The following is a 54,276-nucleotide window of genomic DNA, read 5'->3' on the forward strand; positions in this document are numbered from 1 at the left end:
GGCGCCCGAGCGGGTCGCGACGTTGCCGCCGATGATCTCGACACCGGATGCTGCGGGGTCGCTCTTCAGACGTCGCACGATCTCGAGCACCCCGGCACTGTCGCCGTTCGCGGTGTCGACGACGAGCACGTCGACCCCGGCGTCGACCAGCGTCATCGCGCGCTCCCACGCGTCTCCGAAAAACCCGATGGCGGCACCCACGCGCAGGCGACCGGAGTCGTCTTTTGTGGCGTTGGGATACTTCTCGCTCTTGTCGAAGTCTTTGACCGTGATGAGCCCGCGCAGGTGACCGGCGGCATCCACCAGCGGCAGCTTCTCGATCTTGTGCTGCGCGAAGATGGCGATCGCGCCGTCGGGGTCGATGCCCTCGGGGGCCGTCACGAGTGGCGCCTTCGTCATCACGTCGCGAACGAGCGTCGTGCTCTTCTCCCAGGCGGCGACGAAGCGCATGTCGCGGTTGGTGATGATGCCCACGAGGATGCCCTCGCTGTCGACCACGGGCAGGCCCGACACCCGGAACCGACCGCAGATGAGGTCGGCCTCGGCGACGGTCGCGTCGGGAGACGTCGTGACGGGGTCGGTGATCATGCCCGACTCGCTGCGCTTGACCTGGTCGACGTTCGAGGCCTGGTCGGCGATGGAGAGGTTGCGGTGGATGACACCGAATCCGCCCTGCCGGGCCATGGCGATCGCCATGCGCGATTCAGTGACGGTGTCCATCGCCGACGAGAGCAGAGGGGCGGCAAGGGAGATGCGGCGGGTCAGACGTGACGTCGTGTCAGCTTCGCTCGGAATCACATCCGTGTGGCCCGGCAGGAGCATCACGTCGTCGTAGGTGAGGCCGATGAATCCGAAGGGATCGTTCTGTTCCATGGCTGGTCGTCTCCCGCGCGTCGTACATCTTTACTGTTGTGACAACTCTAACGAAGCGCGGGCGGGGCCTATTCCGCCCGCACCCGAAACACGCATGACACAAACCCTGTATAACGTAAGCTCACTTGCAACTCACTCGCAGCGTCCAACGATGCGCGCTCGTCCTGGAGGAATTGAAACTTGACGACACTGACCGTGCCGCAAAGGCCCGAAGGCCGTGTGAGAATCTGGCGTTCCGCCTGGATCATCATGCTCATCATCACGGGGGTGTTGATGGCGGGCAGCCTCGGAGCCTCTCCGGCACAGGCCGCCACCGCTCCCCCGCTCACCGCAGCGCCCTGCGCGACAGACCCGGCGACGGGGTGTCTGCAGGGAACGATCAAGCTCCCGAACGGTGACCCCGCGGTGGGTATCAAGCTCGAGATCGCGGGCGCGGGCCTCGACACCGTCGCCGTCACGGGTGACGACGGTAAGTGGAGCCAGGCGATCACCGCTGCCGGCGCGTACACGATCAACCTCGACACGAGCTCGATTCCCGATGGAGCCGTTCTCGACTCCGCGACCAAGAATCCGGCCACCGTCAACGGCGCTCTGAACAAGAACACGGGTTACGTGTTCAAGATCGTGGGCGGCACCACGGCCGCCGACGGGACGACGACCCAGACGCCGACCACCGATGCCGGAACCGGGGTGACCTTCGAGCGGTTCCTTCAGCAGCTCGTGTCGGGCATCCGGCTGGGCCTGCTGCTCGCCCTCGCCGCGGTCGGGCTCTCCCTGATCTTCGGTACGACGGGCCTGTCGAACTTCGCCCACGGTGAACAGGTGACGCTCGGTGGCCTGCTCGCCTATCTCTTCGCGAACGTGCTCGGGCTGAACCTCATCCTGGCCGCGGTCATCTCGGTGGCGATCTGCGCGGCGACGGGTTACTTCCAGGATGCACTCATCTGGAAGCCGCTTCGCCGCCGCGGGCTCGGCACGACCCAGCTCATGATCGTCACCATCGGGCTCTCGATCGCGCTGCAGTATGCGTTCCAGTACTTCCTCGGAGCGTCCACCGTCCGCATCGACCAGGCCAACCCGGTCACCGTCGCGCTCGGCCCTGTCACTCTCTCGGCGCAGTCACTGATCTCGATGGGAATCGCGGTGGTCATCATCGCCCTGGTCGGTTTCGTGCTGGTGAAGACCCGGATCGGCCGGGCGACCCGCGCCGTCTCCGACAACCCCTCGCTGGCAGCTGCCTCCGGCATCGACGTCGACCGCATCATCCGTCTCGTCTGGACGTCGGCAACAGCCCTCGCGGGACTGTCGGGGGTGCTGCTCGGCCTGGTGCTGAACGGCGTGAACTGGCAGACCGGCCTGCAGCTGCTGCTGCTGATGTTCGCGGCCATCACGCTGGGCGGCCTCGGAACCGCTTTCGGGGCCCTTGCCGGCGCCATGATCATCGGGCTCGTCGTCGAGCTCACCAACCTCGTCTTGCCGGGCGACTTCAAGTACGCAACGGCACTCGTCATCCTGATCCTCGTGCTGCTGTTCAGGCCACAGGGAATCTTCGGGCGCCGAGAGCGCATCGGTTAGAAGGGCTGCACTCATGGATCAACTCCTCGGTACTCTGAACGCCATCCTCAACTCGGCCATCTCGCCGCAGACGGCGGCACTCGCCATCGCGGCGATCGGGCTGAACATCCACTTCGGCTACACCGGCCTGCTGAACTTCGGCCAGGCCGGGTTCATGCTGATCGGCGCCTACGCCTTCGCGATCTCGATCATCGGGGGGCTGCCGATCATCCTGGCGGTCATCATCGCGCTGGTCGCAGCACTCATCTTCGCGCTCATCCTCGGCATTCCCACGCTGAAGCTGCGCGGTGACTACCTGGCCATCGTGACGCTGTCGGCCGCAGAGGTCGTGCGAATCGTCGGTCGGTCATCCCTGCTGACGAATGTCACCGGCGGCTCGAACGGCATCACGGGCAACGAGTACCGCAGTCCGTTCACCGACCTGTCGTTCTTCGGCGACGGCCGCGTCGACTTCGGGCCGTGGAACTACGACGCGACCGGCTCGAACGGCTGGTGGTTCATCGCCACTGCATGGTTCGTGGTGGCGCTTCTCTGCCTCTTCGTCTGGGCGATCATGCGCAGCCCCTGGGGCCGGGTCCTCCGAGGCATCCGTGAAGACGAAGACGCGGTGCGCAGCCTCGGCAAGAACGTCTACAGCTACAAGATGCAGGCTCTCATCCTCGGCGGTGTGATCGGCGCGATCGCCGGTATCGTCTACATCCTCCCCGCCTCGCTGCAGGCCGACAGCATGGGCCGCTCGATGACGTACTTCATCTTCACCGCCCTCCTGCTGGGCGGGGCCGCGACGGTCTTCGGACCGGTGCTCGGCGCCATCGTCTTCTTCGCCATCCGTCTCTTCGTGCAGGGTATCGCCGGCCAGTTCGTGCCCGGCAACATCATGAACGGCCAGCAGACCGAGCAGTTCGCGTGGATCGTCATCGGCATCACCCTGATGCTCGTCGTGATCTTCAGGCCGCAGGGAATCCTCGGCAACAAGAAGGAGCTGAGTTTCGATGTCAAGTGACGTCCCCACCACCACCGGCACCATGACCGCGGCCGGTGCGGCCGCGAAAGCCAGCGTCGCCGGCGTCGCGCCTTCTCCCGGCGTCTCGAAGCCCGATCCGATTCTCACCGTCGACCATGTCACACGCCGCTTCGGCGGGATGACCGCGGTCGACGTCGGCCATCTCGAAGTGCAGCGGGGAATCATCACCGCTCTCATCGGGCCGAACGGTGCCGGCAAGACCACGTTCTTCAACCTCATCACCGGATTCGACAAACCGAGTTCGGCCCCGAAGATGATCGGCGGCCCCAAGGCGGGCGAAGCCGCGAAGTCGACCTTCAACGGCACCGATGTGGGCAGCATCGGTGCCACCAAGGCGGCCAAGAAGGGCATGGTGCGCACCTTCCAGCTGACCAAGGCCCTGTCCAAGCTCACCGTGCTCGAGAACATGCGCCTCGGGGCCAAAGACCAGCCGGGCGAGAATCTCTTCGTCTCGATCTTCAAGCCGCTCTGGGCGAAGCGCGAGGCTGAGATCACGGAGAAGGCCGAAGAACTGCTGGCCCGCTTCAAGCTGCTCGAGAAGAAGGACGACATGGCCGGCAGCCTGTCGGGCGGCCAGAAGAAGCTGCTCGAGATGGCTCGCGCCCTGATGAGCGACCCGGTCATGATCATGCTCGACGAGCCGATGGCCGGGGTCAACCCCGCGCTCACGCAGTCGCTGCTCGGCCACATCCAGGCTCTCAGAGACGAGGGGATGACCGTGCTCTTCGTCGAGCACGACATGCACATGGTTCGCCACATCTCCGACTGGGTGATCGTCATGGCCGAAGGAAAGGTTGTCGCAGAGGGGCCCTCGGGCACCGTGATGGACGATCCCGCGGTCATCGACGCGTACCTCGGAGCGCACCACAACACCGACCTGGGCGACGATTCGCTGCTGACCGATGAGGTCGCCGAAGAACTCGCCGCCGAAGTCACCGCAGAAGAGGGCAAAGCGTAAGTCATGGCCGAAACGACCGAAACCCGAGTACCCGTGATGCAGGCGACCGATCTGGTCGCAGGCTATCTGCCGGGCATCAACATTCTCAACGGCTGCAACCTCGACGTCTATCCCGGGGAGCTCATCGGCATCATCGGCCCGAACGGCGCCGGCAAGTCGACACTGCTCAAGGCGCTCTTCGGCCTCGTCAACGTGCGTGGTGGCTCGGTGACGCTCAAGGGCGAGAACATCACCGGCTACAAGGCCAACAAGCTCGTGCAGGCCGGTGTGGGGTTCGTTCCGCAAAACAACAACGTCTTCCCCTCGCTCACCATCGAGGAGAACCTGCAGATGGGGCTGTTCCTGCGCCCCAAGATGCTCAAGGAGCGCCTCGACGCCATCTTCGACCTTTTCCCGGTGCTCGCCGACCGGCGCCAGCAGCGAGCCGGTTCGCTCTCGGGTGGTGAGCGCCAGTCGGTCGCGATGGCTCGCGCCCTGATGATGGACCCGTCGGTGCTGCTGCTCGACGAGCCCTCTGCGGGCCTCTCCCCCGTGCGCCAGGACGAGACCTTCATCCGCACCCGTCGCATCAACAAGACCGGGGTCTCGATCATCATGGTCGAGCAGAACGCCCGCCGCTGCCTGCAGATCTGCGACCGCGGCTACGTGCTCGACCAGGGCCGAAACGCCTACACCGGTACCGGGCGCGAACTGGCCGACGACCCCAAGGTCATCGAGCTCTACCTCGGCACCCTCGCCAAAGACGTGGAGAGCGAGTCAGGCCCCGACGCCCCGGGCGCCATCTGAGGCGCCCTCAGCGCCCGAACAAGGCCCCGCCCCGGTCATCGGTGGCGGGGCCTTGTTCGTGGCCGCTCCGCCCTTTCGCGCGGAGAGCCTCTGCCGGGCCGCGGGCGGTGTGGCCGCCCAGTCGGTCACGCCGGCCTCGACGGCCCATTGGACGGGCGCAAGCCCACCGAGGTCGTCGACGTCGACCGTCCGTGGTGCGGAATACCAGATCGCGAGTGATGTCACGTCGAATGGGAACTGCAGCCGCAGCCCGTCTTCGAAGGAGACGGTCACGTGCGTCCTGCGATGCGACAGTACGGATTGCGGCTTGTTGGGATGCCAGCCTTTCATTCCGAAGGTAGCGAGTCATACTCATATTATGACCGCACGCTGCGTAGATTGCTTCGACGGAATGGACGCCGTTTCGGACACCGAGCGCGTGAACGGGTCGGAGGCGCGAATCGGCGTCGATTCCGGCGGGCAGCCGGGCGGCTGGCCGCGGGCGGCGGGGGGCGGATGCCCGGCGGGGCCCGCACACGAAGAAGCCCCCGACCGGCGAACCGGGCGGGGGCTTCTCGTACGAGGCGGTCATTCCCTAGTAGGAGGTCTGGCCTTCGATAGCCGACTGGAAGACCGGCTTGTTGTCACCATCGAACTTGTAGATGCCGATGAAGGCGCTCGACGGTTCGTTGTGGTCGTTGAACGGGCCGATACCGGACTGGCCGGTGTACTGGATCTCCGTGCCGGCCGAGACGAGCTTGGCGCAGTCAGCGTAGGTCGTGCACTTCGTTCCGCCGCTGGCACCCGACACCGCAGCGAGCTGCGCGTTCAGGTCAGCAGAAACGTTCGACTTGGCCTTCAGCGCCGCGAGAGCGGTGAGGATGGTTGCGTCGTACGACTCGGGAGCGTAGGAGAAGTCGGCGAGGTCGGCGTTCTCGTTGGCCTTGTACCAGTCGACGAGCGACGCCTTGAAGGCGTCGTTGGCCGCGGCGCCGGGGATCGTACCCTGCGAATCGGTCAGCGTGCCGGCCTGGAAGTCCTTGCTGTAGTCGGCGGTGTTGCCGTCTGAGAAGTACGTCTTCGGCATCGTCCAGCCCTGGGCGACGAGCTCGGGGATGATCGACTTGGTCTCGTCGAACGCGAGCACGACGATCGCGTCAGGCTTGGAGGCCAGAGCAGCGGTCACCTCGGCCGAGAACGTGGTCTGGCCGGGAGGGAACTCCTGGCCGGCACCCTTGGCACCGTAGACGACCGTTCCACCGGAGGACTCGATCGAAGCCTGCGTGAAGTCGCGAAGACCGGTTCCGTAGGAGTCGTTGAAGACCAGGAAGGCGACCTTCGAGTTGCCGTCACCGGTGATCAGCGAACCGAGGGCAGAACCCTGTACCGAGTCCGGCGGAGCGGTGCGGTAGTAGAACTGGCCGTAGCCGCTGAGCTTCGCCGACGTGTTCGCGGGCGAGATCTCGGTGATCTTGGCCGAAGCGAACGAGTCGACGACGTTCAGCGAGACGCTCGACGACGCGGCGCCGATGGCGACCGACACCTTCGCGGCGATCAGCTTCTGGGCGCTCGCGGTCGAAACGCTGAGGTCGGTGGAGTCGCCCGAGTCGGAGGCCAGGACACAGGCCTTCTTACCGTCGACGCCGCCTGCAGCGTTGATGTCGGAGACGGCCAGGCCGACGCCCGCCTGCTCCGGCGGGTTGAGGTACGCGAGGCTGCCCGTGATGGGCAGGATGGTACCGACGACGAGACTGTCGGCGGTCGTCGCGTCGCTCGCGCAGTCAGACGACGCTGCCGATGCCGTCGACGCGGCCGAGGAGGTCGAAGAAGTCGTGCTGCCACCGGAGGCACAGCCGGAGAGCATGATGGCGATGATGCCAGCTCCGGCCAGAAGAGACGTCCGGAGGGCACTCTTGGATTTGATCATCCTGTGAACCCTTTCATAGTGCTCGCGAGTCAGGAGCCCCCACAGCGGCGGCCCCACGCGTTCATTAGGTACAACCTAGGGTCGTTATGTTTCGAGGATGTTTTCTGAACGATTCTGTAAGAGATCGTTAGCATTCTGTGACCGGGCTCGACCAGCCCGCAGCAGGTCGATGCTGAGCACGATCAGAGCCAACCAGACGATGGCGAAACCGATGAGTCGCTCGGGCGGCATGGGCTCGCCGAGCAGGAACACCCCCACGATGAACTGCAGGATGGGTGTCAGGTACTGCACGAACCCGAGGTAGACGAGCGGCAGCCTCTTCGAGGCCGAGGCGAACAGCAGCAGGGGTGCCGCCGTGACCACACCCGCACCGACCAGGCCGGCAGCATGCCAGCCGCCCGACGAGGCGAAGGTGAGCCCGGTCGTCGCCCCGACGACGCTGAGCTGCACCACCATGAAGGGCAGCAGCCAGAGCGACTCGAGCGTGAGGCCGTTCACCGCGTCGATGCGGGGGCCCACCTGCTTCTTCACCAGGCCGTACAGCCCGAACGACCCCGCAAGGATGAGGGAGATCCAGGGGATGGCCCCGTAGCCGATCGTCAACACGACCACGGCGATGAGGCTGATGCCCAGACTCACCCACTGCAGCATCCGGAGCCGCTCGCGCAGAATGAACACGCCCAGCAGGATCGTGACGATCGGGTTGATGAAGTACCCGAGCGACGCCTCGAGAACGTGGCCGCCGGTGCTGGCGATGACGTACACCTGCCAGTTGACGTAGATCAGCACGCCGGCCAGCCCCATCACGAGCACGAGCCGGGGCTGCCTGAAGACAGCGAAGAATCGCTGCCAGCCACGCACGATGGTGATCAGGATGGCGCAGACGACGAGCGCCCAGATCACCCGCCAGGCCACGATCTCGAAGGCGTTCGACGGAGCCAGCAGGAGGAAGTAGAGGGGCAGCATCCCCCAGATGAGGTAGGCCCCGAGGGCATAGAAAAACCCGGACCTGCTCGGCCCGGGTCTCTCTGAAGAACTCACTATCGAACGATAACAGCCAGCACGTCGCGAGCGGACAGTACGAGGTACTCTTCGCCGTTGTACTTGACCTCGGTTCCGCCGTACTTGCTGTACAGAACCTTGTCGCCGACGGTCACGTCGAGGGGCACGCGGTTGCCGTTGTCGTCGATGCGGCCGGGGCCGACGGCCTCGACGACACCTTCCTGCGGCTTCTCTTTGGCCGTGTCAGGAATGACGAGACCAGACGCAGTGGTCGTTTCAGCTTCGACCTGCTTGATGACGATGCGATCTTCGAGCGGCTTGATGGAGACCGACACAGTTGACCTCTTCTTTCTTCGGTTCAAAAGTCATGTTTTTGGCACACTCACACTGAGAGTGCTAACTCCACTTTAGGGGTGCGGCTGGCACTCGGTCAACCTGAGTGCCAGCCTCTCGCACCGGCGCACCTAAACTTGCCCCATGCAGAGAACCGAGCTCGAACAGCTGATGACAGCCGAGGGCTTGAACCTGCTCGACTCGCTTCCGCCGTACACGACGGGCGCGAATATCGTGCGTTCCGTCACCGCCCTCCGAAAGCGCGGGTACTCCGCAGATCTCGTCGGGGCCGTGATGACGCAGGCCCGCCTGCGGGCGAAGGCCGTGGCCAAGTTCGGCGATTTCGCCGACAGGATGCTCTTCACCGAGGCCGGGCTCGAGCAGGCCACGCGCCTGAACGTCGCCGCCCTGCACGCCGGTCGCTTCCGGGCGGCCGGGCTCGACCGCGTCGCCGACCTCGGTTGCGGGATCGGGGCCGATGCCCTCGCCTTCGCGGGGCTGGGGCTCGACGTCACGGCCGTCGACCACGACGAGGTCACTGCCGCACTGGCCTCCTACAACCTCGCCCCGTTCGACACCGCCCGCGTCGAACTGGGCGAGGCAGAGGCGTTCGAGCTGTCGCGGGTCGACGCGGTCTACTTCGACCCCGCTCGCCGCACCGCCGGCCACAGCAACACCTCGCGCCTCACCGACCCCGACGACTACAGTCCCTCGCTCCGGCACGTCTTCGCCGTGGCCGAACGGATGCCCGTGGGCGTCAAACTCGGGCCCGGGCTCGACCGCGAACTACTGCCCGACGACGCCGAGGCGCAGTGGGTCTCGGTCGACGGCCATGTGGTGGAGACCGGGCTGTGGTTCGGCCTCCTCGCCCGACCGGGCATCCGTCGTTCGGCGCTGGTGATCGCGAAGGGCCGCACCGACGAGCTGACCGCCGCTGCGGATTCAGCGGATGTCGACGCCGGTGAGCTCGGCGAATTCCTCTACGAACCCGACGGCAGCGTCATCCGGGCCCGGCTGATCGGCGACCTCGCCAGGCACCTGGGGGCGCGGATGGTCAGCGACCAGATTGCCTACCTGACGTCGGACGACCTGATCGCAACGCCCTTCGCCACGGCGTTCCGGGTGCGCGAGGTGTTGCCGTACAACGTGGCCACTCTGAAGCGCGAGCTCAAGGCCCGGGGTATCGGGCGCCTGGAGATCAAGAAGCGCGGTGTCGACCTCGATCCCGCAGCGCTCCGGCCGAAGCTGTCGCTGCAGGGTACCGAGGAGGCCACCCTGTTCGTGACGCGGATCGCCGGGCGGCACGCCGCCATCCTGGCGGACCGACTGGGCTGAACGCGCCGTGTGCCCCGAGGCACACGGCGCAACCGCTCAGTACGTGTAGTTGTACGAGTTCATGCTCGCGACGAGCGTCACGATGGCGATGACGATGAGGGCCACCGACAGCAGGATTCCGAAGAAGCCGGTGATCAGGGCGGTCAACCAGAAGCCGCGCGCCGCAGGCTCTTTGCGGCGGCCGATGAAGCCGAGCACGACGGCGGCCGCCGAGAAGATGAAGCCGCCAATACCGATGCTGACCGCCGAGATCAGGATGCCGACGATGCCGGCGATCATGCCGATGAGGCTGAGCACGGCGGTCTTGGCCGGCGCGCCCGAGGCGTAGGCGGCCGGTGCGCCGTAGGCGGGGGCACCGGGTGTTCCGGGCGTGCCGTAGCCAGGAGCGGCCGGGGGTGCCGGCGCGTACACCGGCGGGGTCACCGGGGCTCCGGGTGCCGACGAACCCGGTGCGTCGTACGCGGGTGCCGAATACGACGGTGTCGCGTACGACGGTGCCGCGGGAGCAGCCGGCGGAGCGGAGGGCGCGGCCGGAGGCGCGGTCGGCGGCGCGCTGGGCGGCGGCGGGGGCGGCGGGGTGTCAGACCCTGCTGCCGGGTAGGTCGGATTCTCGGGGCCGGTGGGGGTGTTGGGATCGGTCATGGTGACGGTTCCTTCCGCGTTCTCGATCGTTGACGTGCTTCGAGCCTAGCGAGGCCGGGGCCTAGTAGTTGGTCGAGACCGACGAAGCACCCACGAGCACCACGATGAAGATGATGTAGATGATGAGCAGCACCAGCTCGACGAAACCGATGATGATGGCGGCGAGCGCCAGGCCGCGGCCGGCTTCACCCGTCTTTTTGATCTGGTTGAGGCTGACGAAACCGAGAACGATACCGATGATCGTGAAACCGACGATCGACACGACCAGCGCCACGATCGACAGAACGTTGGTCTTGCGGGCCGGGGCTCCGGGGGCAGCGTAGGGATTGGGTGTTGTCATGGTTGTGAGGGCTCCTTTGTCGGTGCCATAGTGACAGCTACTCCCAGCGAGTGTCAATCCACCGTTCAGACCACATGGACGTCTGTGACGGGGAGGGTGGAGTCCGCTCCGAAGTCGAACCCGGAGGGGGTCTTGCCCCGGAGGATCAGCTGTGCACCCAGGGCGGCGATCATCGCCCCGTTGTCGGTGCACAGAGACAGCGGAGGGATGCGGAGTGCGACGCCCGCGGCCGCGGTGCGCTCTTCGGCGAGCTGCCGCACCCGCGCGTTCGCCACCACACCGCCGCCGAGCAGCAGCCGGGGCACATCCAGATCGGCGCACGCCGCCAGCGCTTTCGTCAGCAGCACGTCGGCGACCGCCTCGCGGAAGCTCGCCGCCACATCGCTCACCGGAACCTCTTCGCCCCGGTCGCCTCTTGCCTCGACCCAGCGCGCCACAGCGGTCTTCAGCCCCGAGAACGAGAAGTCGTACCGGTGTCGCTCGCGGTCCTTCGGCAGGGTCAGACCGCGGGGGAACCGGATCGCCTTCGGATTGCCCCCTTCGGCGACCCTGTCGATCTGCGGGCCACCCGGATAGGGCAGCCCGAGCACCCGTGCGACCTTGTCGAACGCCTCCCCGGCCGCATCGTCGATGGTCTCGCCGAGCAGCTCGACGTCGTCGACCAGATCCCGCACCAGCAACAGGGAGGTGTGCCCGCCCGACACGAGCAGGGCCACGGTGGGGTATTCCAGCGGCTCGGAATCCGGCGTCACCAGGTCGACGCCGACATGCCCGACGAGGTGGTTGACCGCATAGAGCGGCTTACCGGTCGAGAGCGCCAGGGCCTTGGCCGCCGCCACGCCGACCATCAGTGCACCCGACAGCCCCGGGCCGCAGGTCACCGCGATCGCATCGAGGTCGCCGAGCGCCAGGCCAGCCTCAGCGAGAGCGGCCTGGATGGTCGGGGTCAACGCTTCGAGGTGTGCCCGTGCGGCGATCTCGGGCACCACTCCCCCGTAGCGCGCGTGCTCGTCCATCGACGACGCGATGGCGTTCGCGAGCAGGGTCGTGCCGCGCACGATGCCGATACCGGTCTCGTCGCAGGATGTCTCGATGCCGAGCACCACGGGTTCCCGTCCGCCCGCGGCGAACGCGGCCGGGTCGAAGGCGACGGTCTCGGCGTTCACGCGGAAGCTCCCGCCACCAGGTCGAGACGCATCGACACCGCGTCGACGTCGTCGGGCTGGTAGTACCCGCGCCGCACGCCGATCGGCGCGAATCCGAGGCTTGCGTACAGCGTCTGGGCTCCGGGATTGTCGGCCCGAACCTCGAGGAACACCCGCCGGGCACCCCGCTCGCGCGCCTCGGCGATCAGGGTCAGCATGAATCTCCGCGCGAGGCCGCGCCGCCGGGCATCCGGAGCGACAGCGATCGTCTGGATGTCGGCGTCCGCCCCGCCTCTAGGGCTCATCAGGCCCGCGTAGCCCGAGAGCCCCTCGATGTCGGGGTCAGTCGCCACGAGGTAGTAGCAGTGGGTCTGCGAGAGATCGGCCAGCATCATCGCGTGCGACCACGCGTCGTTCCGGAACGTCTCCGTCTCGAGCGCCATGATCGCGTCGACGTCGGCGGGTCCCGCCACCCTCAGCTCGAAACCGTCACTCACTGGGTCACCCTCTTCACACCGGTCGAGACGGTCACGTCGGGCGAGCGCAGGTAGATCGCCCGGTCTGCTGCGAAGTCGCCGCCCGACGCCAGCAGCGCCAGTGCGACGAGCCCGAGCTGACCCGCCGACACCCGGGCCGCCTCGGTCGTGCGCGCCCCAGGATGCGGCAGGGCATCGGGCTTCGCAAGTCCCGGGCCGTCGAGGCGCACCGCACTCGCGCCGGCGCCGGCTCCGGCTCCGGAAGCGTCGGCCGCCTCACCCACGCCGTCGCCCGCAGCCGCAGCTCCCGCCAGCTCGTAGAGCGACCAGTACACCTCGCGCCGCCGGGCATCCGTGACCACCAGCAGCTCGCCGCCCGCACCCGCCGTCGCCTCGGCGAGCGCGATCGCGTCGTGGCTGACGACCGGGTACAACGGCACGCCCCGGCCCAGCGCGAAGACCCGGGCGGCCGCGATTCCGACCCGGAGGCCGGTGAACGGGCCGGGTCCCATTCCCGCCACGACGCCGGTCAGCTCATCGACCCGCACGCCCGCCTCAGTGAGCGCGCGCTCGATCAGCCGGCCGATCACCTCGGCGTGCTTCATCGTGTCGTGGCCGTCGGCCTGGCTCAGGATGCCCGACCCCTCCCGCACGACGGAGACACTGGTTCCGGCGGAGGTGTCGATCGCCAGCAGCAGCTCCGGGCGGTCAGCCACGCGGGGCTCCCGTCGCGACGCGGCCCGGGCCGCGGTGGTGGTGGAGCGTGACGGTTCGCGGCTCGACGGGTGCGTCGCCGTCATCGGTGCCATCGGTTTGCACCACGTCTGCGCGGGCGCCGCGGGGACGCTCGATCACCAGCTCCAGGTGCTCGCCGACCAGGTTCTCGATCATCCCGGAGCCCCACTCGACCACCACGATCGAGTTGGCGAAGTCGATGTCGAGGTCGTCGAGCTCGGCCGCACTGCCGAGCCGGTAGGCGTCGACGTGCACGAGCGGAACGCCCGTGGAGAGAGTCGGATGCGTGCGCGCCAGCACGAAGGTCGGGCTGGTGACCGAGCCACGCACCCCCAGCCCCTCACCGAGGCCGCGGGTGAAGGTGGTCTTGCCCGCTCCGAGCTCACCCGTCAGCACCAGCACCGACCCCGCACCCAGCCGCTCGGCGAACGCGACGCCGAAGGCGTGCATCGCTTCCGGATCGGCGATCACCCACGACTCGCCGCCCGCAGCCGCCGCCGCAGCCGCCGCCGCCGCCGCGCCATCGTCACCGGGCGCATCCGTCACATACTGCCGAACGACGCGCGGGCCCACCCGGGCCACGATCTCGTCGCCGATGGTCTGCGCCCAGCCGGCCCACTCCTCCGCCGTCGGAACGGAATCACCCGCGGTACCCGCACCCGCATTCGCGCTCGGCGCCTCGCCGAACACGATCACCTCGTCGCCGACGTTCACGGCGGCATCGCCCACGTCGATCACGATCTGGTCCATCGCGACGCGACCCGCCACAGGGTACCGCGTGCCGGCGATCCACACCTGCCCCTTGCCGTTCGACGCCCGCGGAATGCCGTCGGCATACCCGAGCGGAACGAGCGCGAGCGTCGTCGGCGCCTCCGTTCGGTAGTCGAACCCGTACGACACTCCCTGCCCGGCCGGCACGCGCTTCACCGACACCACCGGCGCCGCCAGGGTCATCACCGCACGCAACCCGAGCTCCTCAGCCGTCTCATCGTCGAACGGCGACACACCGTAGGCCGCGATTCCAAAGCGCACGAAGTTGAAGCGGGCCTCCGGCATCCGGATGCCCGCAGAACTCGCGGCCAGGTGCAGCCTCTGCAACCGTGCTCCGAGGGATTCCGCGACAGCTACTGCGGCGCGGAACTTCTCCAGCGCGTCGCTGTCGTCCGCCGGCGAGGCGTCGGCCAGGTGCGACCACACCGCATACAGCTCGAGCGCACCCTCCTCGTCGAGCGCCATCGCCCGGCGAACGAGGGCGGGCCACTGCTCAGGCGTCGCACCGTTGCGGTGCAGCCCGGTGTCGATCTTGAGGTGCACGCGCGTGAGCGCGGGCAGCGCGGTTGGCGCTCCGGAGGGCTCCGCGTCGTCGGGGGGATCGCCGGCAGAGTCGCTGGCGGCGCCGTCAGCCGCCGCACGCGCGCGCTCGACGAGCTTCGCCCGCGCCTGGGCGATCCGCTCCAGCTGCCACTCGGCCGACACGCCGATGTCGATCTCCTCGGACACAGCCCCGTCGAAGTCAGCGTTCGGGGCGTGCATCCACGCGAAGATCGGCACGGTGAACCCGGCGGCACGGAGTTCGAGTGCGGCGGGGATGTCGAGGACGGCGAGCCAGGTCGCCCCCGCTTCGAGCGCCGCCGCGGCGAGCTGGATCATTCCGTGCCCGTAGGCGTCGGCCTTCACGGCGAGCATGATCTCCGACGGCTCCGCGTGCGCCGCCAGCACGCGCACATTGTGGCGGAACGCATCGAGGTTGACGCGAGCAACCCGTTCGGGTGCCGCCCCGCTCACGCCCATTGCTTCGTCGCTCACGAGACGTACCGCCGCTCGATCCGGGCGCCGATGCGCGTCACGATCTCGTAGTTGATCGTCTCCGCAGCCTCAGCCCAGTCCTCCGCCGACGGATACCCGTCCTGCGGATCGCCGAACAGCACCACCCTGTCCCCCACCGCAGCCTCCGCATCGTGCACGTCGGCAACGAACTGGTCCATCGCGATGCGTCCAGAGACGCGGTGGATCTCGCCATTGATCCAGACCGGTGCGCGGTTCGACCCGAGCCGCGGAATCCCGTCGGCATACCCCAGCGCCACCAGCGCGAGCGTCGACTCCGTCGCTGTCCGATAGGTGTATCCGTACGAGACACCACTGTCGACGGGCACCCGCTTCACCGAGATGACCCGCCCTTCGACGCGCATCGCCGGCCGCAACCCGAGCTCTGCCGATGTCTGGTCATCGAACGGCGAGAGCCCGTACATGCCGATGCCGAGCCGGATCATCGACAGCCTCGTCTCGGGCAGCCTGAGCGCTGCCGCCGTCGAAGCCAGGTGGATGATCGGGGGCTCGAGCTGCGCAACCCGGGCCAGCTCGACCCCGGCGAGCAGCCGCTCGAGCTGCGCACGGTCTTCTTCGTCGTTCGTGTTCGAAAGGTGGCTGAACAGGCCCACCACGGTGAGCTGCCCGGCGCGCTGCAGTTCCGCCGCGCGTGCGAAGAACGCGGGCCAGAGGCTCTGTTCGGCGCCGTTCCGGCCCAGCCCGGTGTCGAGCTTGAGGTGCACCCGGGCCGGTTGCTGCGCGGCCCCGCCCTCTCCGGCTTCCCGCAGGCCCGCCGCCACCCGCAGCCCCGCCGCCGCCACCGCGTCGAGCTGCGCGACCGAGCTCACCCCCACATCGATCGAGTGGGCGACAGCACGGTCGAACGACGCCTGCGGCGAGTGCAGCCACGCCAGCACCGGAACCGACAGTCCGGCGTCGCGAAGCGCCACCGCCTCATCGACATCGGCCACGCCGAGCCACGTCGCACCCGCCTCCACCGCCGCGCGGGCGACCTCCACCGCTCCATGCCCATAGGCGTTGGCCTTCACCACCGCCATTACCTCGGCACCGCCGACCAGCGCCGCCACCGTTCGCACGTTGTGCCGGATTGCCCCGAGGTCGACGGAGGCCAGCCGCAGGGGCTCCTCAGACGCGCTCATCGCCCGCCCCGATCATCCGGAGCCTGCACGGGCGACACCAGAACCGCGCCCGCACCCTCGGCCACCACGAACGCGCACGCCGTATCGCCGTCGTGACTGAGCGACAGGTGCAGCGCCCCGATGCCGTGCGCCTCCACCGCCTCGGCGGCTGACCCCGCCAGACGGAACGACGGTTTGCCGAGCGCATCGGTCACGACCTCCACGTCGTGCCACCGAAAACCGGTCGGGTCGCCGACTGCCTTCACCAACGCCTCTTTCGCGGCAAATCGAGCGGCCAGCGACCGCAGCGACAGAGAGCGTTCGCTCTCAGCGAACAACCTCGGCGCCAAGGCCGGCGTGCGCTGCAGCGAGCGCTCGAACCGGGGCACATCGACAATGTCGACGCCGACGCCGATGATCACGAACCGACCCCCCGCTACTCGACCGTGACCGACTTGGCCAGGTTGCGCGGCTGGTCGACGTCGAGACCCTTGGCCGTGGCCAGCTCCATCGCGAAGATCTGCAGCGGAACGACGGCCAGCAGCGGCTCGAACAGCGCACCCGCCAGCGGAATCGGGATGACCTCGTCAGCGAACGGCAGCACGGCCGCATCGCCCTGCTCGGCGACGGCGAGGATGCGCGCACCCCGGGCCCGGATCTCCTGGATGTTCGAGACCACCTTAGCGTGCAGCGAGTTCGGGTCGCGCGGGCTCGGCACGATGACGAACACCGGCTGGCCCGGCTCGATCAGGGCGATCGGGCCGTGCTTCAGCTCGCCGGCAGCGAATCCCTCGGCGTGGATGTAGGCCAGCTCCTTGAGCTTGAGGGCACCCTCGAGCGCCACGGGATAACCGACGTGCCGGCCGAGGAAGAGCACGGCACGGGAGTCCGACATCCATTTCGCCAGCTCCTGGATGCGGGTGGAGGTCAGCAGCACCTGCTCGAGCTTCGCCGGAATGCCCGACAGCTCTTCCAGCGCCTCGGCGATGGCGGGCGCCGACAGCGTTCCACGAACCCGCGCCAGGTGCAGCCCGAAGAGGTAGAGCGCCGCGATCTGGGCGACGAAGGCCTTCGTCGACGCCACGGCGACCTCGGGGCCGGCGTGCGTGTAGATCACGGCATCCGACTCGCGCGCGATCGTCGCACCCTGCGTGTTGCAGATCGAGAGCGTCGCCGCTCCCGCCTCGATCGCGTACTTCACGGCCATCAGCGTGTCCATGGTCTCGCCCGACTGGCTGATCGACACGACGAGGGTGCGGGGCGTCAGCACCGGCTCGCTGTACCGGAACTCGTGCGAGAGCTGCACCTCGACCGGGATGCGGGCCCACTTCTCGAGGGCGTACTTGCCGAGCATCCCGGCGTAGCTCGCCGTGCCGCAGGCGATGATGACGATGCGGTCGATGTCGGTCAACGCCTCTTCGAGCCCGGCCAGCTCGGGCAGTTCGATGCGGTCGTGATGGATGCGCGTGCGCAGAGTGTTGGCGACCGCTTCGGGCTGCTCGCTGATCTCCTTCGCCATGAAGCTCGACCAGCCACCCTTCTCAGCGGCCGACGCATCCCACGACACCTGGAACTCGCTCGGGATCACCCTGGTGCCGAAGAAGTCGGTCACGAGAACGCTGTCGGGCGTGATGGTGACGATCTGGTCCTGTCCGATCGCCACGGCACGCTGGGTGTGCTCGACGAAGGCCGCGACATCCGATCCGAGGAAGTTCTCGCCGTCACCCAACCCGATGACGAGCGGAGAGTTGCGACGCGCCCCGACCACGACCAGGGGCTCGTCGCGGTGCAGGGCGAGAAGGGTGAACGCGCCCTCGAGGCGCACCACCACGCGACCCAGTGCTGCCGCGAGCCCGCCGCCGGCCTCGTATTCACGCCCGAGGAGCTTCGCAGCCACCTCGGTGTCGGTCTCGCTCTCGAAGGTGTAGCCGTCTGCGAGCAACTCGGCCCGCAGCTCGGCGAAGTTCTCGATGATGCCGTTGTGGATGAGCGCGAGCTTTCCGTCGCGGCTGAGATGCGGGTGCGCATTGACGTCGGTGGGCCCGCCGTGGGTCGCCCACCGGGTGTGACCGATACCCGTGGAACCGTCGGTGAGCGGTTCCGCGGCCAGGTCGTCCACCAGCACCTGCAGCTTGCCCGCGCGCTTCCGGGTGACGAGCTCACCCTCTTCGGTGATGATCGCCACCCCGGCGGAGTCGTAGCCGCGGTACTCGAGTCGCCGGAGTCCGCCGAGCAGAACCTCCAGGCTTTTTGGTCGTCCGACGTAGCCCACGATTCCACACATGGTTCCGATTTTACAGGGGCGGCACCTCAGTTGAGGCACAATGGATGCCTATGGTTGATTCACGGTCGGCTCCAGCCCTGAGTCACACGACCCCCTATGTCGAGATCGACCGGGCCGACTGGGCCGCTCTGGCTCCCGGCACACCGCATCCGCTGCTCGAAACCGAGATCGTGCAATTGCGCGGCCTCGGCGAGCCGCTCGACATGACGGAGGTCAGCGAGGTCTATCTCCCGCTCAGCCGGCTGCTCAACCTGTATGCCGCCGCCCGGCAGGGGCTGCACCGCTCGACAGCCGAGTTCCTCGGCGAGAGGGCGCGCCGAACCCCGTTCGTGATCGGCGTGGCCGGCTCCGTCGCGGTGGGCAAGTCGACCATCGCCCGGCTGCTGCGCGAGCTGCTCGCCCGGTGGGACGACACGCCGCGCGTCGAACTCGTCACCACCGACGGCTTCCTACTGCCGAATCATGAGCTCAACCGCCTCGGCATCATGGACCGTAAGGGTTTTCCCGAGAGCTACGACCGCCGCGCGCTGCTTCGTTTCGTCAGCGCGGTGAAGAGCGGGGCCGAAGAGGTGCGCGCACCCTTCTACTCACACCTCAGCTACGACATCGTGCCGAACGCGCAGATCGTGGTGCGCCAGCCCGACATCCTCATCGTCGAGGGCCTGAACGTGTTGCAGCCACCGTCGCCCAGTCACCGCCTCGCCGTCAGCGACCTCTTCGACTTCACGATCTACGTGGATGCCCGAACCTCCGACATCGCACACTGGTACGAAGAGCGCTTCCTCGCCCTGCAGCGCGGGGCCTTCGCGAACCCGAGCTCCTACTTCCACCGCTATTCGAGCCTCACCGAAGACGAGGCGAGGCGCACCGCCCACTCGATCTGGGCATCCATCAACCAGCCGAACCTCGAGCAGAACGTGCTGCCCACCCGTTCGCGGGCGACCCTCGTGCTGCGCAAGGGCGCGAACCACGCGGTCGACCGCGTACTCGTACGCAAACTCTGACGCCGCCCGCCCCCGCAGCCCCGCCAGCCCCATCAGCCCCGCCCCTGCAGCCCCCGCAGCCCCGCCAGCTCCGCCCCCGCCCGCCCCGGCTCGCCCCACCCACCTGCGTGTGAGACACTTCCGGACTATCGAGACCGGCACGCGCGCCTCACATGTCCCGAACTGTCTCACGACAAGCCGCGCAGAGCGCGACGCGAGGGTGGCGAGACGAGAGGGCTCGGGTAGAGTCGCGGCTAGGGGGCGCGGCTAGAGCGCGGTGCGGCTAAAGGACGCGGCTAGAGGGCGAGGCGTTGCCGCACGACGTCGGCGAGGTGGCCGGCGACGCGGTCGGCGGTGCCCTGGTCGGCGGCCTCGACCATCACGCGAACGAGCGGTTCGGTTCCGGATGCCCGGAGGAGCACCCGCCCGGTCTCCCCCAGCTCGACACCCGCTGCGGTCACGGCGGCATTGAGCACCTCGTCGGTGCTGGAGCGTTCGCGGTCGACGCCGGAGACATTGATGAGCGTCTGCGGGTACACCGTCATGACGCTCGCCAGCTCGGCGAGCGTCATGCCCGTACCGGCCATGTGACTGGCCAGCTGCAACCCGGTGAGGATGCCGTCACCGGTGGTGGCGTAGTCGCCGAAGATGATGTGGCCGGACTGCTCGCCGCCGAGGTTGTACCCCTTGGCATTGATCGCCTCGAGCACGTACCGGTCGCCGACCTTGGTCTCGAGCATCCGGATGCCCTGCTCGGCCATGGCCTTCCGAAGACCGAGGTTGCTCATCACCGTGGCGACGAGGGTGCTCTCGACGAGCGCGCCCCGAGCATTCAGCGCGGTCGCGAGGATGGCCATGATCTGGTCGCCGTCGACGATGGTTCCGTTCGCGTCGACTGCCAGGCAACGGTCGGCGTCGCCATCGTGGGCGATGCCGAGGTCGGCACCATGGGCGACGACGGCGGCAGCAAGGCCCTCGAGGTGGGTCGACCCCACGCCGTCGTTGATGTTCTCGCCGTTGGGGTCATTGCCCATCACCGTGACGCGTGCGCCCGCGTCGGTGAAGACATCCGGAGACACGCCGGCGGCGGCGCCGTGGGCGCAGTCGAGCACCACGTGGATGCCGTCGAGCCGGTGCGGAAGCGTACCGAGCAGATGCACGACATAGCGGTCCTCGGCGTCGGCGAAGCGCCGGATGCGCCCGACGTTACCACCGAGCGGCACCAGGAACGGCTCGCCGAGGGCGGCCTCGATGGCCTCCTCGATCTCGTCGTCCAGCTTCTTGCCGCCGCGGGCGAAGAACTTGATGCCGTTGTCGGGAGCGGGGTTGTGCGAGGCCGAGATCATGCAGCCGAAATCGGCACCCAGGTCGGCCACGAGGTACGCGGCAGCGGGCGTCGGGATGACGCCCGCATCGAAGACGTCGACGCCCGAACTGGCAAAGCCGGCCGCGACCGCTGCGGCGATGAAATCACCGGAGGTACGCGGGTCTCGTGCGAGAACCGCGACGGGTCGTCGACCGGCTGCGCGAGCCTGGGCACCGAGGACCACCGCGGCGGCCTGGGCCACGCGAAGAGCCAGATCTGCGGTCACATCTCTGTTCGCGAGCCCACGCACACCGTCGGTGCCGAAGAGGCGGGGCATCTAGAAAGCCAGCACTGAAGCCAGAACGCGCGGGGCGTCTAGCGCTTGGAGAACTGAGGAGCCTTACGGGCCTTCTTGAGACCGGCCTTCTTGCGCTCCTTGACGCGCGCGTCGCGGCTCAGGAAGCCGGCCTTCTTCAGGGTCGCGCGGTTGTTCTCCTCGTCGATCTCGTTCAGGGCACGAGCGATGCCGAGGCGCAGTGCGCCGGCCTGGCCCGAGGGGCCGCCGCCCGAGATCTTCGCGATGACGTCGTAGCTGCCGAGCAGGTCGAGCAGCTTGAACGGGTCGTTGATCAGCTGCTGGTGCAACTTGTTCGGAAAGAAGTTCTCGAACTCCCGGCCGTTCACGACGATGGTGCCGGCTCCCGGCGTGAGGCGCACGCGGGCGATGGCCTGCTTGCGACGGCCGACGGCCGCACCGCCGACGCTCAGCACGGGGCGAGCAGCCTTCGGGGTCTCTTCGGTCGGGGTCTCGGTCGAGTAGCTCTCGGGAGCTACGTCAATCTGGTCTGCGATCTTCGCCACTTTTACTGGTCCTTTTTTATGAAGTCTGGTGACCGGCGGGCGCTACTGCGCGACCTGGTCGAAAATGTAGGGAACGGGCTGCTGCGCGGCGTGAGGGTGCTCAGAGCCCGTGTACACCTTCAGCTTGGTCAGCTGGGCGCGGCCGAGGGAGTTCTTCGGCAGCATGCCGCGGATCGCCTTCTCGACGGCGCGGGTCGGGTTGGTCTCGAGCAGCTGGGTGTAGTTCATCGACGACAGGCCGCCCGGGTAGCCGGAGTGGCGGTAGGCGATCTTCTGGGCTGCCTTCGAGCCGGTCAGCACGACCTTGTCGGCGTTGATGATGACAACGAAGTCACCGCCGTCGAGGTGCGGGCTGAAGGTCGGCTTGTTCTTGCCACGAAGGATGATCGCGGCGTGGCTGGCCAGACGACCCAGCACGACGTCGGTCGCATCGATGATGACCCAGTTGCGAACGAGTTCGCTGACTTTCGGGGAATAGGTACGAGTCACAGTGATAGTGCTTTCTGATCGAAATGAGGTGTTCGTGAATCCCACTCCGTGGCTGTTGCACTGCGAGAACCGCGAGGAACGCACCGGTGGAGGGCTCAACTTCGGGTGGCACAAGGGAATGCTGCACACCAAGGGTCGAGCTTAGCCTAGAGTCGGGCGTGACGCCAACTGTCAAGCGCGTCTCGGTGCGGAGGAGGACGGCGATGAAGCCTGCACGACCGCGCCGCACGTTCGTGCTTGTTGCCGCGCTGACCATCGCGGCCGTCTCCGCCGCGATCATCGGCGTGTTCGCCTCGTCGCAGACCGGCCAGCCGAGTGGACTCCGGCCGCCCTCCACCTCGATGCAGGCTGATCCTGTTCAGACGCATGTGCTTTCACCGAGCCCCACTACCGGTCCGCAATCGGGCTATGACGTCGTCGCCATCCTCGGTCAGTCGAACGCGCAGGGTGCGGGCTACCCCAGCGATCCTGTTCTCGACGCCGGCAGGGAAGGCCTCGACCAATTCGCCGATAGCGGGCCCGAGGCGCAGTCAATCATCCCGGCCGTGGACTCGCTGTTCCACGTCAGCCAGTGGCTGTCGCCCACCGGCGCGGCGCGGGTCGGACCGGGCATGCAGTTCGGCAGGGACCTTCTCGGTGCAGAACCCTCTGACCGGCACGTTCTGCTCGTTCCCGCTGCGCAGGGCAGCACCTCGCTGACGGGCGATGCGGCGTACTCGTGGAATCCGGCCGATACCACGGCCGCCGTGAACCTCTACACCAACGCCCTGTCGCAGATCGATCGCGCTCTCGCGCTGAACCCGGGGAACCGACTGGTGGCGGTCATCTGGGCACAGGGCGAGTCCGATGCCGGCCTCACCACCGGCGCGATCTACCAATCCCGGCTGCTCAGCATCGTCGACGGTGTGCAGCAGCGATACGGTGCTGTGCCGTTCCTCATCGGCGGAATGGTTCCCGAATGGGTGCAGCGGGCCTCCGACCGCCAGTCGATCGCCGATGCTCTTGAATCGATGCCGGAGCTCCGAAGCTCTGTTCGTTACGTGCCGGGTGTCCCGGGTGAGAACCAGGATGACGCGCTCCACTACAGCGCCGCCGGTGCCCGCGCAATGGGTGACCGCTACTTTGCGGCGTTCAAGAGCTTCCCGGCGACGAATGCGCCGGCCGGCTGACCGTACAATATTTCCAGAGTGCATCTGGCTACGGATGCACCGACGGCTCCGGGGGGCGACGTATCGTGCAGAAGGTCAGGCAGCCGTGGTTCAGCCGCGTCGAACGACTGGTCATCCTCGCAACGACACTGTCGCTGGTCTCCGTGGCGGGCGGCATAGTGCTCGACCGGGCCGGAGACTCCAATCCCCTCTCGTTCCTCGCTCCTCTCCAGACGTTCTCGAGCTCGACGAATCCCCTCATTCTGGGCGACCCGATTGCCGCCTCGACCCTGACCGCGGTTCCCGGCACCTGGTCTCCCGAGCCTGAGCACTTCGACTACCGCTGGTTCTCCGAGGGTGCGCCGATCGACGGCGCCGATTCGTCCACGTATACGCTCACCGGATCCGATATCGGAAAGAAAGTCACCGTCGCGGTCACCGGCTCCAAAGACAACTACGAAGACCTCCCGCAGTCCAGCCTACCGACGGCCGATGTGCTGAGCGCGACGTTCTCAGCGACCCCGAGCCCCTCGATCATGGGGACCGCCCTGGTGGGAGCAACGCTCACCGCGGTCACCGACGGATGGAGCCCGGAGCCCTCCTCCTTCAGCTATAAATGGTTCTCCGGCGGAGTGGCCGTGCAGGAGGGATCGCAGCCGACCTACACCGTCATTCCGACCGATGTCGGCAAGAAGATCACTCTCACCGTCACGGCCTTCTTGGACGGGTACACACCGGTGCCCAAGTCGAGCAAAGCCCTGCCGATCGTTCCCGCACCCGACCAGTAGCAGCGGCGGGCTGCGATTTCAGAGTCGCCCCAGCCACACTCCTACAGAAAGGGCGTCGATGACGATGGCGATGGATGTCACGACAAGCGCGGCCCGGTATACCCAGGTCGCCGAGGCACGAGCGACGTACTCGGGCGCCAGGCGGGCTCGGGCATCCCCGACGGCGTAGATGGCCAGCAACGAGACAGCGATGGGCCCAGCGATCGCCCAGCCGATCACCGAGGCGGGAGGTCGAAAGTCGGCTGTCACCAGCGCTATGACCGAGACGACGGCGAGCAGAGCAGCCACGATCGCCAGGCTCACCCGAGCCCTCACGGTCGAGTCGCTCATCGTCCGACCTGTGCGCTTCGGCCGAGGCGAACCAGGGCGATGCTCGCAGCGACGATGGAGAATGCCATCAGCACGCAGAGCGCGAGCACCCACGTCCCGACATCGTGCTGCCAGAGTACATCGTCGTCGATACTCGGAACGAGCGCCGTCAGATCGATTCCCGAGGCGGCCGCTGCGTACCCCCAGCGCGCGGGCATGAGCCACGACAGCTGGTCCAGCACCGCTCTGCCGGTGACCGGAACGATTCCGCCATGCAGCACCAGTTGAGCCATGAGCAGGATGATCAGCACGGGCATGGCCTGTTCGCTCGAACGGACGAGCGACGACACCAACAAGCCGAGCACCATGGAGGTCGTCGCCGTCGCTCCCATCGCAACGAACAGTTCGATGCGCGCATCCGGGAACAGAACGCTGCTCTCCGGCGGCGTCTTGCCGAGGAACACGATCGAGACCAGCAATGCCGACGACAGCCAGGCGAACAGCCCGAAAACAGCGATCTTCGAGGCCAGGTAGGCAGACACAGAGAGGCCGACGGCCCGTTCACGGAGATAAATAGGGCGTTCTCCGACAAGATCCCTGATTGACATGGATGCGCCCATGAAGCTTGCTCCGACGGTCAGCAGAGCGAGCAGCTGAGCCGGCTCCCCCGCGGTGTTCGAATCCGTGGGGTCGGGCATGGTGAACCCGGCATGACCCGGAACCACCAGGGCCAGGAGTCCAAGCGCAATGGGGAGGGCAGCGAGAAAACTGATGTAACCGACATCAGAGACCATCACATCCACTTGTCGCCGGGCAAGTGTCACGAACTGTGTCGACCAACGCGGGAGGGAAGCATTCCTCGTCGGAAGGCGCGATTCAGACGCGGGAGCAGCGTTCGGGGTCGGCTGGCTGGGGAAGCGTGTTCGATAACGGCGGTGCGACCCCTCGGGATCGGAGGCGACTCCACCGAAGATCGTCGCCCAGTCGTTCGTGCCGAAGAAATCCGTGAGGTCGGTCGGCGAACCGAGGAAGGCCGGCATTCCACCGGGGGCGAGCACGAGGATCTGGTCGCAGAGATCGAGATAGGCGACCGAGTGGGTGATGACAATGACGGCCCGATCGCCGTCGGCCAGCGACCGAAGCGTCTTCATGACCTGCTGGTCGAGCGCGGGATCCAGGCCTGAGGTCGGTTCGTCCAGCACTAGCAGCGAGGGTTCCGTCAAGAGCTCCAGGGCGACCGAAGCCCGCTTGCGCTGGCCGCCGGAGAGTTTGTCGATACGTGTTGACTCGTGACCGGCCAAGCCGAGTTGGTCGATCACATGGCCGACCTGGCCCTGTCTGTCGGCGACGGTCGACTCGGAGGGCAGCCGGAGGCGAGCCGAATAGTCCAGTGCGCGTTTGACCTTCAATTGCCGGTGCATGACGTCTTCCTGCGGCACCAGCCCGATGCGCGACCGCACCAACTCATAGGAAGCGTGCACGTCGAAATCATCGAACTCGACGGTTCCGGTGGAAGGCTGCGCAATCCCCGTCAGCACCCGGGAGAGCGTCGACTTGCCCGCGCCGGACGGGCCGATCACCGCAGTCAAGGTTCCTCGCTTCACCGTCAGATCGATGTCGTGAAGGAGTTTCTTTCCTCCGGTGATGGAATATCCGAGCCCGGAGACCTGCAGTCCGCCACTGTCCGGCTCGACGTCCCGAAGGAGAGCGAGGCGCCCTTCTCGGCAGAGCAGGTCGGTGTGACCGATGGTGAGCACATCGCCTTCACTCAGATACGCCGACGAGATCAACTGACCATTCAGGTAGGTTCCGTTGAGGCTGTTGGTGTCGTCGACGATGAGGCCACCGGGCGCGGTGGAGGCCCGGGCATGGTGCCGGGAGACCAGAATGTCGTCGAGTCGGATGTCGTTGTCGGCGGCCGAGCCGATAGTGACGACCGACGAGTCGGGGCCAACAGCATCGAAGCGCTTCGGGGTCGATCGGAAGGGCTGGGGCATGGAACCCTTGAGGACTGTGAACTCCAGATCGTCGTTGTGCCGCGTCGCCGTCACTTCGGGGGCCGGAACGTGCACGGCCTCGAGCACGACCATCGGCCCCTCGGTGGCGTCACCGAGACGCACCTCCAGGCGGGTGTGAACCTTTTCGGAGTCGGTTCTCAGCCCGCCCGCGTACATGCCGTTCGTGCTCGCGTTGTCAGCGATCGTCCACACCCCGTCATACGAGACCACGGCGTGCCGCCGCGAGACGAGATCGTGCTGCACCACTACGTCGCATTCCACTCCCCGACCGATCACGGTCCGAACGTTGCTCGGAATGACATGGGTCTCTCCCCCCGCCGTTATCCGCAGCTCGGAGAGGCCATGGGATGCTCGGCTGACGGCCGTAGATTCGCTCATTGCCCGCATCCCCCAGATGACCGCTGATTCACGTCAGATGACACGACTATCCAGCACCCGGCTGTCGGGCGCAAGCCCCGACTGTGGGGGGGCACGTCACGGAACGCACACGACGGTCCCATTCGACGCAGCACCGGCCTTTCGTGCCAGAAGCACGCCGAGACAGGTCTGGCCGTCAGGATCGGCCGGTACGGTCACCGACGAGTCGGTCGTGATCGTCAAATCGGCCTCGGCACCCGGCGTCACCACCTCCCAGAGAAAGCGATCCCCCTCCTCAGGGCTGGGGTTGGCCCAGGTGAAGACGACTCCTGTCGAGCCGCGCGTGCCCGCGAGGCCGACGACCTCGGGAACGGAGGCGCTGGAGGCGGAGCCACCCCCGGTATCCGGCGACGACGTAACGTTGCTCGAAGCCCAAGCTGAAGAACCCCGACCGGCCACGAGAGTGGCCACCGCGCCAGCACTGACGGCGATCATCAGCACGGCCCACACTCCGAGCGAGACCCGACGGCCTCGGCGGTGGAGGTGGGGTTGGGGGCGGTCGGCTCGAGGTCGCGGTGCGGCAACGTCTGGAACGACAGTCTCCCGACTGACACTCGGCACCTCAGAATCGGCGACCTGCGCGATCGGGCGTGGCTCCTTGGCGGGGGTCCGCACCGGCTCTTGCACGCGCAGCACGGTTCGCTCGACATCCATCAGCGCTTCGTCGACGGGAGCCGGGATGGCCGCACGTCGCTGGGTCAGATCAACACCGGCCAACTCGGTCACCCGCAGGTGGTCGCCGAGGTCCTCACCACCCGCCGATTCGCGCTCGCGGCTGTCCTCGAGCACCTCTGCCATGGTCACGACACTGTTCAGTTCCTCCTGCACATCTTGCAGAGCGCGGGCGAAAGCGATGGCCGAAGCGAAGCGCAGAGAGGGGTTCTTGACCATGCAGCGAGCCAAGGCCGCCTCGAGCGACGCGGGCACATCGGGTCGCCCGGTCGCCGTTGCCGCCTGCGACTGGATGCGGGACATGATGTCTTCCCTAGTGTTCGGGCCGCCCGGGACCTCGAACGGGGACCGCCCGGCCAGCAGGCTGTAGACCGTCGCGCCGAGGGCGTAGACATCGATCGCCGTGCTGGCCGGCACCACCGCCCCGAAGACCTCCGGCGGCGACCAGGGGATCGACATTCCCTGCGACTCGTCGATGTCGTCGCCGAAAAGGGTTCCGGCGATTCCGAAGTCGGTGAGGGCAGGATTGTTGTAGTCGGTGACGAGAATGTTGGCCGGCTTGATGTCGCGGTGCAGGATGCCCGCCCGATGCGCGGTCTCCACGGCCCCCGCGACACGGATGCCGATCCTTAGGGCCTCATCGACGCTGATCCGCTCCTGCCGCAACCGCGCGTCGAGACTGGGGCGTCCACAGTATTCCATGGCGATGTAGGGCCGACCATCGGCCGCGATATCGGCCTCATAGATCGTCACGATCGACGGATGGGTCGACAGGAGCGCCATCAGGTTGGCCTCCGCCTCGAATGCGCGTCGCTCTCGGTCGGACTCGAGCCCCTCGAGCAGCACCTTGACCGCGACCCGGCGTCGGGGCATGGCCTGCTCATAGAGGAACACATCGGCGAAGCCGCCCGCCCCCAGGGTCTTGACATACGTGTAGCCGCCGATAATCGGCGGAACGGACTCCCGGCGCGCCATCAGGGCAGGTCGACGAACGTCACGGAGACGCCGTCCCCGATGTCGATCACGTCGTTCGACAGCACGCGTGTCGAACCTCCCGATTCGAGCTGCGACGGTGCGCTCCCTTGGCGGCGAAGGACGCTGCCGTTCACCGTGTCGAGGTCACGGACGACCACTTCCTCGCCCTCCACACGGATCTCGAGGTGGCTTCGGGAGATGTCCTGTTCCGGGCTCGGCACGCTCACCAACTTCGGAATCTCATCGGGGGCAACGCGGAGGGCCTGAGGACGACGGCCGATGATGATTGGCCCGTCGAGCCGGAAGGATTCGCCCGTCGAGACATCGATCCGAGCGGTACTCGCGGGCGGAAGGGCGTCAGCGCGGGAATCAGCTACAGGTTGCTGCATCGCTCGCAGCTGGGCCGCGGTCATGGTAGCGCCGTCGTAGTCGTCTTCGGTTCGGTCGTGCTCGGGCTCGTCGGTGCGCTCTTCGTCGTCCCAGTCGTTGTGCCCGTCGTCGAGGGCCCCGTAGAAGGTCGCGGTCATCCACGAGGCGAGAACCACTCCCTGTGAGATCGGAAGAGTCGGGCTGAGCGGGCCCGGCTCCGGTTCGATTCGCACGCTCACCGAGACGGGCGACCGCACCGCCTTCTCGGTCCAGGTCGTGACAGCTTCGCCGGAGAGCTCGGAGGCGACATCCTGTCCGTCGATCCGCTCAACGATGTCGACGAACACCTCTCCTCTGACTGCGATGCGCAGATCCCGATCGTCGAAGATGGCGATCGCGAACGACGGAACGGAGCTGAGACGAAGGCCGAATGCCGTCGTCAGCGCGTCGAGAATGCCCGCGAGGCCACTGCCCTCCTCCAGGGTGGTCCAGACAGCGAGCAGTTGATCCTCGCTCAGCTGGTCGGGCAGCAAAACCAGGCCACTGTTCGAGACGAGTCCGAACCACCCGCCCGGTTGGTAGCGCACTTCGGTCATGTCAGTGTTCCTGTTCGGTGCGAGAGCGGGGGGTTCGGGGAATGGTGTCGTCTGCGTCCATCCGCGCGAAGGTCACCGGCACCGTGTCGAATCCCCGTGCGAAGTCGGAGTCGTCACCGCTGACGGAAACCGCGTCGATGACGAGAACGGTGAGGTTATCACGGCCTCCGTGCAGGAGAGATTCCCGCAGAAGGCGCACTGCAGCGGCGTTCGGATCTGGTTCGTCGGTGAGTATCGATCGGATGCGATCGTCGCCGAGTTCATTCGTCAGGCCGTCAGAGCAGACCAGAATGCGATCGCCCAATTCGGCGGGCAGCAACCAGAAATCCGGGTCGGCCGGGTCGCCGGCTCCAAGCGCACGAGTGATCACATTGCGTTGCGGGTGCTGCGATGCCAGGCGAGCATCCAATTCCCCCGCCTCGAGCAATTCCTGAATGACCGAATGGTCGACACTGATCTGCGTCAGAGCGCCATGGGCCAGGCGATAGGTACGGGAATCACCGACGTTGACGACCAGCCAGTACCCTCGCGACTCTATCTCTGTGACCATCACGCCGGTGAGAGTGGTGCCGGCGCTGCGTTCGGTGGTAGCCACGAGTTGGCTGATCTCACGCTGCGCCTCCGCGAGTGCGACCCTCACCTGCGCAGGGTCGACGCTCCGAAGGCCGACGAATGCCTCGAACCAGCTGACCGCGATGGCGCTCGCGACCTCGCCCGCTTCATGACCGCCCATGCCGTCTGCCACGACGAAGACGGGAGCATCGGCGAGGAACGCGTCTTCATTGATCGCGCGCGTCCTGCCCGTGTCGGTGGCCGCGCCCCATCGCACCTCGATGGGCGCCGTCTGGTGCAGTGCACTTGCCATCTAGGCCCCTCATCGCCCCCGTGCAGCTGCCGCTGCATCCCCGTGGGACAAGTATGGTGCTCCGTGCGTTCGCGCACCATCACCGACCGGTGCGTGCGGAGTCGAACAGGGCCCCGAGCGCCAAGCGCTGCTCGGCGAGGGTCTCGCGGGAGCGGCGGGCTCGGGTCTCCTCGGCGCGGGCGGCCAGCCCCGCTGCATCCGGATACCCCACCTCCATCAGCGTGAGACCGCGGGCGGGCATCACCTTGAACGCGCTGGTGCGCTCGAGCGCCTCACGGAGCCCGATGACGTCGTCGAGGCTGAGGCGCCCTTCACCGACGGCGACCGAGGCGCCGACCACAGCGCGCACCATGCTGTGGCAGAACGCGTCGGCGCGGAGGGTCGCCTTCACGACTCCCTCGTCGTCGCGCGACCAGCGGAAGTCCTGCAGCGTGCGGATGGTCGTCGCGAAGGGGCGGGGCCGGCAGAAGGAGGCCCAGTCGTGCAGGCCGAGAAGTTCGTTCGCGACCTCCTGCATGGCGTCGAGGTCGAGCACCTTCGTGGTCCACGCGGTCGTGCGCTTGGTGAGCGGGCTGCGCACCGGCAGCGAGTCGGCGATGCGGTACTCGTACCGCCGCCACGTCGCCGAGAAGCGGGCATCGAACCCCGCGTCGGCCACGGCGGTCTGACGTACCACGATGTCGTGCGGCCGGCCGAGCACACCGTTCACGCTCAGCGCGATACGGCTGATCTCGATGCGGGAGGCCTGCTCGGGCGTGAGGTCGAGGTGCAGCACCTGGCCGAGGGCGTGCACGCCGGCATCCGTTCGCCCGGCGACCACCAGCGAGGGCAGCACGCCGAAGCCCGAGTACAGCCTGACCAGCGCGGCCTCGAGCTCGCCCTGCACGGTGCGGAGGTTCGGTTGCTTCGCCCAGCCCGCGAAATCCGTGCCCTCGTAGGCGAGGTCGAAACGCACCCGCACCCTGTCACCCTCGCCGGCCACGCCCGCCCCTGTCTCTCAGATCGCGGGCACTGCCCCCAGCTCGGCACCCTCGGGGTACGTCTCGAACATTCTCGACGCAAAGTCGTCGGTGTCGACAGTACCAAGACCGAGCAGCGTCTCTGTGCGCAGGATGCCCGGCAGGGCCGGCACGCGGTCGAGAATCAGGTCGCGGAGGTGCGGCTGGTCGCTGATGCGAAAGCGAGCCGTGAGGTCGTACCGGCCCGTCACCACGGTGAGCTGTTCGAGCTCGGGCAGCTGCCTCAGACAGTGGATGATCGCTCCGCGGTCCTGGTCGGGTTTCAGGGTGATGTTCACGACGGCGACGACACCGAGGCCGAGGCGCGACCAGTCGATCGCCACGGAGTACTGTTTGACCACTCCCGTGCGCTCGAACCGCGCCAGACGCTCGGCGACGGCGGGTGGCGACATGCCGACCTTTCGACTGAGAGCGCGCTGCGACTGCCGCGAATCACGTGCCAGCTCTCTCAGCAGGGCGACATCTTTGTGATCGAGATTGACCTCGGGTTCGCCGAACCCCGAGGCGATTCTCGCCGAGAACAGACTGCGTTTCTTCATTTTCTCTCCAGATCTTCGTGAACCCACCCCACTGACAACCAAACATGAGTATAACTTGGTTTTTGCACGAAAAAAGAACCCCGGCCGCCGAAAGTCGGTGCCGGGGTTCTTCGTGAAGCTGTCTTACTTGGTGTCGCTCTTCTCGGCCGCGACCTCTTCGACCTCGGCAGCAGCCTCGGAGGGCTCCTCGTCGGCAACGGGCTCGCTGGTCTCGACCGCGTCGGTCTCCTCGGCGGGCACATCGGTCTCGTCAGCAGGAGCGACGGTCTCGTCAGCAGGAGCGACGGTCTCGTCGTCCGCGACGACCGCTGAAGCAGGCGCTGAAGCCGCGCTGCTCCGCGACGAGCGCACCCTCGGCGTCACGGGCTCGAGAACGAGCTCGATCTGGACCATCGAAGCGTTGTCGCCCTTGCGGAAGCCGAGCTTCGTGATGCGGGTGTAGCCACCCTCACGCTCGGCGACGAGGGGGGCGATCTCGGTGAAGAGCTCGTGCACGACGGTCTTGTCGCCGATCGTCGCGAGAACGCGGCGGCGGGCGTGCAGGTCACCCTTCTTGGCGAAGGTGATGAGGCGCTCGGCGACCGGGCGGAGGCGCTTGGCCTTCGTCTCGGTGGTCTTGATGCTCTTGTGCGTGAACAGCTGGGCAGCCAGGTTCGCGAGCATCAGGCGCTCGTGCGCCGGCCCTCCGCCGAGGCGGGGCCCTTTAGTGGGGGTAGGCATTTCGTAGTCTCCAGGAAGTTAGGGGTTAGATGTTCTCGTCGTCGTAGCCGCCATAGAAGTGGGCGCCGTCGAAGCCGGGCACCGTGTCCTTCAGCGACAGACCGAGCTCGACGAGCTTGTCTTTGACTTCATCCACTGACTTCTGGCCGAAGTTGCGAATGTTCATGAGCTGGGTCTCCGACAGCGCGACGAGCTCGCTGACGGTGTTGATTCCCTCACGCTTGAGGCAGTTGTACGAACGAACCGACAGATCGAGGTCTTCGATCGGAACGGCGAGCTCCGAGCTCAGAACGGCGTCGACGGGAGCCGGGCCGATCTCGATACCCTCGGCCGCAGTGTTCAGTTCGCGAGCCAGGCCGAAGAGCTCGGTCAGCGTACGACCGGCCGACGCGATCGCGTCACGCGGGGTGATCGCGGGCTTGGTCTCGACATCGACGACGAGGCGGTCGAAGTCGGTGCGCTCACCGGCACGGGTCGCCTCGACACGGTAGGTGACCTTCAGAACGGGCGAGTAGATCGAGTCGATCGGAATCTGGCCCGCTTCGCTGAACTCACTGCGGTTCTGGGTGGACGACACGTAGCCACGGCCACGCTCGATGATGAGCTCGAGCTCGAACTTCGCCTTGTCGTTCAGGGTGGCGATGACGAGCTCGGGGTTGTGGATCTCGACACCGGCCGGAGCCGAGATGTCGGCGGCCGTGACCTGGCCCGACGCGTGCTTCCGCAGGTAGGCGGTGATGGGCTCGTCGTGCTCGCTCGAGACGACCAGGCCTTTGATGTTCAGGATGATCTCGGTGACGTCTTCTTTCACACCGGGAATCGTGCTGAACTCGTGCAGCACGCCGTCGAGGCGGATGCTCGTGACGGCGGCCCCGGGGATCGAGGAGAGCAGGGTACGGCGGAGGGAGTTACCGAGGGTGTATCCGAAACCGGGCTCCAGGGGTTCGATGACGAACCGCGAGCGGAACTCCGAGATGTTCTCTTCGGTGAGCGTTGGACGCTGTGCAATAAGCACTGTTGATTCCTTTCGGCTAAGTGTCCGCTATATGACACTTGCGTTTGCATACCGGGTGGCGAGCCCGACGTTATTGAATTGTCAAGATGAACGGCCTGAGCGGCGTGATCCGCGAAGGATCACGCCGCTGTCGGCTGGAAAGGAATGGTTATACGCGGCGACGCTTGGGCGGACGGCATCCGTTGTGCGCCTGCGGGGTGACATCGTTGATCGTTCCGACCTCGAGGCCGGCGGCCTGGAGCGAACGGATCGCCGTCTCGCGACCCGAACCCGGTCCCTTGACGAAGACGTCGACCTTCTTGACACCCTGCTCCTGCGCCTGGCGGGCAGCCGACTCGGCTGACAGCTGTGCGGCGAAGGGGGTCGACTTGCGCGAGCCCTTGAAGCCGACGGTGCCCGACGAGGCCCAGCTCAGCACGGCGCCCGAGGGGTCGGTGATGGTCACGATGGTGTTGTTGAACGTGGACTTGATGTGGGCCTGGCCCACCGGCACGTTCTTCTTCTCTTTACGACGCGGCTTACGAGCGGCCGATTTTGGTGCTGCCATTGTTTTCTCCTAAAAACGTCTATGGCGATGCGAGATCCCGAAGGATGTTCTCGCTATCGGGCCTTCTTCTTGCCGGCAACGGTGCGCTTCGGGCCCTTGCGGGTACGAGCGTTGGTCTTGGTGCGCTGGCCGTGAACAGGAAGGCCACGACGGTGACGGATGCCCTGGTAGCTGCCGATCTCGACCTTGCGGCGGATGTCGGCGGCGACCTCGCGGCGGAGGTCACCCTCTACCTTGTACGCGCCTTCGATGTGGTCGCGCAGGGCGACCAGCTGCTCGTCGGTGAGATCCTTGACGCGAACGTCACCTGAGATCTCCGTGTCGGCGAGGGTCGCGAGGGCCCTCGTGCGGCCGACGCCGTAGATGTAAGTCAGTGCGACCTCCACGCGCTTGTCGCGCGGAATGTCTACTCCTGCAATACGTGCCATGGTGGCATGCTCCTGTTGTGAGTGGAGGTCTGTAGCAGAACCGGTGCCGCGGCCTCCAACCGCGGGTGTCCCCCGATGAATCGGGTTCTGGCTCTGCTATAAAACGGGTGGATCGCTTCGGCTAGCCCTGGCGCTGCTTGTGGCGCGGGTTCGACTTGCAGATGACCATGACGTTTCCGTTGCGGCGAATGACTCGGCAGTGCTCGCAGATCGGCTTGACGCTGGGGTTGACCTTCATTGTTCTTTTCCTATCGCTGTCTTCGTACCCATCGAAGAAGATGGGCCGTTACTTTCCAGCGCTCTTTACTTGTACCGGTAAACGATACGACCACGGGTGAGGTCGTACGGGCTGAGTTCCACGATCACGCGGTCCTCGGGGAGGATACGGATGTAGTGCTGTCGCATCTTGCCCGAAATGTGGGCAAGAACTCTGTGTCCGTTGGTCAACTCGACGCGAAACATCGCGTTGGGAAGAGCCTCGACCACTGCGCCCTCGATCTCGATGACACCGTCTTTTTTGGCCATAACTCACTGTCTGTAGAAGTATTGATTGCTGGTCGTGCGTGATTGTTTGCATGCCGACGCGCGCGCCAGACACCAAAGATCGAGCCTACCATAAGGACGGGTGTATATTACCCGGCCCCTAGCGTGCGGACTGCGCCTCTGACTGCACCGACCCGAAGACCTGCACGAGGTCGTCGAACAGGGGATGCCCGGGCTCGATGCCCGTGACCTCGACCACAGCTTCGTCGGCAGAGCGAGTGCCGAGTATCTCCTGCAGCTGCACGGACTCCGGGTCGGCGGGCACGTCGAAGACGAGTGCGGCGCGGATGGCGACGAGCAGCGCCGTGGGCCTGGTGCCCCGCTCAGCGAGTTCTGCCGCCGGCCCGACGAACCGCTCATGGCGGCTGAGCTTGCGCATCGGCGCACGGCCCACCCGGTCGACGGTGTCGGGAAGGTACGGGTTGGCGAAACGCTGCAGGTTCTTCTCGAGATAGGCCTCCTGCACGGCCGGCTCGAACTCATGCTTGGCGACCAGCAGCGTTTTGGTCTCTTCGAGTACGGCCTTGACCTTCGCGAAGATCTCGGGCACCGCGATGGCCTCGGCGACCGGGGCGATGCCCTCGGCAGCACCGAAATAGGCCGTCGCCGCGTGCCCGGTGTTCACCGTGAAGAGCTTGCGCTCGATATAGGGCGCCAGTTCCGGCACGAAGTGGGCCTCGGGGATGCTCGGCAGCGCTTCGCCGAACGGACCGCTCTCGATCGCCCATTCGAAGAAGTCCTCGACGGTGACGTTCAGCCCGGCATCCGGAGCCTGGCCGGGAACGATGCGGTCGACCGCGGTGTTCGCGAACACCGCCCGGTGGGAGGCGGCCGTGAAGTCGTCACCCAGCGCGGTTTCGATGTGGCCCCGCAGAGCATCCGTCGCGTTGATGGCGTTCTCGCACGCCATCACCTGCAGCGGAGCCAGGCCTGCTGGTCGGGCGAGCAGCGCCCGCCCGATCAACGGGGCGACGAAGCGCAGGATGTTCGGACCGACGGCCGTGGTGACGATGTCGGCCGAAGCGATCTCCGCCACGACGCCCTCTTCGTCGGAGGCACTGTTGAGGGCCCGGAAGTTGTCGACCGTCCACGTGCGGGGCGAGAGCCCCACCTCGTGCACGTCGTAGGAGGAAGCTGCGGCGAGAGCATCGATCAGCTCGGCGTTGACGTCGGCGAACACGACCTCGTAGCCGGCATTGTGCAGGATGAGTCCGACGAAACCGCGACCGATGTTCCCGGCTCCGAAGTGAACGGCCTTCATCAGTCTTCGTTCACTTCGGACAGGAGCGCGTAGACGGCCTCGTCGCTCGGCGCCTTGAGCAGCTTCTGCACCTCGTCGTCATCGCTGAAGATGAGCGCGATCTTCGAGAGGATGTCGAGGTGCCCGCCCTCCTTGCCGGCGATGCCGACGACGAAGCGAACCTCCTGGCCGTCCCAGTCGATAGGCTTGGAGTACCGCACGAACGAGAGCGCAGAGGCGAGAATCGCGTCTTTGCCCTCGTTCGTGCCGTGCGGAATCGCCAGGTAGTTGCCCATGTAGGTGGAGACCGAGGTCTCCCGCTCGAGCATCGACGCCAGATAGTCGTTCGTCACCGCTCCGGCCGCGAGCAGCAGTTCGTTCGCCTCAGCGATCGCCTCCTCCTTGGTGCTGGCCGATCCGTTGATCTTGATCGAATTCTGTGTCAGTACGTCGCCCATGGGACACCTGGCTCTTTCTGCGGTTCGCGGCGAACCTTCTCGGTTACGCCTTTTCGGATGCGTGCTGGCGCTCGAGCAGTCCGACGATCTCGTCGTATTTCGGGCTCGACATGAAATTGTCGACCGAGACGTGCTCGGCGCTCGGTGACTGCTGCCTGGCCCGCGCCGTCAGATCCTGGTGTGTGATGACCAGGTCGATGTCGTCGGTCAGGTTCGAGATCGCCTTGTTGACCACAGTAACGTCAGTGATGCCCGCCTTCTTGATCTTGTTGCGAAGAACAGAGGCACCCATGGCGCTCGATCCCATTCCGGCGTCGCAGGCGAACACGATGTTGTGCACAGCGGCGAGGCCCTGCGCCTCCTGGGCGCGTGAGACCTCTTCGGCAGAGGCACCGTCCCGTGTCTGGAGGTCGGCGAGGCCACCTGCCTCGTTGGCGAGACCGTCGGCCTGCAGGTGTCCGAGAACCGAGCTCTGCTTGCCCTTGTTGGCCTGGGTCTGCGCGATGGCGGCGCTCAGGTCACCGGCGTTCTCCGCAGCCAGGTCGCGCTTGCGGGTGGCCCGCAGGATGACGGCGGTCACCAGGAACGAGACCGCGGCCGAGGCGATCACCGAGAGGATGACACCCACGTAGGAGTCGGGCGCCGTCTGGATCAGGATGGCGATGATGGAGCCGGGCGAGGCCGGAGCACGGAGCCCGGTCTGGAACAGCACGTTCACGAACACACCGGTCATACCACCGAGGATCGCGGCGATGATGGTCATCGGCTTCATCAGCACGTACGGGAAGTAGATCTCGTGGATCCCACCGAAGAACTGGATGATGATGGCGCCGGGAGCGCTGGCCTTGGCCAGACCCACACCGAAGATCGCGAACGCGATCAGGATTCCCACGCCGGGGCCGGGGTTCGCCTCGATCAGGAACAGGATGCTCTTGCCGCTCTCCGACACCTGCTGCACACCCAGCGGCGTGAACACACCGTGGTTGATCGCGTTGTTGAGGAACAGCACCTTGCCCGGCTCGACCAGGATCGACGCCAGCGGCAGCAGCCCGAGCGAGACGAGCCAGTTCACGGCCGACTCGAGAGCCGCGCTCAGGGCGGTGATGACCGGGGCGATGAGGAAGAAACCGGCGATCGCGAGCAGCGCGCCCAGGATGCCTGCCGAGAAGTTGTCGACGAGCATCTCGAATCCGGGCTTGATCTTGTTCGCCCAGATCTTGTCGACCTGCTTCATGATGTAGGCCGCGAGCGGGCCCATGATCATGGCGCCGATGAACATCGGAACCGGGCTGCCGACGATGACACCCATGGTCGCGATGACGGCGACGACACCGCCACGGGTGTTGTAGATCATCCGTCCACCGGTGTTCGCGATGAGCAGCGGCAGCAGGTAGGTGATCATCGGCGAGACGAGGCCGACGTTAGCCGTTCCGTCGGCGCTCGGGAAGCCACCGATGATCGGCACCAGGATGCCGAACTGGGCGAGCCATCCGGTCTGGATGAACAGGGCCGTGATGAGGCCCCATGCGATGAAGGCGGCGATGTTGGGCATCACCATTCCGGAGAGGAACGTACCGAATCGCTGGACGGCGACGCGGGCTCCCCCCTTCGTCTGGGTGCCGGCGGGTGAGCCGGTCTGGGTGGGTGACGTCGTCGTCATGGCCTGTCTCCTTTGTGTGCGGGGGTATTTCGGGGTGGGGTGCTGGGCGTGTTCATGGTGCGGATGGTGCAGTGGTGGCCTCGAGAACCGCAGCGCGGGCCTCGAAGGCCGAGTTGGCCGCCAGCGCGAGGCCAGCGAACGTCTGGGCCTGTTCGAGCGTGTAGAGCGCGAGCTCAGCTCGAACATCGGCGAGTGCTGCCGGCGACATCGAGAGGGATGTCACACCGAGCCCGGTGAGAACGACGGCGAGCAGGGGGTCGGCTGCCGCCTCTCCGCAGACTCCGACCGGCTTGCCGAGGGCGACGCCGGCACGGCCGACCTCCCCGACGAGCCGCAGAACGGCCGGATGCCACGGATCCTGGAACGCGGCGACCGAACCGAGAAGTCGGTCGGCTGCCAGCGTGTACTGGGTCAGGTCGTTGGTTCCGATGCTGGCGAAGTCGGCGTCGGCGAGGATGCGGTCGGCGAGAAGCGCGGCCGAAGGCACCTCCACCATCACACCGAGGGTGTTGAGCCCGAGCTCGCGGCCGAGAGAGGTGAAGTACCGCGTCTCTTCGACCGTCGACACCATCGGCGCCATCACCCAGAGGTCGGCCTCGGTGACGGCCGCGGCGTTCGCGAGCGCCGTGAGCTGGTCGCGCAGCACCTGCTCGTTCGCCCGGAGTGCCCGCAGGCCACGGAGCCCGAGGGCGGGGTTCTCTTCATCGGAGTCGTTGAGGAAGCTGAGCGGCTTGTCGGCACCGGCGTCGAGCGCCCGGACGACGACCTTCTTGCCGCCGAAGGCCGCCAGGAGCTTCGTGTACTGCTCCTGCTGCGCCTCGACGGTCGGTGCCGAGGTTGCGTCGAGGAAGAGGAACTCGGTGCGGAACAGCCCGACGCCCTCGGCGCCCTTCGCCACAGCGTCGGCCGCGGCATCCGCGGAGCCGAGGTTCGCGAGCAGCGGGATGAGGGTGCCGTCAGCAAGGCGGCCGGCGCCCGTGGGCGCCACCGGGCGGGCCTTCCGTTCGGCGAGGGTGGCCTCGGCGGCGGAGACCTCGTCTTCGCTCGGCGACGCCGTGACCGTGCCGGTCGAGGCATCGACGATCACGGTCTCACCGTCGCTCAGCTGGAGGGACCCGGCCGCGCCGACCACGGCGACGATCGCTTTGTCACGGGCGAGGATCGCCGTGTGCGAGGTCGGCCCACCCTCGCTCGTCACCAGGGCGAGCACCTTGTCGAGGTCGAGCAGGGCGGTGTCAGCGGGAGCGAGGTCGCTCGCGACCAGAACGAAGGCGAAGTCGGGGTCGGGGATGCCCGGGGCAGCAACGCCCTGCAGGTGTGCCACCACGCGCTGCGAGACATCGTTGAGGTCGGTTGCCCGCTCAGCCATGTATCCGCCCATGCTCACCAACAGGTCGCGGAACCCGGCGAACGCCTCGAAGACGGCGCGCTCAGCGGTGAGACCGCCGCCGACGCGCACCTCGACGTCGTCGGCGAGCGTCGGGTCTTCGGCCATGAAGGCCTGCGCCTCGAGAACGTCGTGGGCCGCTCCGCCCGCGCGCTCACCGCGGGCGCGGATGTCTGCCGCGGTCGCTCCGAGAGCTGCGGAGGCCCGTTCGAGCTCGGCCGCCGGCGTCAGGCGCGACGGGGTGCTCTCGGGCTCGGGCAAGGGCTCGGGCATCCGCAGCACCGGGCCGACGGCGAGTCCGCGGCCGATGCCCGCGCCAGTCAGCACGGTGACCCGCTCGCTTGTCGTGGCGGCTGTCTGCACGCTTGTCTGCACCGCGTCACTCCGCATCGAGGTCACGCTCCAGCATTGCCGCGAGCTCGTCGAGCACGGTCTCGGCGTTGTCGCCCTCGGCAGAGAGGGTGACGGTGTCGCCCGACTGGATCCCGAGCGAGATGATGCCCAGGATGCTCGCGGCATTCACCGGCTTGCCCTCTGCCTTTGTGAGGTTCACCTTGACACCCGACTTGGCGACCGCCTGGGTGAAGAGGGAGGCCGGGCGGGCGTGCAGCCCGTGCGAGGAGGCGATGGTCGCGGTGCGTTCGGTCATGAGAACTCTTTCGTGGTGCGGTGGGCGGGAAATTGGGCGAGGTCGGTGTCGGGCATGGTGCCGATGGCGAGGTCGAGCGCGTCGTCCTCGCCGCCCTGCCCGAAGACGGTGTCGGGCAGCAGCGCGACGGGCACGTCGTACCGTGCGGCGGCCTCTCGAAGCGTGCCCAGCGCAGCCGCGAGATGCGGGCCGACGAGCAGAACGTCGATGCCGGGCATCCGGGAGTCCAGGGCGGGTTGGCTGACGGCCTTGACCGTCGCCTCGAAGCCACGTGCCCGGGCAGCGGTACGCATGCGATGGGCCAGGAACGTGCTCGATGCACCGGCGCCGCAGACGACGAGAATGTTCTTCACGGTTCTCGCCTCCTTGCGCGATCGTGCCGACCCATGAAGGGCCGCATTACAGGTACCAGCCCAGTCTGCTGAAAATCTGCCGAGCGTTCCACCAGAAAAGTTTCCGCCCCTGTGGAAAGGTGTCTGCGGTTTCGCGGGTAGAGTTTCAGGCCATGAGCGACAGACGCCAGCGGCTGCTCGACTATCTGGCCGAGAACGACGGCTGGACGACGTCGGGCCAGCTCGCTGACCGTCTCGGCGTCACAACCCGGAGCGTTCGCAGCTATGTGACGGCGGCGAAATCGGCGGCCGAACCACTCGACATCATCGTGTCGTCCGCCGAGGGGTACCGCCTGAACCGCGACGCCTACGCCGCCTGGGTCGGCCAGCGCAGCGGCGACTCCGGCGGCGACCGGCTCTACCGCGTCGTGCGCCAGTTGAACGAGACCCCCGACGGGCTCGATGTGCATGAGCTCGCATCGGCCCTCTTCGTGAGTGAGTCCACCGTCGAGGCCGACCTCCGAAAGGCCCGGCCCATCCTCGACGAATGCGGCCTGACCCTTCGGCGCCAGGGCAGTCGGGTCAGCGTGCAGGGCACCGAGGAGAACCGCCGAAGGCTCGTCAGCAGGCTGTTCCGGGCCGAGAGTGCGCGAGGCTTCGTCGAGGTCGAACGCATCCAGAACGAATTCGGTTCGGTGAACCTCACGGCCTTCAAGACCGACCTGCTCGACCTGCTCGGGGCCGGCGGTTACTTCGTCAACGAGTACGGCCTCGACAGCGTGCTGCTGCACGTGGCCATCGCCGTCGACCGCACCCTGAAAGACCTGGTGCCGACGGATGCCGCGGCCACCGTTCCACCTCAGGGCGAGCTGGCCCCGGGCATCCTCGATCTGCTCGACCGGCACTTCGCGGTGACCCTCTCGGGCGCCGACCTGGAACACCTCGTCATGCTGCTGACGACACGGGTCATCACACCGGGTCACGATCTGCAGGCGCACGAACAGACCGAACAGCTCGGCCTGACCGATGACGTCGCCTTCGTGCGCGAGGTCGCCAGGCGGGCGAGCGAGCGATATCTCATCGATCTCGACAACGACGAATTCGCCGTGCGGCTCGCACTGCACGTCCGCAACCTCGTGGCGCGAGCACGGGTCAGCTCGTATTCCAGAAACCCGATGACGCGGTCGATCAAGACGTCGTACCCGATGACCTACGAGCTGGCCGTGTTCATCGCGAGCGAGATCCAGCGCAAAGAGTCGATCTCGATCAACGACGACGAGATCGCCTATATCGCCCTGCACGTGGGCTCCCACCTCGAGCGGCAGTCGAGGCGCGAGGAGATGGTGACCTGCACCCTGGTCTTTCCGAACTACTACGACATCCACCTCATGATGCTCCGACGGCTCGAGGCCGCGCTCGGCGACGAGGTGCGCGTCGACAAGATCATCACCCGCACCGACATCGACCGCGCCGAGATCGACACCGACCTCATCATCACGACCGTTCCCGCGCTCGCGCTCGGCGACAGCACGGTGCTGGTCCAGACCTTCCTCACCGATGACGACATCGACACGATCCGTCGCGCTGTGCGCCGGGTCAGGCGCCAGCAGCGGCGGCGGCAGCTCAAAGACGAGCTGCTGCTGTACTTCAGCGAAGAGCTCTACGTTCGCAATCTCAGCGCCCGCGACGAGGTCGACATGATCACCCAGCTGGGCGAACGGATGCTCGCTCAGGGCATCATCGACGAACCCTATATCGCCGGGGCGATCGAGCGCGAGCGGATGTCGTCGACGGCGTTCACCGACACCGTCGCCGTACCGCACTCCATGCTGATGTCGGCGAACCGCACAGCCATCGCCATCGCGGTCAACGACCATCCGATGGACTGGGGTGAGAACCGGGTCAACGTCATCGCCCTGATCGCCTTCTCCTCCAGTGGCCGCAACTCGTTCCAGACGATCTTCGACCAGTTCGTCGAGGTCTTCTCCGAGCGCGACGAGGTTCAGCAGCTCATCCGCGGATCGGTGAGCTTCAGCGCGTTCATCGAGGAGCTCGTGCACCTGATGGACAGCTGAGACCGGTCAGTCGGTCGGTCGGTCAGGCGATCGGTCGGTCAGTCGATCGGCACCGGGGTGATGCCGAGGGGCGCCAGCTGGGCCGCTCCCCCGTCGGCGGCCGTCAGCACCCAGATTCCACCGGTGTGCACGGCGACCGAGTGCTCCCAATGCGATGTCATGCTCCCGTCGCGCGTCGCGACCGTCCAGTCGTCGTCGCGGGTGAAGGTGTCGATACCGCCTGCAGTGACCATCGGCTCGATCGCCACCACGAGGCCGGGCTTCACCTCTGGCCCCCGCGCACGAACCCGGTAGTTGAAGACCGGCGGCTCCTCGTGCATGCTCCGACCGATGCCGTGCCCGATGTAGTCCGTGAGGATGCCGTACTCCCCCTGCGATTCGATGTAGTCCTCGATGGCCTCGCCGACCTCGTTGAGGTGTCGCGCCTCGGCGAGCCGGGCGATTCCGTGCCAGAGGGAGGCCTCGGTCACGTCGGAAAGCCGCTGACGGTCGTCGACGAGCTGCGGCCGTTCCGGGTCGGCGAGCACGACCGTGATCGCCGAGTCTCCGCTCCAACCACCCACATCTGCGCCGGAGTCGATGGAGACGATGTCGCCCGGTTGCAGCATCCGCTCGCCCGGAATGCCGTGCACCACATCGTCGTTGACCGAGGTGCAGACCGTGTGCCGGTAACCGGGCACCATCTGGAAGTTCGACGTACCGCCGAGCTGCCTGATCGCGTGATCGGCTGCGTCGTTGAGCTCCAGGGTCGTGATGCCGGGCCGGATGATCGCCCGCACCGCTTCGAGAGACGCGAGCGTCGCCAACCCCGGCGCCACCATCAGCCGGAGCTCGGCGGGGGTCTTGTAGAACGACTTGCGAAACGCCATGGCGCGGAGCCTAGGCGTGCGAGAGCACGATGCCGCGAGCCTCGAGGGCTTGGGTGATGCGTTCCGTCACGTCGTCGACGCTGCCGAGGCCATCGACGGTCACGACGAGTTCACGCGCGGTGTAGACGTCGATGAGCGGCGCCGTCTGCTCTTCGTACACGTCGAGACGGTGCCGGATGACATTCTCGGTGTCGTCGCTGCGACCCTGTTCAGCGGCTCGCTTGGTGAGCCGGGCCACGATCTCGTCGCTGTCTGCCACCAGCAGCACCACGGCGTCGAGACCGTCGCCGTGACCGCCCGCTGCCAGGATGTCGTCGAGTTCGTCGACCTGGGCCGTGGTGCGCGGGTACCCGTCGAGAAGAAAACCGCCCTCGACGTCGGCCTCGAGCAGACGACTGCGAACGAGATCGTTCGTCAGGCTGTCGGGAACGTACTTGCCCGCATCCATGAACTCCTTGGCCTTCAGACCGAGCTCGGTCTCCTCGGCCACGTTCGCACGGAAGATGTCGCCGGTCGAGATCGCGGGAATGCCGCACGCTGCCGAGAGACGAACGGCCTGCGTTCCCTTGCCTGCGCCGGGAGGCCCGATCAGCAGGAGCCTGGTCATCGCAGCAGTCCTTCGTAGTGCCGCTGCTGCAGCTGGGAGTCGATCTGCTTGACCGTCTCGAGGCCGACGCCCACGATGATCAGGATCGAGGCCCCACCGAACGGGAAGTTCTGGTTCGCACCGATCAGCGAGAACGCCGCCAGCGGTATCAGAGCGATCAGGCCCAGATAGATCGAGCCCGGCAGCGTGATGCGCGTCAGGACGTAGTCGAGATATTCGGCCGTGGGGCGACCTGCACGGATGCCGGGAATGAACCCGCCGTACTTCTTCATGTTGTCGGCGACCTCTTCGGGGTTGAAGGTGATCGCGACGTAGAAGTAGGTGAAGCCGACGATGAGCAGGAAGTACAGGAGCATGTAGAGCGGGTGGTCACCCTTCGTCAGGTAGTTCGTGACCCAGGTCACCCACGCCGCGGGCTCTTGGCCCGCCTGGGGCTGATTGAACTGCGCGATGAGTGCGGGCAGGTACAGCAGCGACGACGCGAAGATGACGGGGACGACGCCGGCCATGTTGACCTTGATGGGGATGTAGGTGTTGTTGCCGCCGTAGGTGCGCCTGCCGACCATGCGTTTGGCGTACTGCACCGGTATTCGGCGCTGCGACTGTTCGACGAACACCACGCCTGCCATGGTCAGGATGCCGATGACCAGCACGACGGCCAGCACCTCGACTCCCTGCTGCTGCCAGATCGACTGCAGCGAACCCGGGAAACGGGCGGCGATCGAGGTGAAGATGAGCAGCGACATGCCGTTGCCGATGCCGCGCTCGGTGACGAGCTCGCCCATCCACATGATGAGGCCGGTGCCGGCGGTCATCGTGATGACCATCAGCATGATGGCGTACCAGGAGTCGTTGGAGATGAGCTGGGTGCACTCGGTCGTCGTGCTCGTACCGAAGAGGGCGCCACTTCGCGCCACGGTGATGAGCGTCGTCGACTGCAGCACGCCCAGGGCGATGGTGAGGTAACGCGTGTACTGCGTCAGCTTGCTCTGGCCGGCCTGACCCTCTTTGTAGAGGGTCTCGAAGTGCGGGATGACCACGCGGAGCAGCTGCACGATGATCGACGCGGTGATGTACGGCATGATGCCGAGTGCGAAGATCGACAGCTGCAACAGGGCTCCGCCGCTGAACAGGTTGACGAGCTCGTACAGGCCCGACGTGTTCTGGTTGGCGGCAAGACAAGCCTGCACGTTACCGAAGTCGACAAAGGGAGCCGGGATGAACGACCCCAGCCTGAACAGCGCGATGATGCCGAGCGTGAACAGAATTTTTCGGCGGAGATCCGGTGTGCGGAAGATCCTGCCGACGGCTCTAAACAAAAAAAGGCCTCCTGCTTGGTGAAAACGAGACTTCTACGAGCGAAGCCCCCACAGGAAAGAATTCCCACGAAGACTCTACTCGATCCTCCCCGGCCGAGAGGCCAAAGGGGCGGCAACCCGAAGGAAGCCGCCCCCGCGACGAGCGTGCAGAGCTACTTGATCGAACCGCCGGCAGCAACGATCTTCTGCTCAGCGAAGGTCGAGACCTTGTCGACCGAGACGGTCAGAGCCACGGCGATCTCGCCGTTGCCCAGGATCTTGACCTTCTCGTTGTCGCGAACCGCACCCTTGGCGACGAGGCCGGCGATGGTGACATCGCCACCCGTCGGGTACAGCTCGGCGAGACGGTCGAGGTTGACGACCTGGTAGTACACCTTGAACGGGTTCTTGAACCCGCGCAGCTTCGGTGTGCGCATGTGCTGCGGCATCTGGCCGCCCTCGAACCCGAGGCGCACGTTGTAGCGCGCCTTCGTGCCCTTGGTGCCACGGCCCGCGGTCTTACCCTTGGAGCCTTCACCGCGACCGACACGCTGGCGCGACTTCTTGGCACCGGCGGCGGGGCGGAGGTGGTGGACCTTCAATACCTGGTCGCGGGCGACGGGAGCGTCAGCCGTTGCGGCCTTCGTCTCGACGACCGCAGCGGGGTCTGTGTCTTTCTTAGCCATTAGTCAATCTCCTCGACTTTCACCAGGTGAGCGACGTGGCGAACGTAGCCGCGGTTCTGCGAGTTGTCGTCACGCACAACGGACTGGCCGATGCGGTGGAGGCCGAGGCTACGCAGAGTGTCGCGCTGGTCTTGCTTTTCGCTGATCTTGGATTTGATCTGCGTGATCTTCAGGCTGGTGGCCATCAGGCACCTGCCTTTGCGAGAGACGCAGCCGCATCGGCGTCAGCCTGGGCGCGGAGCAGACGTGCGGGCACGACCTGCTCGAGCGTCAGGCCACGGCGTGCTGCCACGGCGCGGGGCTCTTCGAGCTGCTTGAGTGCCGTGACGGTCGCGTGCACGATGTTGATCGTGTTCGACGAACCGAGCGACTTGCTCAGGACATCGTGGATGCCTGCACATTCGAGAACGGCGCGCACCGGGCCACCGGCGATGACGCCGGTACCGGCCGCAGCCGGACGAAGGAGCACGACGCCAGCAGCAGCCTCACCCTGGACGGGGTGGGGAATGGTGTTGGCGACGCGGGGAACGCGGAAGAAGTTCTTCTTGGCCTCTTCGACGCCCTTCGAGATCGCGGTCGGCACCTCACGGGCCTTGCCGTAGCCGACACCCACCAGACCGTTGCCGTCACCGACGACGACGAGAGCCGTGAAGCTGAAGCGACGACCACCCTTCACCACCTTCGAGACGCGGTTGATGGTGACGACGCGCTCGAGGAACTGGCTCTTGTCAGAGTCACGCGCTCCGCGATCCTTGTTCGGGTTGCGCTCGCGACCACCACGACGGGCCTCGCGAGGCTCGTTCTGCGCAGCAGCCGTGGTCTCGGTTGTGGGCGCCTCAGTCGCTGAGGCTTCAGTGCTCGTAGCGTCTGCCACGGTAGCTTCCTTTGCTTTTTCGTCGGTCACAGGTCCAGACCGCCTTCCCGGGCGCCGTCGGCGACAGCCGCGACACGGCCGGCGTAGCGGTTACCGCCTCGGTCGAATACGACTGCTTCGATGCCAGCAGCCTTGGCGCGCTCGGCGACGAGTTCGCCGACTTTGTGAGCCTTGGCCGACTTGTCACCATCGAAGGTGCGCAGGTCGGCTTCGAGGGTCGAAGCCGACGCCAGGGTGAACCCCTTGCTGTCGTCGACGACCTGCACGAAGACGTGGCGGGCCGAACGGGTGACGACCAGGCGAGGACGAACCTCGGTGCCCTCGATCTTCTTGCGAAGACGGTCGTGGCGACGACCGCGTGCTGCGGCCTTGCTCTTGCCTCTAGTTCCAGTAGCCATGATTACTTACCGCTCTTTCCGGCCTTGCGACGAACAACCTCGCCGGCGTAGCGCACACCCTTGCCCTTGTAGGGCTCCGGCTTCCGCAACTTACGAATGTTGGCAGCTACTTCGCCCACAGCCTGCTTGTCGATGCCGCTGACAGTGAGCTTGTTGACACCCTCCACCGTGAAGCTGATGCCCGCGGGCGGCTCGACGGTGATGGAGTGGGAGTAACCGAGAGCGAACTCGACGTTCGCACCCTTGGCGGCAACGCGGTAACCGGTACCGACGACCTCGAGGCCCTTGGAGTACCCCTCGGTGACGCCGATGATCTGGTTGGCGATGAGCGTGCGGGTCAGGCCGTGCAGCGAACGCGATTCGCGCTCGTCGTCAGGACGGGTGACCAGGATCTGGTTGTCTTCGACCTTGGCCTCGATGGGAGCCTTGACGGTGAGAACGAGCTCACCCTTGGGGCCCTTCACCTGGACGAGCTGGCCGTCGATCGTGATGTCGACCCCTGCAGGGATCGGAATGGGGAGTCTGCCGATACGTGACATCTGCGATCACCACACGTAGGCGAGGACTTCCCCACCCACGCCCTTCTTGGAAGCCTGTCGGTCGGTCAGCAGACCGGACGACGTCGAGAGGATGGCGACACCGAGCCCGCCGAGAACCGTGGGGATCTCGGTCGACTTCGCGTACACGCGGAGGCCGGGCTTCGAAACGCGCTTGATGCCCGCAATGGAGCGCTCGCGGTTCGGCCCGAACTTGAGGGCGAGGGTCAGCGTCTGGCCGACCTCTGCGTCTTTGACGTCCCACGAGGCAATGTAGCCCTCGCTCTTGAGGATGTCGGCGATGTGCGACTTGAGCTTCGAGTGCGGCATCGACACGGTGTCGTGGAACGCCGAGTTGGCGTTCCGCAGTCTGGTCAGCATGTCTGCGACCGGATCTGTCATTGTCATGGGGGTGGAGCCTTTCTGGCCTGGTTTCGACACCCTGTGCAAGGATGCCGACCTGTGGTCTTGGCCGGCTCAGCCGAGTTGCTGAGCCGGGGTGAAGCTGGTTTAGGAGTTGTCTGCGGTCTTGAACGGGAAGCCGAGCGCCTTCAGCAGCGCACGACCCTCGTCGTCGGTCTTCGCGGTGGTGACGACGGTGATGTCGAACCCACGCACGCGGTCGATCTTGTCCTGGTCGATCTCGTGGAACATCGACTGCTCGGTCAGACCGAAGGTGTAGTTGCCCGAGCCGTCGAACTGGCGGTCGGAGAGACCACGGAAGTCACGGATGCGGGGAAGAGCGAGCGACAGAAGCCGGTCGAGGAACTCCCAGGCACGGTCACCACGGAGGGTGACGTGGGCGCCGATCGGCTGGCCCTCACGCAGCTTGAACTGCGCGATGGACTTGCGGGCCTTGGTGACCTGCGGCTTCTGGCCGGTGATCGCCGTGAGGTCCTTGACGGCCCCGTCGATGATCTTGCCGTCACGGGCTGCCTCACCGACACCGGTGTTCACGACGACCTTGATGAGGCCCGGAACCTGGTGGATGTTCGTGAAGCCGAAGTCCTTCTTGAGCTGGGCGGTGATCTCGTTCTGGTACTTCTGCTTCAGGCGCGGCTGGATTTTGCCAGCCGGCGCTGCAGTTGCGGTGTCAGTCATTACAGGTCCTTACCTGATTTCTTGGCGTACCGAATGCGGACATTCTTGGTAACGCCGTCTGTGGTGACCTGCTCGACGCGGAAACCGACGCGGGTCGGCTTCTTGGTGTCGGGGTCGATGAGCGCGACGTTCGACACGTGGATCGAGGCCTCGACGGTCTCGATGCCACCGGTCTTCGTACCGCGCTGGGTCTGGCCGACGCGCACGTGCTTCTTCACGAAGTTGATGCCCTCGACGATGACGCGGTTCTTCTCGACCTGTACTTCGATGACGCGACCCTGCTTGCCACGGTCTCCGCCGCGAGCCTGGCTCTTGCCGGTGATGACCTGAACGACATCACCCTTCTTGATATTCGCCATGATTAAATGACCTCCGGTGCCAGCGAGATGATCTTCATGAAGCTCTTGTCGCGAAGCTCGCGGCCGACCGGGCCGAAGACACGGGAGCCGCGAGGCTCCTTGTCGTTGGCGCGCAGGATGACCGCAGCGTTCTCGTCGAACTTGATGTAAGAACCGTCGACGCGACGGGTCTCTTTCTTGGTGCGCACGATGACCGCCTTGACGACGTCTCCGCGCTTGACGGTGCCGCCGGGAATGGCGTCTTTGACGGTGGCGACGATGACGTCACCCAGGCCGGCGTAACGGCGTCCTGATCCACCGAGTACACGGATGGTCAGCAGCTCTTTGGCGCCGGTGTTGTCGGCAACCTTGAGCCGGGATTCCTGCTGAATCACTTCTACTCCTTACAGAAGTAAGCGCGGGGCGCTTACTTGGCCTTTTCGAGAACCTCGACCAGGCGCCAGCGCTTGGTGGCGCTGAGCGGACGGGTCTCGGAGATGAGCACCAGGTCGCCGATGCCGGCGGTGTTGGCTTCGTCGTGCACCTTCACCTTGGAGGTACGGCGGATGACCTTGCCGTACAGGGGGTGCTTCACGCGGTCTTCGACCTCGACGACGATGGTCTTCTGCATCTTGTCGCTGGTGACGTAGCCACGGCGTGACTTGCGATAACCGCGCTCCTTCTCGGGCGCGGCGACAGTCTCGACGGGGGCAGCGGACGCTGCTTCAGCCTTGGCCATTACTTGGCCTCCTCGGTTGTCTCGGCGACGGCGGCCTCTTCAGCAGGGGCGGCCTTGGCCTTCTTGGTCTTCTTGGGCGCCGCCTCGGCTGCGGGTGCAACCTCGACCGGAGCGGGCGTGGCACGGATGCCGAGCTCACGCTCACGGACGATCGTGTAGATGCGGGCGATGTCGCGCTTCACGGCACGCAGGCGACCGTGGCTCTCGAGCTGGCCGGTGGCCGACTGGAAGCGCAGGTTGAACAGCTCTTCCTTGGCCTTCCGCAGCTCTTCGGCAAGACGTGAGTCTTCGAATGTGTCGAGCTCGACGGGGGTGAGCTCCTTGGAACCGATTGCCATTATGCGTCACCTTCTTCGCGCTTGATGATGCGTGCCTTGAGAGGCAGCTTGTGGATTGCACGGGTGAGTGCCTCACGAGCGACGACGTCGGAGACGCCGGAGAGCTCGAACAGCACGCGACCGGGCTTGACGTTCGCGATCCACCACTCGGGTGAACCCTTACCGGAACCCATGCGGGTCTCAGCCGGCTTCTTCGTGAGCGGGCGGTCGGGGTAGATGTTGATCCACACCTTCCCACCACGCTTGATGTGACGGGTCATCGCGATACGAGCGGACTCGATCTGGCGGTTCGTCACGTAGGCGGGCGTGAGGGCCTGGATGCCCCACTCGCCGAACGACACCTCGGTGCCACCGGTCGCCTGGCCGCTACGACCGGGGTGGTGCTGCTTGCGGTGCTTGACTCTGCGTGGAATCAACATGGTTATGCCTCAACTCCTGCTGCGGCCACGGGCGCGGCGTCTGCCTTCGGGGCGGCCGAACGCGGCGGGCGACGGTCGTCGCCACCACGGCGGTCGTCACGACGCTCGGGGCGCGATGACTTCTGGTTGGCCTGCTCGCGGGCAAGCTCCTTGTTGGTGATGTCGCCCTTGTAGATCCAGACCTTCACGCCGATGCGGCCGAACGTCGTCTTCGCCTCGTAGAAGCCGTAGTCGATGTTGGCGCGCAGGGTGTGCAGAGGTACACGACCTTCGCGGTAGAACTCCGAACGACTCATCTCAGCGCCACCGAGGCGGCCGGAGACCTGGATGCGCACACCCTTGACGCTCGGAAGGCGCTGGGCACCCTGCAGGCCCTTCCGCATGGCGCGACGGAAAGCCACACGTGCGGAGAGCTGCTCGGCGATGCCCTGTGCGACCAGCTGAGCCTCGGCCTCGGGGTTCTTCACCTCGAGGATGTTCAGCTGGATCTGCTTCTTGGTGAGCTTCTCGAGGTCGGAGCGGATTCGCTCGGCCTCGGCGCCACGACGACCGATCACGATGCCCGGGCGGGCGGTGTGGATGTCGACACGGACGCGGTCACGGGTGCGCTCGATCTCGATGCGGGCGACGCCCGCACGGTCGAGGCTCTTCGTGAGCAGGTTGCGGATCTTGACGTCTTCGGCGACGAAGTCGCTGTAGCGCTGTCCTACCTTGGTGCTGTCAGAGAACCAGCGCGACACGTGGTCGGTCGTGATGCCCAGACGGAAACCGTAGGGGTTTACTTTCTGGCCCATTACTTCTTTCCTGCCTTCTTGGAACCCTGAGCGGATGCTTCGACCTCATCGGGCGTCGAGAGGACGACCGTGATGTGGCTGGAGCGCTTCAGGATCTGGAACGCGCGACCCTGGGCACGGGGCTGGAAACGCTTGAGGGTCGTACCCTCGTCGACGAATGCAGCCGAAACGAACAGATCCTGCTCGTCGAGGTAGCTGTTGCTGGCATCGGCCTTGACCTTCGCGTTGGCGATCGCAGAGGCGACGAGCTTGTAGACAGGCTCGCTTGCGCCCTGCGGGGCGAACTTCAGGATTGCCAGGGCCTCCATGGCCTGCTTGCCGCGGATCAGGTTGACGACGCGACGAGCTTTCATGGGGGTGACGCGGATGTGACGCACGCGTGCGATCGACTCCACCATTTCTCTCCTCCTTCCGTCACCGCGTTAGCGGCGACGACCCTTCTTGTCGTCTTTCACGTGGCCGCGGAAGGTACGCGTCGGCGAGAACTCGCCGAGCTTGTGACCGACCATGGTCTCCGTGATGAACACGGGGATGTGCTTACGACCGTCGTGCACGGCGATCGTGTGGCCCAGCATTGCCGGGATGATCATCGACCGGCGTGACCAGGTCTTGATGACGTTCTTCGAACCAGCTTCGTTCTGTACGACAACCTTGCGAAGCAGGTGGTCGTCGACGAAGGGGCCCTTCTTGAGACTACGTGGCATCTTCTAACGCTCCTACTTACGCTTCTTGCCGACGTTGCGGCGGCGAACGATGAGCTTGTCGCTCTCTTTGTTGATGTGGCGGGTGCGGCCCTCTTTCTGGCCCCACGGGCTGACCGGGTGGCGACCACCGGAGGTCTTGCCCTCACCACCACCGTGCGGGTGGTCGACCGGGTTCATGGCGACGCCACGCACGGTCGGGCGAACGCCCAACCAGCGCTTGCGGCCGGCCTTGCCCCAGTTGATGTTCGACTGCTCGGCATTGCCGACCTCGCCGATCGTCGCGCGGCAGCGGGCATCCACGTTGCGGATCTCGCCGCTCGGCAGACGAAGCTGGGCGTAGGGGCCGTCTTTAGCCACGAGGCGAACGGATGCACCGGCGGAACGGGCCATCTTGGCGCCCCCACCCGGCTTCAGCTCGATCGCGTGGATGACGGTACCGACGGGGATGTTCTTCAGCGGCAGGTTGTTGCCGGGCTTGATGTCAGCGCCGGCTCCCGACTCGATGATGTCGCCCTGGTTGAGCTTGTTCGGGGCGATGATGTACCGCTTGGAGCCGTCGACGAAGTGCAGGAGCGCGATGCGAGCCGTGCGGTTCGGGTCGTACTCGATCTCGGCGACACGGGCGTTCACGCCGTCTTTGTCATTGCGCTTGAAGTCGATGACACGGTACTGGCGCTTGTGGCCACCACCGATGTGACGGGTCGTGATGCGGCCGGCGTTGTTACGACCGCCGGTCTTGGGAAGCGGGCGAAGCAGCGACTTCTCGGGCGTCGTGCGCGTGATCTCCGCGAAATCGGAGACCGACGAGCCACGACGACCGGGAGTGGTCGGCTTGTACTTGCGAATAGCCATGTTTTTATCCTCTGGATTCCGACTTAGCCAACAGCCGTGAAGATGTCGATGGTGCCGGACTTGAGGGTGACAATGGCACGCTTGGTGTCTTTGCGCTTTCCCAGGCCGAACTTGGTGCGACGGGTCTTGCCGATCTTGTTCATCGTGTTGACCGAAGCGACCTGAACGTCGAAGATCTTCTCGATGGCGAGCTTGATCTCGGTCTTGTTCGAGGTGGGCGCCACGATGAACGTGTACTTGCCCTCATCGATCAGGCTGTAGCTCTTCTCGGAGACGACCGGCGAGATGATGATGTCGCGGGGGTCTTTGTTGTTGCCGCTCATGCTGCAACCTCAGCTTTCTCGGTGTTCACCGAACGCTGCTTCGAGGCGATGAAGCCCTCGATGGCGCCCTTGGTGAAGACGATGTCATCGCTCACCAGCACGTCGTAGGCGTTCAGCTGGTCGTAGGTCAGAACGTGGACTTCGGGAACGTTGCGAACACTGTTCACGGCGATGTCGTCGCCGCGCTCGACGACCACGAGAACGTGCTTGCTCGTCGCGATCTGGCCGAGGAGGGCCATCGCCGTCTTGGTGGACGGAACGGGGCCGAGCGTCAGCGAGTCGACGACGTGCACGCGGCTGCCGCGGGCACGGTCGGAGAGCGACCCCAGCAGTGCTGCCGCGATCATCTTCTTGGGTGTGCGCTGGTCGTAGCTGCGGGGAGTCGGGCCGTGCACGATTCCACCACCGGTCATCTGGGGAGCACGGATCGAGCCCTGGCGGGCGCGACCGGTTCCCTTCTGCTTGAACGGCTTGCGGCCGGCACCCGAGACCTCGCCGCGGCGCTTGACCTTGGAGGTACCCTGGCGTGCGGCCGCGAGCTGTGCGACGACGACCTGGTGGATGAGCGGCACGTTGGTGGCAACGTCGAAGAGCTCGGCCGGGAGCTCGACGGTGCCGGCCTTCTGGCCCTGG

General features: G+C 66.2%; 66 protein-coding genes (2 of these 66 running past the window's edge). 9 read left to right on the forward strand and 57 right to left on the reverse strand.

Annotated features, from left to right (window positions below):
• A protein-coding gene (gene guaB / locus B7R24_RS12220; RefSeq protein ID WP_116419248.1) for an IMP dehydrogenase crosses the window boundary here: on the reverse strand, positions 1–873 show its 5' portion. It extends 630 nt beyond the left edge of the window; 873 of the gene's 1,503 nt are visible here — the first part of the coding sequence; it begins with the start codon at positions 871–873; its stop codon lies off the left edge, out of view.
• Positions 874–1,053: 180 nt separating this feature from the next.
• Between guaB and B7R24_RS12225 the strand changes: the two genes are divergently transcribed.
• Genes B7R24_RS12225 through B7R24_RS12240 form a run of 4 tightly spaced genes read left to right on the forward strand, consistent with a single transcriptional unit; the run spans position 1,054 to position 5,216 of the window.
• The gene (locus B7R24_RS12225; protein WP_253259445.1) at positions 1,054–2,448 is read left to right on the forward strand and encodes a branched-chain amino acid ABC transporter permease; all 1,395 of its coding nucleotides are present in this window, start codon (positions 1,054–1,056) and stop codon (positions 2,446–2,448) included.
• 13 nt (positions 2,449–2,461) lie between these two features.
• Positions 2,462–3,451, forward strand: a complete 990-nt coding sequence (locus B7R24_RS12230) for a branched-chain amino acid ABC transporter permease (protein ID WP_116419249.1) — start codon at positions 2,462–2,464, stop codon at positions 3,449–3,451.
• Entirely contained in the window at positions 3,441–4,430 is a 990-nt protein-coding gene (locus B7R24_RS12235; protein WP_116419250.1) for an ABC transporter ATP-binding protein, read from the forward strand. Before B7R24_RS12230 ends, B7R24_RS12235 begins: the two co-directional genes overlap by 11 nt.
• A gap of 3 nt (positions 4,431–4,433) precedes the next feature.
• The gene (locus B7R24_RS12240) at positions 4,434–5,216 is read left to right on the forward strand and encodes an ABC transporter ATP-binding protein (RefSeq protein WP_116419251.1); all 783 of its coding nucleotides are present in this window, start codon (positions 4,434–4,436) and stop codon (positions 5,214–5,216) included.
• Here the strand turns inward: B7R24_RS12240 and B7R24_RS12245 are convergent.
• The 4 genes from B7R24_RS12245 to groES all read right to left on the reverse strand — a co-directional run bounded on the left by B7R24_RS12245 (position 5,187) and on the right by groES (position 8,459).
• Positions 5,187–5,489, reverse strand: a complete 303-nt coding sequence (locus B7R24_RS12245; RefSeq protein ID WP_116419252.1) for a hypothetical protein — start codon at positions 5,487–5,489, stop codon at positions 5,187–5,189. The genes B7R24_RS12240 and B7R24_RS12245 overlap by 30 nt on opposite strands.
• A gap of 301 nt (positions 5,490–5,790) precedes the next feature.
• Positions 5,791–7,122 (reverse strand): ABC transporter substrate-binding protein, encoded by a 1,332-nt coding sequence (locus B7R24_RS12250; RefSeq protein WP_116419253.1) that lies wholly within the window; start codon positions 7,120–7,122, stop codon positions 5,791–5,793.
• Positions 7,123–7,206: 84 nt separating this feature from the next.
• Positions 7,207–8,163 carry an EamA family transporter RarD gene (rarD, locus tag B7R24_RS12255; RefSeq protein WP_253259446.1) on the reverse strand — a complete coding sequence of 319 codons (957 nt, stop codon included), beginning with the start codon at positions 8,161–8,163 and terminating at the stop codon, positions 7,207–7,209.
• The gene (gene groES, locus B7R24_RS12260; RefSeq protein ID WP_116419255.1) at positions 8,163–8,459 is read right to left on the reverse strand and encodes a co-chaperone GroES; all 297 of its coding nucleotides are present in this window, start codon (positions 8,457–8,459) and stop codon (positions 8,163–8,165) included. The genes rarD and groES overlap by 1 nt, the downstream gene beginning before the upstream one ends.
• 142 nt (positions 8,460–8,601) lie before the next feature.
• On the opposite strand from groES, the gene B7R24_RS12265 reads away from it, so the two are divergent.
• Complete coding sequence (locus tag B7R24_RS12265) at positions 8,602–9,792, forward strand: class I SAM-dependent methyltransferase (protein ID WP_116419256.1); 1,191 nt, start codon at positions 8,602–8,604, stop codon at positions 9,790–9,792.
• A 36-nt stretch (positions 9,793–9,828) separates the two neighbouring features.
• On the opposite strand, the gene B7R24_RS17830 is transcribed toward B7R24_RS12265, so the two are convergent.
• From B7R24_RS17830 to glmS, 9 genes are all read right to left on the reverse strand, one after another.
• The gene (locus B7R24_RS17830) at positions 9,829–10,434 is read right to left on the reverse strand and encodes a hypothetical protein (protein ID WP_116419257.1); all 606 of its coding nucleotides are present in this window, start codon (positions 10,432–10,434) and stop codon (positions 9,829–9,831) included.
• A 61-nt stretch (positions 10,435–10,495) separates the two neighbouring features.
• A complete protein-coding gene (locus tag B7R24_RS12275) occupies positions 10,496–10,774 on the reverse strand; it encodes a DUF4190 domain-containing protein (RefSeq protein ID WP_116419258.1) in 279 nt (92 codons plus the stop codon).
• 65 nt (positions 10,775–10,839) lie between these two features.
• Entirely contained in the window at positions 10,840–11,940 is a 1,101-nt protein-coding gene (gene tsaD / locus B7R24_RS12280; RefSeq protein ID WP_116419259.1) for a tRNA (adenosine(37)-N6)-threonylcarbamoyltransferase complex transferase subunit TsaD, read from the reverse strand.
• Positions 11,937–12,416, reverse strand: coding sequence for a ribosomal protein S18-alanine N-acetyltransferase (rimI, locus tag B7R24_RS12285; protein WP_253259447.1), 480 nt, complete (start codon positions 12,414–12,416; stop codon positions 11,937–11,939). The genes tsaD and rimI overlap by 4 nt, the downstream gene beginning before the upstream one ends.
• The gene (gene tsaB / locus B7R24_RS12290; protein WP_367302624.1) at positions 12,413–13,111 is read right to left on the reverse strand and encodes a tRNA (adenosine(37)-N6)-threonylcarbamoyltransferase complex dimerization subunit type 1 TsaB; all 699 of its coding nucleotides are present in this window, start codon (positions 13,109–13,111) and stop codon (positions 12,413–12,415) included. Before tsaB ends, rimI begins: the two co-directional genes overlap by 4 nt.
• On the reverse strand, positions 13,104–14,936 hold the full coding sequence (gene alr, locus B7R24_RS12295) for an alanine racemase (protein ID WP_253259448.1): 1,833 nt from the start codon (positions 14,934–14,936) through the stop codon (positions 13,104–13,106). Before alr (B7R24_RS12295) ends, tsaB begins: the two co-directional genes overlap by 8 nt.
• Positions 14,933–16,096 carry an alanine racemase gene (gene alr / locus B7R24_RS12300; RefSeq protein WP_116419261.1) on the reverse strand — a complete coding sequence of 388 codons (1,164 nt, stop codon included), beginning with the start codon at positions 16,094–16,096 and terminating at the stop codon, positions 14,933–14,935. The genes alr (B7R24_RS12295) and alr (B7R24_RS12300) overlap by 4 nt, the downstream gene beginning before the upstream one ends.
• Entirely contained in the window at positions 16,093–16,497 is a 405-nt protein-coding gene (locus tag B7R24_RS12305; protein ID WP_116419262.1) for a holo-ACP synthase, read from the reverse strand. The genes alr (B7R24_RS12300) and B7R24_RS12305 overlap by 4 nt, the downstream gene beginning before the upstream one ends.
• Positions 16,498–16,511: 14 nt before the next feature.
• A complete protein-coding gene (glmS, locus tag B7R24_RS12310; protein ID WP_116419263.1) occupies positions 16,512–18,359 on the reverse strand; it encodes a glutamine--fructose-6-phosphate transaminase (isomerizing) in 1,848 nt (615 codons plus the stop codon).
• 50 nt (positions 18,360–18,409) lie between these two features.
• On the opposite strand from glmS, the gene coaA reads away from it, so the two are divergent.
• On the forward strand, positions 18,410–19,363 hold the full coding sequence (coaA, locus tag B7R24_RS12315) for a type I pantothenate kinase (protein ID WP_437123531.1): 954 nt from the start codon (positions 18,410–18,412) through the stop codon (positions 19,361–19,363).
• Between the two features lie 275 nt (positions 19,364–19,638).
• On the opposite strand, the gene glmM is transcribed toward coaA, so the two are convergent.
• From glmM to rplM, 3 genes are read right to left on the reverse strand one after another with little or no spacing between them, the layout of a single operon-like run.
• Complete coding sequence (gene glmM, locus B7R24_RS12320) at positions 19,639–20,985, reverse strand: phosphoglucosamine mutase (RefSeq protein ID WP_116419265.1); 1,347 nt, start codon at positions 20,983–20,985, stop codon at positions 19,639–19,641.
• Between the two features lie 38 nt (positions 20,986–21,023).
• Positions 21,024–21,509: a 30S ribosomal protein S9 gene (rpsI, locus tag B7R24_RS12325; RefSeq protein WP_116419266.1), complete on the reverse strand. Its 486-nt coding sequence runs from the start codon at positions 21,507–21,509 to the stop codon at positions 21,024–21,026.
• Positions 21,510–21,551: 42 nt separating this feature from the next.
• The gene (rplM, locus tag B7R24_RS12330; protein ID WP_116419267.1) at positions 21,552–21,998 is read right to left on the reverse strand and encodes a 50S ribosomal protein L13; all 447 of its coding nucleotides are present in this window, start codon (positions 21,996–21,998) and stop codon (positions 21,552–21,554) included.
• A 203-nt stretch (positions 21,999–22,201) separates the two neighbouring features.
• Here rplM and B7R24_RS12335 point away from each other — a divergent pair, with 203 nt between their 5' ends.
• Complete coding sequence (locus B7R24_RS12335) at positions 22,202–23,167, forward strand: sialate O-acetylesterase (protein ID WP_116419268.1); 966 nt, start codon at positions 22,202–22,204, stop codon at positions 23,165–23,167.
• Between the two features lie 65 nt (positions 23,168–23,232).
• Positions 23,233–23,934 (forward strand): hypothetical protein, encoded by a 702-nt coding sequence (locus B7R24_RS12340; RefSeq protein ID WP_116419269.1) that lies wholly within the window; start codon positions 23,233–23,235, stop codon positions 23,932–23,934.
• Positions 23,935–23,952: 18 nt separating this feature from the next.
• Here B7R24_RS12340 and B7R24_RS12345 read toward each other — a convergent pair whose 3' ends face one another.
• From B7R24_RS12345 to B7R24_RS12435, 19 genes are all read right to left on the reverse strand, one after another.
• Positions 23,953–24,264 (reverse strand): hypothetical protein, encoded by a 312-nt coding sequence (locus tag B7R24_RS12345; RefSeq protein ID WP_116419270.1) that lies wholly within the window; start codon positions 24,262–24,264, stop codon positions 23,953–23,955.
• Positions 24,261–26,639 (reverse strand): ATP-binding cassette domain-containing protein, encoded by a 2,379-nt coding sequence (locus B7R24_RS12350; RefSeq protein WP_172582807.1) that lies wholly within the window; start codon positions 26,637–26,639, stop codon positions 24,261–24,263. Before B7R24_RS12350 ends, B7R24_RS12345 begins: the two co-directional genes overlap by 4 nt.
• A gap of 96 nt (positions 26,640–26,735) precedes the next feature.
• A complete protein-coding gene (locus B7R24_RS17835) occupies positions 26,736–28,325 on the reverse strand; it encodes a serine/threonine-protein kinase (protein WP_216363680.1) in 1,590 nt (529 codons plus the stop codon).
• Complete coding sequence (locus tag B7R24_RS12360) at positions 28,325–29,290, reverse strand: FHA domain-containing protein (protein WP_116419272.1); 966 nt, start codon at positions 29,288–29,290, stop codon at positions 28,325–28,327. The genes B7R24_RS17835 and B7R24_RS12360 overlap by 1 nt, the downstream gene beginning before the upstream one ends.
• Before the next feature lies 1 nt (position 29,291).
• Positions 29,292–30,155, reverse strand: coding sequence for a PP2C family protein-serine/threonine phosphatase (locus tag B7R24_RS12365; protein WP_116419273.1), 864 nt, complete (start codon positions 30,153–30,155; stop codon positions 29,292–29,294).
• A 79-nt stretch (positions 30,156–30,234) separates the two neighbouring features.
• A complete protein-coding gene (gene truA, locus B7R24_RS12370) occupies positions 30,235–31,137 on the reverse strand; it encodes a tRNA pseudouridine(38-40) synthase TruA (RefSeq protein WP_116419274.1) in 903 nt (300 codons plus the stop codon).
• A gap of 15 nt (positions 31,138–31,152) precedes the next feature.
• Positions 31,153–31,713, reverse strand: a complete 561-nt coding sequence (locus B7R24_RS12375) for an Lrp/AsnC family transcriptional regulator (RefSeq protein WP_116419275.1) — start codon at positions 31,711–31,713, stop codon at positions 31,153–31,155.
• Between the two features lie 123 nt (positions 31,714–31,836).
• Entirely contained in the window at positions 31,837–32,433 is a 597-nt protein-coding gene (gene rplQ / locus B7R24_RS12380) for a 50S ribosomal protein L17 (protein ID WP_116419276.1), read from the reverse strand.
• 25 nt (positions 32,434–32,458) lie between these two features.
• Entirely contained in the window at positions 32,459–33,448 is a 990-nt protein-coding gene (locus B7R24_RS12385) for a DNA-directed RNA polymerase subunit alpha (protein WP_116283869.1), read from the reverse strand.
• Positions 33,449–33,596: 148 nt separating this feature from the next.
• Positions 33,597–33,995: a 30S ribosomal protein S11 gene (gene rpsK / locus B7R24_RS12390; protein ID WP_116419277.1), complete on the reverse strand. Its 399-nt coding sequence runs from the start codon at positions 33,993–33,995 to the stop codon at positions 33,597–33,599.
• Positions 33,996–34,048: 53 nt separating this feature from the next.
• Positions 34,049–34,423, reverse strand: a complete 375-nt coding sequence (rpsM, locus tag B7R24_RS12395) for a 30S ribosomal protein S13 (RefSeq protein ID WP_116419278.1) — start codon at positions 34,421–34,423, stop codon at positions 34,049–34,051.
• Positions 34,424–34,544: 121 nt separating this feature from the next.
• Complete coding sequence (rpmJ, locus tag B7R24_RS12400) at positions 34,545–34,661, reverse strand: 50S ribosomal protein L36 (protein WP_104242511.1); 117 nt, start codon at positions 34,659–34,661, stop codon at positions 34,545–34,547.
• 65 nt (positions 34,662–34,726) lie between these two features.
• Positions 34,727–34,948, reverse strand: a complete 222-nt coding sequence (gene infA, locus B7R24_RS12405) for a translation initiation factor IF-1 (protein WP_055811571.1) — start codon at positions 34,946–34,948, stop codon at positions 34,727–34,729.
• A 118-nt stretch (positions 34,949–35,066) separates the two neighbouring features.
• The gene (locus tag B7R24_RS12410) at positions 35,067–36,227 is read right to left on the reverse strand and encodes a mannitol-1-phosphate 5-dehydrogenase (protein WP_116419279.1); all 1,161 of its coding nucleotides are present in this window, start codon (positions 36,225–36,227) and stop codon (positions 35,067–35,069) included.
• The gene (locus B7R24_RS12415; protein ID WP_116419280.1) at positions 36,227–36,664 is read right to left on the reverse strand and encodes a PTS sugar transporter subunit IIA; all 438 of its coding nucleotides are present in this window, start codon (positions 36,662–36,664) and stop codon (positions 36,227–36,229) included. Before B7R24_RS12415 ends, B7R24_RS12410 begins: the two co-directional genes overlap by 1 nt.
• Before the next feature lie 43 nt (positions 36,665–36,707).
• Positions 36,708–38,324, reverse strand: coding sequence for a PTS mannitol transporter subunit IICB (locus B7R24_RS12420; RefSeq protein WP_116419281.1), 1,617 nt, complete (start codon positions 38,322–38,324; stop codon positions 36,708–36,710).
• Between the two features lie 52 nt (positions 38,325–38,376).
• Positions 38,377–39,984 (reverse strand): phosphoenolpyruvate--protein phosphotransferase, encoded by a 1,608-nt coding sequence (gene ptsP / locus B7R24_RS12425; protein WP_253259455.1) that lies wholly within the window; start codon positions 39,982–39,984, stop codon positions 38,377–38,379.
• Between the two features lie 106 nt (positions 39,985–40,090).
• Positions 40,091–40,360 carry an HPr family phosphocarrier protein gene (locus tag B7R24_RS12430; RefSeq protein ID WP_116419283.1) on the reverse strand — a complete coding sequence of 90 codons (270 nt, stop codon included), beginning with the start codon at positions 40,358–40,360 and terminating at the stop codon, positions 40,091–40,093.
• Entirely contained in the window at positions 40,357–40,713 is a 357-nt protein-coding gene (locus B7R24_RS12435; RefSeq protein ID WP_116419284.1) for a PTS sugar transporter subunit IIB, read from the reverse strand. Before B7R24_RS12435 ends, B7R24_RS12430 begins: the two co-directional genes overlap by 4 nt.
• Positions 40,714–40,865: 152 nt before the next feature.
• Here B7R24_RS12435 and B7R24_RS12440 point away from each other — a divergent pair, with 152 nt between their 5' ends.
• Entirely contained in the window at positions 40,866–42,767 is a 1,902-nt protein-coding gene (locus B7R24_RS12440; RefSeq protein WP_116419285.1) for a BglG family transcription antiterminator, read from the forward strand.
• A gap of 38 nt (positions 42,768–42,805) precedes the next feature.
• On the opposite strand, the gene map is transcribed toward B7R24_RS12440, so the two are convergent.
• The 21 genes from map to rplD form a co-directional block, all read right to left on the reverse strand.
• Positions 42,806–43,636 carry a type I methionyl aminopeptidase gene (map, locus tag B7R24_RS12445; RefSeq protein WP_116419286.1) on the reverse strand — a complete coding sequence of 277 codons (831 nt, stop codon included), beginning with the start codon at positions 43,634–43,636 and terminating at the stop codon, positions 42,806–42,808.
• 10 nt (positions 43,637–43,646) lie between these two features.
• Positions 43,647–44,243, reverse strand: coding sequence for an adenylate kinase (locus B7R24_RS12450; protein ID WP_116419287.1), 597 nt, complete (start codon positions 44,241–44,243; stop codon positions 43,647–43,649).
• Entirely contained in the window at positions 44,240–45,562 is a 1,323-nt protein-coding gene (secY, locus tag B7R24_RS12455) for a preprotein translocase subunit SecY (protein WP_116419288.1), read from the reverse strand. The genes B7R24_RS12450 and secY overlap by 4 nt, the downstream gene beginning before the upstream one ends.
• Before the next feature lie 152 nt (positions 45,563–45,714).
• Positions 45,715–46,227: a 50S ribosomal protein L15 gene (gene rplO / locus B7R24_RS12460; RefSeq protein WP_116419289.1), complete on the reverse strand. Its 513-nt coding sequence runs from the start codon at positions 46,225–46,227 to the stop codon at positions 45,715–45,717.
• Positions 46,227–46,412: a 50S ribosomal protein L30 gene (rpmD, locus tag B7R24_RS12465; protein ID WP_116419290.1), complete on the reverse strand. Its 186-nt coding sequence runs from the start codon at positions 46,410–46,412 to the stop codon at positions 46,227–46,229. The genes rplO and rpmD overlap by 1 nt, the downstream gene beginning before the upstream one ends.
• Positions 46,412–47,101 carry a 30S ribosomal protein S5 gene (gene rpsE, locus B7R24_RS12470; protein WP_116419291.1) on the reverse strand — a complete coding sequence of 230 codons (690 nt, stop codon included), beginning with the start codon at positions 47,099–47,101 and terminating at the stop codon, positions 46,412–46,414. The genes rpmD and rpsE overlap by 1 nt, the downstream gene beginning before the upstream one ends.
• A gap of 26 nt (positions 47,102–47,127) precedes the next feature.
• Entirely contained in the window at positions 47,128–47,499 is a 372-nt protein-coding gene (rplR, locus tag B7R24_RS12475) for a 50S ribosomal protein L18 (protein WP_116419292.1), read from the reverse strand.
• A 2-nt stretch (positions 47,500–47,501) separates the two neighbouring features.
• Entirely contained in the window at positions 47,502–48,038 is a 537-nt protein-coding gene (gene rplF / locus B7R24_RS12480) for a 50S ribosomal protein L6 (protein WP_116419293.1), read from the reverse strand.
• Positions 48,039–48,044: 6 nt separating this feature from the next.
• A complete protein-coding gene (gene rpsH, locus B7R24_RS12485; RefSeq protein ID WP_116283884.1) occupies positions 48,045–48,443 on the reverse strand; it encodes a 30S ribosomal protein S8 in 399 nt (132 codons plus the stop codon).
• A 102-nt stretch (positions 48,444–48,545) separates the two neighbouring features.
• A complete protein-coding gene (gene rplE / locus B7R24_RS12490; RefSeq protein ID WP_116419294.1) occupies positions 48,546–49,136 on the reverse strand; it encodes a 50S ribosomal protein L5 in 591 nt (196 codons plus the stop codon).
• Positions 49,136–49,495, reverse strand: a complete 360-nt coding sequence (gene rplX, locus B7R24_RS12495; RefSeq protein ID WP_116419295.1) for a 50S ribosomal protein L24 — start codon at positions 49,493–49,495, stop codon at positions 49,136–49,138. The genes rplE and rplX overlap by 1 nt, the downstream gene beginning before the upstream one ends.
• Before the next feature lie 2 nt (positions 49,496–49,497).
• A complete protein-coding gene (rplN, locus tag B7R24_RS12500) occupies positions 49,498–49,869 on the reverse strand; it encodes a 50S ribosomal protein L14 (protein WP_104242474.1) in 372 nt (123 codons plus the stop codon).
• A gap of 32 nt (positions 49,870–49,901) precedes the next feature.
• The gene (gene rpsQ / locus B7R24_RS12505; protein ID WP_116419296.1) at positions 49,902–50,213 is read right to left on the reverse strand and encodes a 30S ribosomal protein S17; all 312 of its coding nucleotides are present in this window, start codon (positions 50,211–50,213) and stop codon (positions 49,902–49,904) included.
• Positions 50,213–50,551 carry a 50S ribosomal protein L29 gene (gene rpmC / locus B7R24_RS12510; RefSeq protein WP_116419297.1) on the reverse strand — a complete coding sequence of 113 codons (339 nt, stop codon included), beginning with the start codon at positions 50,549–50,551 and terminating at the stop codon, positions 50,213–50,215. Before rpmC ends, rpsQ begins: the two co-directional genes overlap by 1 nt.
• Positions 50,551–50,970 carry a 50S ribosomal protein L16 gene (gene rplP, locus B7R24_RS12515; protein WP_116419298.1) on the reverse strand — a complete coding sequence of 140 codons (420 nt, stop codon included), beginning with the start codon at positions 50,968–50,970 and terminating at the stop codon, positions 50,551–50,553. The genes rpmC and rplP overlap by 1 nt, the downstream gene beginning before the upstream one ends.
• A 2-nt stretch (positions 50,971–50,972) precedes the next feature.
• Positions 50,973–51,764: a 30S ribosomal protein S3 gene (rpsC, locus tag B7R24_RS12520; protein WP_116419299.1), complete on the reverse strand. Its 792-nt coding sequence runs from the start codon at positions 51,762–51,764 to the stop codon at positions 50,973–50,975.
• The gene (rplV, locus tag B7R24_RS12525; protein WP_116419300.1) at positions 51,764–52,162 is read right to left on the reverse strand and encodes a 50S ribosomal protein L22; all 399 of its coding nucleotides are present in this window, start codon (positions 52,160–52,162) and stop codon (positions 51,764–51,766) included. Before rplV ends, rpsC begins: the two co-directional genes overlap by 1 nt.
• Before the next feature lie 24 nt (positions 52,163–52,186).
• Positions 52,187–52,468 carry a 30S ribosomal protein S19 gene (gene rpsS, locus B7R24_RS12530; protein ID WP_104242462.1) on the reverse strand — a complete coding sequence of 94 codons (282 nt, stop codon included), beginning with the start codon at positions 52,466–52,468 and terminating at the stop codon, positions 52,187–52,189.
• Positions 52,469–52,480: 12 nt separating this feature from the next.
• Entirely contained in the window at positions 52,481–53,320 is an 840-nt protein-coding gene (rplB, locus tag B7R24_RS12535) for a 50S ribosomal protein L2 (RefSeq protein ID WP_116419301.1), read from the reverse strand.
• A gap of 23 nt (positions 53,321–53,343) precedes the next feature.
• Positions 53,344–53,643: a 50S ribosomal protein L23 gene (gene rplW / locus B7R24_RS12540; RefSeq protein WP_116419302.1), complete on the reverse strand. Its 300-nt coding sequence runs from the start codon at positions 53,641–53,643 to the stop codon at positions 53,344–53,346.
• A protein-coding gene (gene rplD, locus B7R24_RS12545) for a 50S ribosomal protein L4 (RefSeq protein ID WP_116419303.1) crosses the window boundary here: on the reverse strand, positions 53,640–54,276 show its 3' portion. Its footprint extends 41 nt past the window's final position; 637 of the gene's 678 nt are visible here — the last part of the coding sequence; the start codon falls outside the window, past its right edge; the stop codon is at positions 53,640–53,642. Before rplD ends, rplW begins: the two co-directional genes overlap by 4 nt.

It is taken from the genome of Subtercola boreus (assembly GCF_003399645.1).
GTDB lineage: Bacteria > Actinomycetota > Actinomycetes > Actinomycetales > Microbacteriaceae > Subtercola > Subtercola boreus_A.

Coding starts and splice junctions, on each gene's coding strand:
- B7R24_RS12230 (WP_116419249.1), top strand. CDS start 2,462: ATGGATCAACTCCTCGGTACTCTGAACGCCATCCTCAACTCGGCCATC.
- B7R24_RS12235 (WP_116419250.1), top strand. CDS start 3,441: ATGTCAAGTGACGTCCCCACCACCACCGGCACCATGACCGCGGCCGGT.
- B7R24_RS12240 (WP_116419251.1), top strand. CDS start 4,434: ATGGCCGAAACGACCGAAACCCGAGTACCCGTGATGCAGGCGACCGAT.
- B7R24_RS12250 (WP_116419253.1), bottom strand. CDS start 7,122: ATGATCAAATCCAAGAGTGCCCTCCGGACGTCTCTTCTGGCCGGAGCT.
- B7R24_RS12265 (WP_116419256.1), top strand. CDS start 8,602: ATGCAGAGAACCGAGCTCGAACAGCTGATGACAGCCGAGGGCTTGAAC.
- B7R24_RS17830 (WP_116419257.1), bottom strand. CDS start 10,434: ATGACCGATCCCAACACCCCCACCGGCCCCGAGAATCCGACCTACCCG.
- B7R24_RS12275 (WP_116419258.1), bottom strand. CDS start 10,774: ATGACAACACCCAATCCCTACGCTGCCCCCGGAGCCCCGGCCCGCAAG.
- alr (WP_116419261.1), bottom strand. CDS start 16,096: ATGAGCGCGTCTGAGGAGCCCCTGCGGCTGGCCTCCGTCGACCTCGGG.
- glmS (WP_116419263.1), bottom strand. CDS start 18,359: ATGTGTGGAATCGTGGGCTACGTCGGACGACCAAAAAGCCTGGAGGTT.
- coaA (WP_437123531.1), top strand. CDS start 18,410: ATGGTTGATTCACGGTCGGCTCCAGCCCTGAGTCACACGACCCCCTAT.
- glmM (WP_116419265.1), bottom strand. CDS start 20,985: ATGCCCCGCCTCTTCGGCACCGACGGTGTGCGTGGGCTCGCGAACAGA.
- B7R24_RS12335 (WP_116419268.1), top strand. CDS start 22,202: ATGAAGCCTGCACGACCGCGCCGCACGTTCGTGCTTGTTGCCGCGCTG.
- B7R24_RS12345 (WP_116419270.1), bottom strand. CDS start 24,264: ATGAGCGACTCGACCGTGAGGGCTCGGGTGAGCCTGGCGATCGTGGCT.
- B7R24_RS12350 (WP_172582807.1), bottom strand. CDS start 26,639: ATGAGCGAATCTACGGCCGTCAGCCGAGCATCCCATGGCCTCTCCGAG.
- B7R24_RS17835 (WP_216363680.1), bottom strand. CDS start 28,325: ATGGCGCGCCGGGAGTCCGTTCCGCCGATTATCGGCGGCTACACGTAT.
- B7R24_RS12360 (WP_116419272.1), bottom strand. CDS start 29,290: ATGACCGAAGTGCGCTACCAACCGGGCGGGTGGTTCGGACTCGTCTCG.
- B7R24_RS12365 (WP_116419273.1), bottom strand. CDS start 30,155: ATGGCAAGTGCACTGCACCAGACGGCGCCCATCGAGGTGCGATGGGGC.
- B7R24_RS12375 (WP_116419275.1), bottom strand. CDS start 31,713: ATGAAGAAACGCAGTCTGTTCTCGGCGAGAATCGCCTCGGGGTTCGGC.
- rplQ (WP_116419276.1), bottom strand. CDS start 32,433: ATGCCTACCCCCACTAAAGGGCCCCGCCTCGGCGGAGGGCCGGCGCAC.
- rpsK (WP_116419277.1), bottom strand. CDS start 33,995: ATGGCAGCACCAAAATCGGCCGCTCGTAAGCCGCGTCGTAAAGAGAAG.
- rpsM (WP_116419278.1), bottom strand. CDS start 34,423: ATGGCACGTATTGCAGGAGTAGACATTCCGCGCGACAAGCGCGTGGAG.
- rpmJ (WP_104242511.1), bottom strand. CDS start 34,661: ATGAAGGTCAACCCCAGCGTCAAGCCGATCTGCGAGCACTGCCGAGTC.
- infA (WP_055811571.1), bottom strand. CDS start 34,948: ATGGCCAAAAAAGACGGTGTCATCGAGATCGAGGGCGCAGTGGTCGAG.
- B7R24_RS12410 (WP_116419279.1), bottom strand. CDS start 36,227: ATGAAGGCCGTTCACTTCGGAGCCGGGAACATCGGTCGCGGTTTCGTC.
- B7R24_RS12415 (WP_116419280.1), bottom strand. CDS start 36,664: ATGGGCGACGTACTGACACAGAATTCGATCAAGATCAACGGATCGGCC.
- B7R24_RS12420 (WP_116419281.1), bottom strand. CDS start 38,324: ATGACGACGACGTCACCCACCCAGACCGGCTCACCCGCCGGCACCCAG.
- ptsP (WP_253259455.1), bottom strand. CDS start 39,984: ATGCCCGAGCCCTTGCCCGAGCCCGAGAGCACCCCGTCGCGCCTGACG.
- B7R24_RS12430 (WP_116419283.1), bottom strand. CDS start 40,360: ATGACCGAACGCACCGCGACCATCGCCTCCTCGCACGGGCTGCACGCC.
- B7R24_RS12440 (WP_116419285.1), top strand. CDS start 40,866: ATGAGCGACAGACGCCAGCGGCTGCTCGACTATCTGGCCGAGAACGAC.
- map (WP_116419286.1), bottom strand. CDS start 43,636: ATGGCGTTTCGCAAGTCGTTCTACAAGACCCCCGCCGAGCTCCGGCTG.
- B7R24_RS12450 (WP_116419287.1), bottom strand. CDS start 44,243: ATGACCAGGCTCCTGCTGATCGGGCCTCCCGGCGCAGGCAAGGGAACG.
- rplO (WP_116419289.1), bottom strand. CDS start 46,227: ATGGCTAAGAAAGACACAGACCCCGCTGCGGTCGTCGAGACGAAGGCC.
- rpmD (WP_116419290.1), bottom strand. CDS start 46,412: ATGGCCACCAGCCTGAAGATCACGCAGATCAAATCCAAGATCAGCGAA.
- rplR (WP_116419292.1), bottom strand. CDS start 47,499: ATGGCTACTGGAACTAGAGGCAAGAGCAAGGCCGCAGCACGCGGTCGT.
- rplF (WP_116419293.1), bottom strand. CDS start 48,038: ATGTCACGTATCGGCAGACTCCCCATTCCGATCCCTGCAGGGGTCGAC.
- rpsH (WP_116283884.1), bottom strand. CDS start 48,443: ATGACAATGACAGATCCGGTCGCAGACATGCTGACCAGACTGCGGAAC.
- rplE (WP_116419294.1), bottom strand. CDS start 49,136: ATGACTGACACCGCAACTGCAGCGCCGGCTGGCAAAATCCAGCCGCGC.
- rplX (WP_116419295.1), bottom strand. CDS start 49,495: ATGGCGAATATCAAGAAGGGTGATGTCGTTCAGGTCATCACCGGCAAG.
- rpsQ (WP_116419296.1), bottom strand. CDS start 50,213: ATGGCCAAGGCTGAAGCAGCGTCCGCTGCCCCCGTCGAGACTGTCGCC.
- rpmC (WP_116419297.1), bottom strand. CDS start 50,551: ATGGCAATCGGTTCCAAGGAGCTCACCCCCGTCGAGCTCGACACATTC.
- rplP (WP_116419298.1), bottom strand. CDS start 50,970: ATGTTGATTCCACGCAGAGTCAAGCACCGCAAGCAGCACCACCCCGGT.
- rpsC (WP_116419299.1), bottom strand. CDS start 51,764: ATGGGCCAGAAAGTAAACCCCTACGGTTTCCGTCTGGGCATCACGACC.
- rplV (WP_116419300.1), bottom strand. CDS start 52,162: ATGGTGGAGTCGATCGCACGCGTGCGTCACATCCGCGTCACCCCCATG.
- rpsS (WP_104242462.1), bottom strand. CDS start 52,468: ATGCCACGTAGTCTCAAGAAGGGCCCCTTCGTCGACGACCACCTGCTT.
- rplB (WP_116419301.1), bottom strand. CDS start 53,320: ATGGCTATTCGCAAGTACAAGCCGACCACTCCCGGTCGTCGTGGCTCG.
- rplW (WP_116419302.1), bottom strand. CDS start 53,643: ATGAGCGGCAACAACAAAGACCCCCGCGACATCATCATCTCGCCGGTC.